Below are 49,262 nucleotides of genomic sequence, written 5' to 3' on the forward strand. Positions count from 1 at the left end.
AGCGCAGCGGAGGGGACGCGCACAGCAGGGTCGCCCTTTCTTTGGTGACTTTCTTTCGGCGAGACGAAAGAAAGTTACTCGCCCGCCGGGGCGAAATCCCGGCCTAGCGCAGCGGAGGGGACGCGCACAGCAGGGTCGCCCTTTCTTTGGTGACTTTCTTTCGGCGAGACGAAAGAAAGTTACTCGCCCGCCGGGGCGAAATCCCGGCCTCGGAAAGCAAAGGCCCAGCACCCGCCAGCACCGCCCCCGCAACACGCCAACAGCACGCCCAGGCTTCGACAAGCTCAACCCGAACGCTGCGATCCAACGATCACTGCGCGACCCAGTAGCGCCATTCAATCCAGCGCAAACCCACGCCCCCTACCGCCCCTTCCTCGCCGCCTTCTTAGCCGCCCTCTCCGCCTCCTTCACCTCCCCCGCCGCCCTCCACCCCTCGAACTCCGAAGGCGTCTCCAGCGTCACCCGCCCCAGCACGGCGCTGCGCAAATCCGTCAGCACCAGTTCCGCGCCCTTCTGCACGTTCACCCGCCCGCCCGACATCACCGCCCCCCGCTTGCGCGCGATCAGTTCCAGCAGTTCGTCCTCGTGCAGCGCGGCGATGGCCTCGGGTGTCAGGCCCAGCCGGTAGCGCGCCTCCAGCAAGTGGGCGTACGGGCGTTTGAGGTACGCCAGCAGTTCCAGCGTCACCTCCTCCTCGTCGTAGGCGTTCTTGCCCACCGCGCCACTGGCGGCCAGCTTGTAGCCGCTTTCGGGAATGGTGATGCGCGGCCAGAGCATGCCCGGCGTGTCCCACAGGTAGAAGTCGTCCGCCAGGATGATGCGCTGCTCGAGCTTGGTGATGCCGGCCTCGTCGCCGGTCTTGGCCTGGCTCTTCTTGCTCAGGGTGTTGATGAGCGTGGACTTGCCCACGTTCGGAATGCCGCAGATCAGCACGCGCATGGGTTTGGCCATGCCGCCCCGCTGCGGGGCCAGCAGGTGGCAGGCGTCGATCAGGCGGCGGGCCGGCGCGGGCTCCGAGGCGTCGAGGCCGATGGCACGGGTCTCGGGCAGGGCGTTGTACCAGTCGAGCCAGAGCGGCGTGCGCGCGGGGTCGGCCACGTCCTGCTTGTTGAGCACCTTCACCGACGGCTTGTGGCCCGTCAGTTCGGACAGCAGCGGGTTGGCGCTGGAGCCAGGCAGGCGTGCGTCCAGCATCTCGATCACGACGTCGATGTCCTTGATGCGCTCGGCGATGGCCTTGCGCGTGGAGTGCATGTGACCGGGGAACCACTGGATGGCCATGGGGGGTGTCTTTCGGGCTTTCGCAGGAATGCGATCGGATGGCAGGGGCGCCAAGGATAATCGCGACTTTCCCCGCATCCCACCGGTACCGACTGAATGCCCCTGCCTCCACCTCCCGTCCATCGACCCAGCAAGAAGGAAGAGTCCGAACTGCTCTTCAAGGGCGTCACCTGCGCGCTCATCGGCCTCGTCATCCTGCTGGCGCCGTACCTGGCCCGCTCCTCCAGCGTGGGCGAGATGATGCGCCAGGCGTACTTGGTGGGCTGGTTCGCCCTGGTGCTGGGCTGCGCGTTTCTCGTGCGCTACGGGCTGCGCCGTTACGGCGGCCGGCGTCGCTACTGAAGAACCGACGGCTTCGATGGGACCGACGGGCGCAACGATGGCGGATGCCGCTTGGCATGGCGCGACACTCGGCGGCGGCCTGACCGGGCTGCCTGCCCACGCAGGGAGATGAGCTTTCCCTCCGAACTGCAGACCGTGCGCGCCCGTTTCGCGGCGCTGGAGCTGCGTCTTTCGGCCGGCGGCGTGTCCCGGTTCCGTCCGCCCCCGCAAGAGCCCACCACCTGCTGCGGCCGCGGCTGCAATGGCTGTGTATGGGAAGGCTTCTATGCGGCGGCGGCGCGGTGGTGCGAGGACGCGCTGGAGTTGCTGGCGGACCCACCCGCCACGCAAAATCCGCCGACCAAAGCCGCTGCGCAGCCGCTGCCAGAGCCGCGTAGCTGATCCGCCGGGCGCACGGTGGCAGGGCGCGCCCTCCCCCACGCCTGAGAGGCAGCGCTGCGGCGGCGCAACGCCGTATCACCCTCCCCCCTCCGATGTACGTCAGACGGTGTGACGAATCACGGTATTCTCGGCAGATGGAATTCCCCAAGGACCGTTCTGCCGAGCCTCTCTCACAGCCTCTTGCGCAGCAGGACCGGGAACTCACGCCTTGGGAACGGGCCCGCACATCCGAGGCGCGGCTGCGGGCCGTGCAGGCGAGCGGCTTGCTCGATTCCGTCCAGGAGCCTGGCTTCGACAGCCTGACGGCCGTGACGGCGCGGCTGCTGAAGTGCGCGGCCTCGTTCATCTCGGTGGTGGACGGCGAGCGTGATTTCTACAAAAGCCAGCACGGCTTTCCCGAGGCGCTCGCACAGGCGAGGCAGATGCAGGGGCAGACCTTCTGCCACTTCACGCTGGACCGGGACGAGGCGCTGGTCATCCACGACACCCATTCGCGCCCGGAGTGGAAGGCCGTGCCCACCGTGCAGTCGCTCGGGGTGCGGGCCTATGTGGGGGTGCCGCTGAAGTCGGGCGGCGAGAACATCGGCAGCTTCTGCGTGATCGACACGGTGCCGCGCGACTGGACGGCCGACGAGCTGGAAACCATCCGCCAGCTGGCTGCCTCCGCCGCCCGTGAGCTGGATCTGCGCGCCGCCCTCGCTGCCGCGCGCCAGGCCGCGGCCACCGCGCGCGCGCAGGCGCTGTCGCGCGAACGGGTGCTGGCCGTGGTGGCGCACGATCTGCGGGCGCCGCTGCAGGTGATCCAGCTCAGCGCCAAGCTGCTGCAGCGCAGCGGCGGCGCGGGCGCACCGCACGAAACCGTCACCCACCGCATGCTGTCGGCCGTCGGCATGATGACGGCGATGGTGGACAGCTTGCTGAAATCCACCGACGCCCCGCCCCACCTGCAGCCGGTGGCGGCATCCACCCTGGCGGCCGACGCGGTGGACATGATGACGCCGATGGCCGACAAGTTCTCGATGTCGCTGGTGCAGGAAGCCCTGCCCGATGCCACGCTGCAGGTCGACTACGGCCAGCTGGTGCGGGTGCTGGGCAACCTCATCGGCAATTCGCTCAAGTATTCGCCGGCCGGCAGCACGATCCGCGTGGCGGGAAACCGCCGGGGCGACACCATCGACATCACCGTCACCGACAACGGCGTCGGCATGACCGACGAGGAGATGGCCCGGGCTTTCGAGCCCGGCTGGCAGAGCGAATCCGCCAAGGCACGCCAGGACGGGGTCGGCCTGGGCCTGGGCATCGTCAAGTCGCTGGTGGAAGCCAACCAGGGCCAGGTGCGGCTGGAAAGCCGGCCGGGCATGGGCACGTCAGTCACCATCAGCCTGCCCTGCAGCTGAACGGGCTGAGCGGGCTGAACGGGCTGACCCAGCCCGACCCGGCCCGGGCCCCGGAGACATGGCCTGCCGCAGCGCGTGCAAGCCGGCGGCGCGCCTTTGCATTGCAGGCGTCGCTGGGCCATAGTGGCGGCTCGTTCAGCCGTCCACTCCCGCGCCCCGTGCGCTCGCCTGCATGACCCACCACCCAGCACATCCCGACTCCCCTTCCCCGACAGCCACGCCGGCCCTCCGCACAGGCGGCCAGGTGCTGGTCGATCAACTGATCCTGCACGGCGTCGAGCAGCTTTTCTGCGTGCCGGGCGAAAGCTATCTGGCCGTGCTGGATGCGCTGCATGACGCCTCCATCGCCGTCACCGTCTGCCGGCAGGAGGGCGGCGCGGCCATGATGGCCGAGGCCCAGGGCAAGCTCACCGGCCGCCCGGGCATCTGCTTCGTCACCCGCGGGCCCGGCGTGACCAATGCGTCGGCCGGCATCCACATCGCGCACCAGGACTCGACGCCGCTCATCGTCTTCGCGGGCCAGGTGGCGCGCGGAGCGCTGGGCCGAGAGGCCTTCCAGGAACTCGATTACCCCGCCGTGTTCGGCACCATGGCCAAGTGGGTGGTGCAGATCGACGATGCCCGCCGGCTGCCGGAGCTCATCTCCCGCGCCTTCCACGTCGCCACGTCCGGGCGGCCCGGGCCGGTCGTCATCGCGCTGCCGGAAGACATGCTGACCGACAGCGTCCAGGTGCCGGACGCCCTGCCCTACGCCGTGACCGAAACCCATCCGGGCGCCGAGGCGCTGCGCACGCTGGCCGCGCGCCTGGCTGCGGCGGAGCGGCCGGTCGCCATTCTGGGCGGCAGCCGATGGTCCGAGGCCGCCGTGGCCGACATGATGGCCTTCGCCGACGCATGGCAGCTGCCGGTCTACTGCTCGTTCCGCCGCCAGATGCTGTTTCCGGCCAGCCACCCCAGCTACGGCGGAGACCTGGGCCTGGGCGTGAATCCCAAGCTGCTGGCCCGCATCCGGGATAGCGACCTCGTCCTACTGCTGGGCGGTCGCCTGTCGGAGATTCCATCGCAGGGCTTTGAGCTGCTGGGCATCCCCGCGCCGCAGCAGCCGCTGGTGCACGTGCACGCCGACGCCGACGAACTGGGCCGCCTCTACCGCCCCGCGCAGGCGATCCACGCCACGCCGCAGGCCTTCGCCAAGGCGCTGGCCGCCATGCCGCCCCAGGGCACCGTGCGCTGGGCCGCGCACACCCAGGCCGCGCGCGCCGAGTACCTCGCCTGGAGCGACCCGGCGCCGATCCGCATCCCAGGCCCTTTGCAGATGGGCGAGGTCATGCAGCACCTGAAGGCCGCGCTGGCGCCCGACACCATCTTCTGCAACGGCGCCGGCAACTTCGCTACCTGGGTCCACCGCTTCTGGCCGTTCACGCACTACGCCAGCCAGCTCGCGCCGACCAGCGGATCGATGGGCTATGGCCTGCCTGCCGGCGTGGGGGCGAAACGGCTCTGGCCTGCGCGCGAGGTGGTGGTGTTCTCCGGCGACGGCGACTTCCTGATGCACGGCCAGGAGTTCGCCACCGCCGTGCAATACGGGCTGCCGTTGATCGTCGTGCTGCTGGACAACGCCATGTACGGCACCATCCGGATGCACCAGGAGCGCGAATACCCGGGCCGCATCAGCGCCACGCAATTGAAGAACCCCGACTTCAGGGCCTATGCCCAGGCTTTCGGCGGCCATGGCGAGCGCGTGGAGCGCACGGAAGACTTCGCCCCCGCACTGGCCCGGGCGCGGGCCAGCGGCCTGCCGAGCGTGCTGCACTGCCTGCTGGACGCGGAAGCCATCACGCCCGGCGGCACGCTGGCGGGCATCCGCAGCGCGGCGCTGGCCCGGTCGCAGGCATCCGCTGCGAATGCAAGCCAAACCGGTCTCTAGCGCTTGATATATATAGGTTTTACGCTATTATTTTAATAGCAATCAACCTTCGTCAGGCGTTTTGGCCCGGCTGGCGGGCCAGGTCCGCTTCGCTGCGCACCTGTCCGGCCAGCAGCGCGGCCAGTTCCAGCCGGCGCAGCAGCCAGGGGTTCAGGTCGTTGGCGAACGGGTCGGGCAGCGGCTCCGGCCCGGGGGCGGCCTCTGGGCTGGCCGGTGCGGGCGGCACGGCAGCGCCCGGCGAGGCCAGCAGCGCCGCGTCGATGCGGTCGGCCGCCTGTGCCAGCGGGCCCTCGATGCGGCGGGGCTCCAGCTGGCCGCGGCGCAGCAGCAGCATGGTCTTGACGGCGGTGAGCTGGGCCAGCAGCTGGTAGCAATGGGCCTGCAGGCGCTGCAGCGAAGCGACCGGCGGGCGCACGGCGCGTGGCTCCTTCAACGACCGCTGGGTCGCCTGCACCAGAGCCGAGAGGCTGTCGTAGGCCTCGCGCCGGGCGAGCCGCCAGGCCAGCTCCGGCGCGTCGTCCACCGCCTGCAGCTGGCCCAGTCCCAGCGCCACGCGGGCATGGTGGGCCTGGGCGGCCACGGTGCGTGCCACCAGCGCGGGGATCTGGCCCCGCTCCCACGAGGGCAGCACGTAGCTGCAGGCCCAGGCGATGCCGGTGCCGATCAGCGTGTCGGCCAGCCGCTCGAACAAGGCGAACGAGGTGCTGACGCCGGTGTTCAGCATGTGCGACTGCACCAGCCCAAGCACCGTGGCCGCCACTGCGGTGATGAGATAGCGCCGCACCGCGAAGCCGTGCGCCACGGCCTGGGCCACCGTCAGCACCGCGATCAGGCCCAGCGGCGACAGGTGGGTGGACAGCACGCCCAGCGCCAGCACGCAGCCCAGCAGCGTGCCCGCCACCCGGGCGTTGCGGCGCTCCAGCGTCTGCGCCAGGCTGCCGCGCAGCACGACGACGATGGTCAGCAGGATCCAGTAGGCATGCGTGCCCCAGGGCAGCGCGAGCGACACGATGTAGCCCGCGCCCATCGCCAGGGCCGCGCGCAGCGCGTGGCGCAGCGGCGGCGCGTCCCAGCGCCAGAGCGAGAAGAACGGCGACCACGACCAGGCCGTGGGACTGACGAACATCTGCCAGCTGGCCCGCACCACCGCCAGGTTGGGCGCTGCCTCGCCCCGCGCCAGCGCGACGAGGCGCAGGGCTTCGTCGTTGATGTGGCCGGTGCGGTCGGCGAGCGCCCGGGCCAGCAGCTGGGGCGACGGGCCCGCGCCGGCCCAGGCGGGCGGCGGTGCATCGCCGGTGCCGGCACCGTCCGGCTCCCAGCGCAGGCCGGCCAGCCGGGCGCGGCGGTCTTCCAGGGGCGGCGGCATGCGGCCCATCAGCAGCGCATCGGCGAGCTGTTCGATGTCGCCCGCCATGTCGCGCAGCACCGACTGCAGCGCGCGCAGGCCGTGGGCATGGCCCGGCTGCGCGCGCAGGGTGTCCAGGTCCAGCTCGCAGGCCAGCAGGTGGTCGCGCATTTCCAGCACCAGCAGCAGCATGCCTGCCAGCCGCTGGCGGCGCGGCGTGCGCGGCGACTCCAGCACGACGTCGCGGGCGGACTGCAGCTGGTCCGCCAGCGCCGCGTGGCGCGCCAGCAACTGGCTGGTGAGGGCCGGGTCGGGTGGCAGCGGCGCGCCGCCCCCCGGGTCGGCCCGCCCAAAGCGGCGGGCCTGCACGCGCATCAGCTGCGCCAGCGCCAGCAGGGTGTCGGCCAGCAGCTGCACCCGGTAGCGCCCGTTTAGCGCCAGGTTGGCCAGCACTGCGTAGACCACGTAGAGCCCGGCGCCCAGGCCGAAATAGGCCGTGGTGCGCAGCGCGCCGTCGAAGGCGTTGCGGCCTTCGTGCGTGGGCACCGCCAGGCTGAACACGGCCGAGAAGATGAGCGCGATGGCCACCGGCACGCCGCGCTTGCCCCAGGCCATCGCCAGGAACGAGATGAACGCCGCCGGCACGATCAGCAGGCCCAGGCCCAGCGGGTCGTCCTGCAGCATCTGCACGCCGAAGAAGAGCGGCATGCCCAGCAGCGGCGCGGGCAGCATCTGCCAGAACTTGCCGCGGCGCGGGCCGGGCAGGTCGGGCGGCGCGGTGACGATCACGCCGACCGACGCCGCCGAGGCCGCAGCAGCGCCGAAGAACACGTGCACGCCGGCGGAGATCAGCATCAGCCCGATGGCGACCCCGATGCCGTTGGCGACGTAATGGCTGAGGGCGGTGCGCAGCGCTGCACGCAGGCGCACGGACAGATCGACTCGGGAAGGCAGGGAATATTTCACGGGGCTCACTATGCAGCGGCCAGGGCGGCCGCGCCATCGGACAGCGCCGACGGATGTGCCGACGAATGTGCCGACCGCTGCCCGCATCGGCGGTTGACGGGGCCGCCAGCGCCAGTCGCCAAGCACCGGAAGGCGCCGCAGCGGCGGCGCGCCGCACGAACCGCCGGCAAGGCGGTGCCCGCGATCAGCCCAGTTGATCGACCGCCATGTACTGCTGGCGCCAGGGCTCGAAAGGCAGGGTGTCCGCCGCCTCCAGCGCCTTTTGATCGGCCACCGAGCGGGCTGCCAGGCCCACATGGTGGTCTTGCTGCGCGGCAGACCAGGGCAGTCCCAGAAGATGGTCCCGCGTCGCGGCCGAGCGGCTCAGCGCGAAGGCGGTGAAGTCGTTGCCATGCTGCTGCGTCAACTCCGCCAGCACGCGGGCCGAAGGGGTCTGCTCAGGCGCGGCGAAGGCCGCCTGCGCGGCGCGCAGCGCCTGGGCGTGCGCATCGGTCTGCTGCGCGGCGTCGAGCGCGGCGGCCAGCGGCGCACACTCGGCCAGCAGTTCGGCGCCCCATTCGGCCAGCGACACGCTGCGGCCGCCGCGCATCAGCTGCAGGCCGGGTTCCCGGCCGCGCTCGGCCACCAGATGCTGGTTGTGCTGCAGCTCGGCGATCTCTGCGGGGGTGTCGGGCGGGCTGTCGCTGAGCAGGCAGTGCAGCAGGAACGTGTCCAGCAGCCGCATCGTCTGCGCGGTGATGCCCACGGGCTCGAACGGGTCCAGGTCCATCAAGCGGACCTCGACGTACTCGACGCCGCGCTCGCGCAGCGCGTGCAGCGGGCGCTCGCCCGTGCGCACCGTGCGCTTGGGGCGGATGGTGCCGTAGAACTCGTTTTCGATCTGCAGCAGGCTGGTGCCCAGCTGGTTGTACTCGCCGCCCGGGTTGAGCACGCCCACGGCTTCGTAGGCGGCATAGGGCTGGGTCAGCGCGGCGTGCAGTGAATCGGCATAGCCCTGCAGGCCGTTGTAGCTGACGGCCAGCGAGGCCTGCGCATCGCTCTGGTAGCCCAGCCGGCCCATGCGCAGCGACGTGGCATGCGGCAGGTAGAAGGCGTTGCGGCCATCGCCCAGCGGCTGCAGGCTGTGCGTGCGCCCCGCCACGAAGCACGGGCACAGCGCGGGCGACGCGCCGAACAGATACAGCAGCACGAAGGCATGCCGGCGGAAGTTGCGGATCAGGCCGAAATACTGCTCGCTGGTCACGCCCGGCAGCGACCAGTTGTAGTGGATGCCCGAGATGGTCTGCATGCGCCGGCCGTAGCGGTGGCCCAGGCCCATGCGGTAGACGCTCTTGGCGCGGCCGATGTTGGACGAGCCGTACCGGGCGATGGGAATGGTCTCGTCGGTGGGCAGGCCGCAGGGCATGCTCGACACCCAGAGCATCTCGCCGCCGCCGGACTGCCCCGCCAGCGCCTGGTAGGCGAACTGGTGGACCTCGGTCAGCTCGTCCAGCGTGGCCTGCACGCTGCGGTGCGCGCCGGTGATCAGCTCGATCTGCGACTCGCTGAAGTCGGTCGTGATCAGGGGGTGCGTCAGTGCCGAGCCCAGCGGTTCGGGGTGCGGTGTGAGCGCCAGCGCGCCATTCGGCAGCACGCGCAGCCCTTCTTTCTCCACGCCACGGCGTATGCCCGCCAGGCGCTCAAGGGGCTCCGCGCCGATGCGCTCTTGCAGTGTTGTCATGTGTTGGTCGCCGTTCCATCTCTTGTGGGCACGGAACTTAGCACGCCAGCGGACACTCTGCCGGCCACGCCCGCGCAGCCCGGCCGGCCAACGGGGCACTCTGGCCGGCCGCCACCTGGCGAGGGCTGGCCGGGGTGGGGCCAGCACGGCGGCTTCAGCCCCGCACGGCCATCGCCTTGCCGACTTCGGCCGTACCCTGCGCGGCGCCGCTGCCCGGCACCTGTTCGTTCGCGCGGTCGGTCACCTCGGCCAGGCGTGCCGCCAGCTGCTCGTCCGCATCGGCAGCGAGGCCGATGTGGATGCCCTGCGTCAGCGTGATGTGCGCCGCCTCGAAGCTGCCTGCGCCGGCGCAGAGAATAGTGCGGCTCGGCGCGCTCTCGTGCGCCAGCACCAGCATGGCCGGCACCACCGCTTCGGGCTTCAGCGCGGCCAGCACTTCCTCGGGCATCAGGCCTTCGGTCATGCGGGTGGCCGCGGTGGGCGCCAGGGCGTTCACGTGGATGCCGTGCTTGGCGCCTTCGATGGCCAGCGTCTGCATCAGGCCGACCTGCGCCAGCTTGGCCGCGCCGTAGTTGGCCTGACCGAAGTTGCCGTAGAGGCCGGTGGACGAGGTGGTCATGACGATGCGGCCGTACTTCTGTTCGACCATGTGTGCCCACACGGCCTTGCAGCAGTGGGCGGCGCCCATCAGGTGCACGTCCACCACCAGCCGGAAGTCCTCCATGGCCATCTTGCCGAAAGACTTGTCGCGCAGGATGCCGGCGTTGTTGACCAGGATGTCCACCCGGCCCCAGGCGTCCACGGCCTGGGCCACCATGGCCTGCACGGCGGCGAAGTCGGTGACCGAGGCGCCGTTCGCCAGCGCCTGCCCACCCGCGGCGACGATCTCATCGACCACCGCCTGCGCGGCGGACACCGTGCCGCCGCTGCCGTCCACCGCACCGCCCAGATCGTTGACCAGCACCCGCGCACCGCGCGCCGCCAGGGCCAGCGCATGCTGGCGGCCGAGGCCGCCGCCGGCACCCGTCACGATGGCCACGCGGCCTTGAAAGTCGAGGGACATGAATGAAACTTCCTCTAGGTTGACAATGACTGCCGGACTGTACGGCAGCCACCCCGCGCGACCAGTTGCCGGGGGCGACTCCGGCAGCATCCCGTCCTGTCCATCCCTGCCCCGTTTACCCATCCCACCGAAGGAATCCCATGAAAGCCACCTGGAACGGCGTCACCCTGGCCGAGAGCGACGACACCGTGCTCGTCGAGGGCAACCACTACTTTCCCGAGAGCGCCCTGCACCGCGAGCACTTCACCTTCAGCAACCACAGGACCATGTGCCCGTGGAAGGGGCAGGCCAGCTATCTGTCGGTGCTGGTGAATGGCGAAATCAACGCCGACGCCGCCTGGACCTATGCCGACCCCAAGCCCGAGGCCGAATCGATCAAGGGCCGCTACGCCTTCTGGAAGGGCGTGAAGGTCGCGCCCTGACCGAGCGCTGCCCAGCGGCGCACTGCGGGGCCCGGCTTATCCCTGTCTGCACTGGACAATCATGTGGATAAGCCGGCACAACTGCTGTATGACAACGCCAAGTCATTGATTTGCAAGGCAGTCGCACGCACTGCTTAAAATTAAGGCAGCACCGGCTTGGCGCTCGGACCCGGGTTATCCCTGGGTTCATTGGACAATCATGTGGATAACTCTGAACAAGCGCTGTATGACAAACCTAAGTCATTGATTTGCAAACAGCTTCGTTCTACTGCCCAAAAAAAAGGCACCGCTGTCCACAGGCACGCGGCTTATCCCTCGACTCACTGGACAATCATGTGGATAAGTCTGCACAAGCCTTGTATGACAGCGCCAAGTCATTGATTCACAAAGGGTTCACATGGATTGCCTCATTTTTGGGCAGACCACGGGAACGGCTGGTCGTGACGCTACAGCCATGCCAATTGCTACTACTTTTATAGCAACAAACCCTTATGGATTCAGCGCAATAGCCTGATTTCCACCTTCAACACCCGCACCCCCCCCGCTGCCCATGGCCGACACCGCAAACGCCGCCCCACCCTTCTTCATCGCCCGTGTGGGCGACGATGGCACGCAGTGCGATGCCTGGCCCGAACAAACCCTGCTGGAGTCACTGGAGCAAGGTGGCATCGACTGGCCCAGCTCGTGCCGCAACGGCACCTGCCGCACCTGCATCGGCATGCTCGCCGAGGGCACCGTGCACTACCGCATCGACTGGCCGGGCGTCACCCGGGAAGAGCAGGCCGAGGGTTGCGTGCTGCCCTGCGTGGCCTACCCCGCCAGCGACCTGCGCCTCGAACCGCAGGGCATTTGACCCGGCAGCTGGCCCGCACCCACTGCAGGGGCCGGCTCGCTGGAATAGAATCGCCCGCTTCACGGGAGCGCAGCGCTCCCGCACCGTGCGGCCCTGCCGCGACGCCTGTTCTTTGGGTGGCTCCCCGCGCGAGCCGGCCGCCGCCCGCCGGGAACACGCGCCGCACCCCGGCCGTGCGGCCCTCTCGAAAGCCCCCCGTCATGAACACCCCCCTCCCGCCCGTGGCCATCTCGCCCGTCGAAGACATCGTGGCCGACATGCGCGCCGGGCGCATCGTCATCCTGGTCGACGAGGAAGATCGCGAAAACGAAGGCGACCTGGTGCTGGCCGCCGACCATGTGAGCGCGGAAGCGATCAACTTCATGGCCCGCTACGGCCGCGGCCTGATCTGCCTCACCCTGACGCGCGAGCGCTGCGAACGGCTGAACCTGCCGCCCATGGTGCCGCGCAACGGCACCAAGATGGGCACGGCCTTCACCGCTTCCATCGAAGCGGCCGAAGGCGTGACCACCGGCATCTCTGCCGCCGACCGGGCCCGCACCGTGCAGGCCGCCGTCGCGCCCAACGCGGTGGCCAGCGACCTGGTGCAGCCCGGCCACATCTTCCCGTTGCAGGCGGTGGATGGCGGCGTGCTGATGCGCGCCGGCCACACCGAAGCCGGCTGCGACCTGGCCGCCATGGCCGGCTGCAGCCCGAGCGCGGTGATCTGCGAGGTGATGAAGGACGACGGCACCATGGCCCGCCTGCCCGATCTGCAGACCTTCGCCGCCGAGCACCACCTGAAGATCGGCACCATTGCCGACCTGATCGAATACCGCAGCCGCCACGAATCGCTGGTCCAGAAGGTGGGCACGCGCACGCTGCAGACCGCCTGGGGCGAGTTCACCGCCCACGCCTTCCGCGACGGCCCGAGCCAGTCGGTGCACCTGGCGCTGGTCAAGGGCGAATGGCAGGCCGACGCCACCGTGCCCGTGCGCGTGCACGAGCCGCTGTCGGTGCTGGACGCGCTGGAGGTGCACCGCGCCATGCATTCGTGGGGCCTGGACACCAGCCTGCAGTACATCAGCCAACAGGGCTACGGCGTTGCCGTGCTGCTCAACTGCGGCGAATCGGGCAGCCAGCTGCTGGCCCAGTTCGAAGGCAAGGCCCAGTCGGCCCACGCGCCCGAGCGCGGCCGCATGGACCTGCGCACCTACGGCATCGGCGCGCAGATCCTGCGCGAATGCGGCGTGACCCGCATGCAGCTGATGGGACAGCCGCGCCGCATGCCCAGCGTGGCCGGCTATGGCCTCGAGATCACCGGATACATCCCCAAGGAATAAACAACATGTTTGGCGCAGACAAAGGAACGGCGGACAAGCTGGACGGCAAGAAACTGCACATCGGCATCGTCCAGGCCCGCTTCAACGAGAGCATCACCAACACGCTGGCGGCCGCCTGCCGCGCGGAACTGATCGCGCTGGGCGTGCAGGAAAAGCACATCCACCACGTGCTGGTGCCCGGCGCGCTGGAAGTGCCCGTGGCGCTGCAGGCCCTGGCCGAGCGCGACGAATACGACGCGCTGATCGCCCTGGGCTGCATCATCCGCGGCGAGACCTACCACTTCGAACTGGTGGCCAATGAATCCGGCGCGGGCGTGTCGCGCATTGCGCTGGAATACCACGTGCCGGTGGCCAATGCCATCATCACCACCGAGAACATGGAACAGGCCATCGCCCGCCAGACCGAAAAGGGCGTGGACGCCGCGCGGGTGGCGGTGGAGATGGCCAACCTGCTGGAGGAACTGTCTTGAGCGTTTCGAACTTCGGCGACAAGCGCCCGCCGCGCCAGGCGCGCACCGGCACCACCAGCACCGGCGCCCGCAAGGCGGCTTCCAAGTCGGGCCGCAGCCGCGCGCGCGAATTCGCGCTCCAGGCGCTCTACCAGTACCTGGTGGGCCGCAACGACGCCACGGCCATCGACACCTTCACGCGCGACCTGGCCGGCTTCCACAAGGCCGACTCGGCGCACTACGACGCGCTGCTGCACGGCTGCATCGAGACGGCCGCCTCGCTCGACGCGCTGATCGAGCCCAAGCTGGACCGCAAGATGGCCGAGATCTCGCCCATCGAGCATGCGGCGATGTGGATCGGCGTCTACGAATTCCAGCATTGCCCGGACGTGCCGTGGCGTGTGGTCATCAACGAGTGCATCGAGCTGGCCAAGGAGTTCGGCGGCACGGACGGACACAAGTACGTCAACGGCGTGCTGAACGGTCTGGCACCCCAGCTGCGCGCCATGGAAGTGGCTGCCGACAAGGGCGACCGCCGCGACAGGAACGACAGGAACGACGGCAGCGCGCCGCCGGCCGACGCACCGGCCGATCCGGCTGCATCCGCGCCCACGAACGACTGACGGGCCAGGCACGGCGGACGGGCACCGGCCCGCCGACGCCGCGCCAGCCCACTGCGCCCGCGCCTTGCGGGCAGGAACCGCGCACCGATGAAGTTCTCCTCCCGCGCCGAGCGCATCGAACCGTTTTACGTGATGGAAGTCGCCAAGGCCGCCCAGGCCCTGGCGCGCAGCGTGGCCGGCAGCGCCGACCCGATGATCTTCCTGAACATCGGCGAGCCCGACTTCACGGCACCACCGCCGGTGCAGGAAGCGGCCGACCGGGCGGTGCGCGCCGGCACCACGCAATACACCCACGCGCTGGGCCTGGACGCCCTGCGCGAGCGCATCAGCGGCTGGTATGCGCAGCGCTTCGGCGTGCAGGTGCCCGCGCGGCGCATCGTCATCACGGCGGGCGCCTCGGCGGCGCTGCAGCTGGCCTGCCTGGCGCTGATCGAGTCGGGCGACGAGATCCTGATGCCCGACCCGAGCTACCCGTGCAACCGCCACTTCGTGAGCGCGGCGGAAGGCCGGGCGGTGCTGATCCCCACCACCGCCGAAGAGCGCTTCCAGCTCAGCGCAGCCAAGGTGGAAGCCGCCTGGGGGCCGAAGACGCGCGGCGTGCTGCTGGCCTCGCCTTCCAACCCCACCGGCACGTCGATCGCGGCCGATGAGCTGCGGCGCATCCATGACGTGGTGCAGGCGCGCGGCGGCGTCACGCTGGTCGATGAGATCTACCTGGGCCTCTCCTATGCCGAAGGCGCGGCAGGCGAAGATTTCGGCCGCACGGCCCTGGCGCTGGACGAGAACATCGTCAGCATCAACAGCTTCAGCAAATACTTCCACATGACCGGCTGGCGCCTGGGCTGGATGGTGGTGCCCGATGCCATGGTGCCGGTGGTGGAGCGGCTGGCGCAGAACCTCTTCATCTGCGCGTCCACCATCGCCCAGCATGCCGCCCTGGCCTGCTTCGAGCCCGAGAGCATCGCCGAGTACGAGCGGCGGCGGTTCGAGTTCAAGGCCCGCCGCGACTTCTTCATCCCCGCGCTGGAGTCGCTGGGCCTGCCGGTGCCGGTGGCGCCCGACGGCGCCTTCTATGCCTGGGCCGACTGCAGCCGGGCGGCCGAGCGGCTGGGCGTGCAAGGCAGCTGGGACTTCGCCTTCGCCCTGATGCAGCGCGCCCACCTGGCGATCACGCCCGGGCGCGACTTCGGCACAGCCGACACGGCGCGCTTCGTGCGCTTTTCCACGGCCAATTCGATGCCGCAGCTGCAGGAGGCCGTGCGCCGCCTGCGCTCGGTGATCGGCTGACCGGCTCCCGCCCCGTCGAACGGCAAGGCATTCCGTCATGGCATTCGAATGGCCCGTGCGCATCTACTGGGAAGACACCGACGCCGGCGGCATCGTCTTCTATGCCAACTACCTGAAATTCTTCGAGCGCGCGCGCACCGAATGGCTGCGCTCGCTGGGCCTGGGCCAGCAGGCGCTGCGGGAACTCACGGGCGGCATGTTCGTCGTAGTGGACGCGCAGCTGCGCTACCTGAAACCCGCCCGGCTGGACGATGAACTGATTGTTACGGCGGCCGTTCTGGATTGCGGACGGGCTTGCCTGACAATACGCCAGCAGGCGCTCCTGAAAACAGAGCAAACCAGCGAGTCCGGCCCGGTGCTGCTGTGTGAAGGCACGGTCCGCATCGGCTGGGTTCAGGCGGACACGCTCCGTCCCGCGCGCATCCCTGCATCCCTTCTGGAAACACTCTCAAGACCATGAATTCGCAAGACATGTCGATCGTCAGTTTGGTGCTCAACGCCAGTTGGGTGGTGCAGTTCGTCATGCTGCTGCTGATCGGCGTCTCGATCGCCAGCTGGGCGGCCATCTTCCGCAAGCTGTTCGCCCTCAAGCGGGTGCGCTCGCTGAACGACGACTTCGAGCGCGAGTTCTGGTCGGGCACCAGCCTGAACGACCTGTACGCAGGCGCTGCGCAGAACTCGAAGAACGCCGGCCCCATGGAACGCATCTTCGCGAGCGGCATGCGGGAATACCAGAAGCTGCGCGAGCGCCGCATCACCGACCCCGGCACGCTGCTGGACGGCGCCCGCCGCGCCATGCGCGCGAGCTTCCAGCGGGAGATGGACGTGATCGAGTCGAGCCTCTCGTTCCTCGGCTCGGTGGCTTCGGTGTCGCCCTATGTGGGCCTCTTCGGCACGGTCTGGGGGATCATGCACGCGTTCACCGGCTTCGCTGGCATGGAGCAGGTCACGCTCGCCAACGTGGCACCGGGCATCGCCGAGGCGCTGGTGGCGACCGCCATCGGCCTCTTCGCTGCCATTCCCGCCGTGGTCGCCTACAACCGCTTCGCCCGCGACATCGACCGCGTGGCGACCCACCAGGAGACCTTCATCGAAGAGTTCTCCAACATCCTGCAGCGCAACCTGGGCGCCCAGCCCGGTTCGGCTTCCGGCCACTGATCACGAGGAGCCCCGCATGCCCGCAATGGCCTCGCGCAGCGGCAGCCGCCGCCGGTCGATGAACGAAATCAACATGGTGCCGTTCATCGACGTGATGCTGGTGCTGCTGATCATCTTCATGGTCACCGCCCCCATGCTGACCCCCGGCATGATCGACGTCCCCACGGTGGGCAAGGCGTCCAAGCAGCCACCGGCCGTGGCCCAGATCATCGTTGGCAAGGACGGGCAGCTGCAGCTCAAGACACAGGACGCGACCCGCACGCTCTCCCAGCGGGAGATCGGCGACGCCGCCAAGCGCTGGCAGTCCGGACAGCCCGAAGGCAGCGCCGTGGTCATCACTGCCGAAAAGACCGTTCCGTACGAGTCGGTGGTGAAAGCCATGGACTCGCTGCAGAAGGCTGGCGTGCAGCGCGTGGGCCTGTCCGTCAAGGCCGGCGGCTGACGCCACCGCCCGGCGCAGCCGCGTTTCGCTGACTGCGCTGCGGCCTCGGACTTCCACGCTTTTCCTTTATCGCTTCAGAACCGCCCTTCCTTTCGCTCCGCATGCACGCCCAAGACGATCGCGACCAGTTTGCCCCGCCCCGCCCGCCCGGGCGTCTGCGTGCCGTGGCCCTGGCGGTGCTGGCGCATGCCGCGCTGATCGGCGCGCTGACCTGGGGCGTGAACTGGAAGACCAGCGCGGACCGGCCGGCCGTGGAGGCCGAACTCTGGTCCGCCGTGCCGCAGCAGGCCGCGCCACGGCTCACCACCCCCGAGCCGACGCCTGCGCCAGCGCCCCAGCCCCAGCCGACCCCGGCGCCGGTGCCGCCGCCCCCTCCACCGCCGCCGCCCCCTCCACCTCCCGCGCCTGCGCCACCACCGCCACCGCGGCAGGTGGAGCCGGACACGCGCGAGGCGGACATCGCCATCGAGCGCGAGAAGAAGCGCCTGGAACAGGTGAAGAAGCAACGCCAGCAGCAGGCCGAGCGGGACAAGCGCGAACGCGAGCGCAAGGAGCAGCTGGAGCAGGAGAAGAAGGAACGCCTGCAGAAGGAAAAAGACAAGGAAAAGGAAAAAGCCCAGCGCGACAAGGCCGAGAAGGAACGCGCCGAGCGCGAACAGGAGCGCCGCGAAAAGGCCGAACAGGAAAAGAAGAAGCAGCAGCAACAGCAGGCGCAAGCCGAGGCGCAGAAGCAGGCGGAAGCCCAGAAGAAGGCGGAAGCGCAGAAGCAGCAGGCCGAGGCCAAGAAGAAGGCCGAGGCGGAAGCCAAGCGCATCGAGGCGCAGCGCCAGCAAAACCTGCTTCGCCTGCAAGGCCTGGCCGGCGCCACCGGCGGCGAAACGGCCACCGGCACCGCACAGCGCAGCTCGGGCCCCTCGGGCAGCTATGGCGGCAAGGTGGCGGCGAAGGTGCGTCCGAACATCGTCTATCCGGACGTCGTCTCCGGCAACCCGCGGACTCTTGTGGAAGTGCGGGTCGCGCCCGACGGAACCATCGTCGGCACGCGCATCACCCAGTCCAGCGGCAACAAGGCCTGGGACGACGCCGTGATACGCGCGCTGCAGAAGACCGACACGCTGCCGCGCGACGTGGACGGCCGCGTGCCACCCTCGCTCACGCTCGACTTCAGCCCGAAAGAGTAGTCGGCGCGGCGGGTGCCTGCGGCGCCTGCGCCGGCCCGTGCCGCCTGTTGCCGGGGTGACTTTGGCCACTCCCGGAGGCTTCACTGCCCCGGCGCCCAATGTCCACTGAGGGGCCTGGCAGGGGCGTCAGGCAATCACCTGCGTCGCCTTGGAGCTCACTGGCTTATCCACTTCACGCCATACCCGCATCGGCGTTGGCGCCGGCATTGCCACTGCCTGAAACGCTACCAAAAACAGAGCTGCCTGCCCTAGAAACTCCGGGATTTCAAAGCACATCGGCTTTGAAACCCTGACGAATCCAGCGCAGGCAGCTATGGAAATAATAGCGATCTGCTTGCGGTGCGCCCGGGATCGGACCCTGCCGATCCCCGGCGCTTTGCAGCGTCACTCGCGGCGCTCTATCAACCGGTTGATGCGCAGGGCCAGCAGGGTGCAGATCGCGCCCGACAGCAGGTAGACGCTGACGGCGGCCAAGCCGAACTTGGCGGACAGGCCCAGGGCCACCAGCGGTGCAAACGCGGCGCCGAACAGCCAGGCCATGTCGGCCGACAGGGCCGCGCCGGTGTAGCGGTAGCCCGGCGAGAAGTTCGCCGTGACCGTGCCGGAGGCCTGGCCATAGGACAGCCCCAGCAGGATGAAGCCGACGATGATGAAGATGTTGTTCCCGGTCGTGCCGCCCTGCAGCATCATGGGCGTCAGCACGCTGAAAACGCCGATCAGCGCGGCCATCACGCCGAGCGTGTTGCGGCGGCCGTACCGGTCCGCCAGCCAGCCCGACAGCATCACCGCGCCGGCAGCGCAGAAGGCGCCGAAGATCTGAACGCCCAGCACATGGGAGATGGACTGCTCCGAATACATCGAGATCCACGACAGCGGGAACACCGTCACGACGTGGAACAGCGCGAAGCTGGCCAGCGCGGCAAAGGCGCCCAGCACCACGTTGCGGCCCTCGTCACGCATCAGGCGGGTCACGCTCACGGGCTCCAGTTCACGCTGCTGCATCAGGTCGGCGTAGGACTGACCGACCACCAGGCGCAGCCGGGCGAACAGTGCCACCACGTTGATGGCAAAAGCCACGAAGAACGGAAAGCGCCAGCCCCACTCCAGGAACTCGGCCACGCTCAGGCTGCTGTAGAGATACGCGAAGATGCTGGCCGCCAGCACGAAGCCGATGGGAGCACCCAGTTGCCCGACCATCGCGTACCAGCCGCGGCGCTCCTTGGGCGCGGACATGGCCAGCAGCGACGGCAGGCCGTCCCAGGTGCCGCCCAGCGCCAGGCCCTGGCTGATGCGCAGAACGACCAGCGCCACGATGGCGGCGCTGCCGATGGAGTTGTAGCTGGGCAGGAAGGCCATGCCGGCCGTGCTTGCGCCCAACAGGAACAGAGACACCGTCAGCTTGGTGCCCCGCCCCCAGCGGCGCTGGATGGCCATGGAAATGGCGGTACCGACCGGCCGGGCGATGAAGGCCAGGGAGAAGACGGCAAACGCCATCAGCGTGCCGTCCAGCCGTGACAGGTACGGAAAGACGAACGACGGGAACACCAGCACACAGGCCAGCCCGAAGACGAAGAAGTCGAAATATTCGGACGAGCGCCCGATGATCACGCCGACGGCGATCTCGCTGGGGGTGACGTCCTCATGGGTATCGGCACGTGAGAGTGATCCCGAATCATTGAATTCTCCTGCTGGCACGCCAGCAGTGGCTGCGAGTCCACTCATGTAAAACCTCCTGTCGCTTTGATGAGTAGGTTCTACGCGCATCGACCCCGTCTCACAAGGCGACTTTTCCTCACAAGCGGGTGGGAGTTACCCTACGCATCATCCGGTCGGCCCGCCGCTCCGTCGTGGAGGCCTCATCGGGGACAGGGGCTCGGCCCGTTCCTGACGGCAGCTTGACCGTGGACAAAATGTCCAATCGACAAAACTGCTGTGCGTATTACATTCCGAGGCATCCAGTAACCACGTTTCTACCTAAGCGCGCGTCCAGCGCGTCTTCAAGATGTATCAATTCAAGGAAATCCGCAGGCCCGCGTGGCTTGCCGCGGCCCTGATGACCACGCTGCTGGCGGGCTGTCAGAAGGCCGTCGTGCTCAACCCGGCAGGGGACGTCGCCGCGCAGCAAGGCCAGCTGGTCGTCACCGCGACGCTGCTCATGCTGATCATCATCGTGCCGGTGATCTTCCTGGTGTGCTTGTTCGCCTGGAAGTACCGCCACACCAACGCCGACGCCGAGTACGACCCGGAATGGCACCACTCCACCACGCTGGAGCTGGTGATCTGGACGGTGCCGCTGCTCATCATCATCGCTCTGGGCGCCGTCACCTGGATCGGCACCCACAAGCTCGACCCCTACCGTCCGCTGGACCGGGTGGATGCCAGCCGGCCGCTGGCCGCCAACGTCAAGCCGCTGGAAGTGCAGGTGGTGGCGATGGACTGGAAGTGGCTCTTCTTCTACCCCGAGCAAGGCATCGCCACGGTGAACGAGATCGCCGCGCCGGTGGATCGCCCGATCCTGTTCAAGCTGACCTCCACCTCGACGATGAACTCGTTCTACGTGCCTGACCTGGCCGGCATGATCTATGCCATGCCGGGCATGCAGACCGAATTGAACGCCATCATCAACAAGGCCGGTGTCTACCACGGCCTGGCGTCGCACTACAGCGGCGCCGGCTTCTCGGGCATGACTTTCAAGTTCCGCGGTGTGAGCGAAGGCGACTTCAATCAGTGGGTGGCCCAGGCCAAGGCCGCTGGCAAGCCCCTGAACCGCACCTCCTACCAGGCACTGGCCAAGCCCAGCGAGCGCAACCCCGTCGAGTACTTCGCCAGCGTCGAGGAAGGCCTCTACGAGAAGGTGCTCAACCGCTGTGTCGAAGACGGCAAGATGTGCATGCACCACATGATGGCGATCGACGCCAACGGTGGCGAGGCCTACCTGAAGGCGGCCGGCCTGAACCTGCCGCAGGACGTCTGCACCGTGGAGAACGCCGCGCAGGTGGTGGCCTCCCTGGGCCAGCCGCTCGCCCGCAACCCCCGCTCCCTCGCCTCCCCACAATAAATCCGAAGGGCCGGGGCCTGTGCGAACAGGTCCGGCCCGCATCAAAGAGACTCGATATGTCTGAACAAACCGCCGCTGTGTCCCATTGGGCCCTAGGTCGGCTCAGCTGGGATTCCGTCCCGATGGCGCATGAGCCCATCGTGCTCTGGACCTTCATCGCCGTGGTGCTGGGTGGCCTGGGCGTGTTCGCCCTCATCACCAAGTTCCGCCTGTGGGGCCCGCTCTGGCACGACTGGATCTGCAGCATTGACCACAAGAGGATCGGGATCATGTACATGATCCTGGGCCTGGTCATGCTGCTGCGTGGCTTTGCCGACGCGCTCATGATGCGCCTGCAGCAGTCCATCGCCTTCGGCGACAACATGGGCTACCTGCCGCCCCACCACTACGACCAGATCTTCACCGCCCACGGCGTGATCATGATCTTCTTCGTGGCCATGCCGCTGGTGACGGGCCTGATGAACTACCTCGTGCCGCTGCAGATCGGTGCGCGCGACGTGTCGTTCCCCTTCCTGAACAACTTCAGCTTCTGGATGACCACGGCCGGCGCCGTGCTGGTGATGGTGTCGCTGTTCCTGGGTGAGTTCTCCACCTCGGGCTGGCTGGCTCTGTCGAACCTGGGGGCGCAGAACCCGGGGGTGGGGCTGGACTACTACATCTGGGCGCTGCAGATCGCCGGGGTGGGGACGACGCTGTCGGGCATCAACCTGATCGTCACCATCGTCAAGATGCGCGCGCCCGGCATGAACCTGATGAAGATGCCCATCTTCACCTGGACCTCGCTCTGCACCAACGCACTGATCGTCGCCTCGTTCCCCGTGCTGACCGCCGCCCTGGTGCTGATGTCGCTGGACCGCTACGTGGGCACGAACTTCTTCACGAACGACTTCGGCGGCAACCCGATGCTCTACGTGAACCTGATCTGGATCTGGGGCCACCCCGAGGTGTACATCCTGATCCTGCCCGCCTTCGGCATCTTCTCCGAAGTCGTGGCCACGTTCTGCCGCAAGCGCCTGTTCGGCTACACCTCCATGGTCTACGCCACGGTGGTGATCACCATCCTGTCGTACCTGGTGTGGCTGCACCACTTCTTCACCATGGGCTCCGGCGCCAGCGTGAACACGTTCTTCGGCATCACGACGATGATCATCTCGATCCCGACGGGCGCGAAGATCTTCAACTGGCTGTTCACCATGTACAAGGGCCGCATCCGCTTCGAGCTGCCCATGATGTGGACGGTGGCCTTCATGATCACCTTCGCCATCGGCGGCATGACCGGCGTGCTGCTGGCAGTGCCTCCAGCCGACTTCGTGCTGCACAACAGCCTGTTCCTGATCGCCCACTTCCACAACGTGATCATCGGCGGCGTGCTGTTCGGCCTCTTCGCCGGCATCAACTACTGGTTCCCCAAGGCGTTCGGCTACAAGCTGGACCGCACCTGGGGCGTGCGCTCCTTCTGGCTGTGGGTGATCGGCTTCTGGGTCGCCTTCGGTCCGCTGTACGTGCTGGGCCTGATGGGCGTGACCCGTCGCGCCAACCACTTCGAAGATCCGTCGCTGCAGCCCTACTTCATCGTGGCCGCCATCGGCGCCGCCATGATCGCTGCCGGCATCGCCTGCTTCCTGATCCAGTTGCTGGTCAGCTACCTCAAGCGCGAAGAGCTGCGCGACTTCACCGGCGACCCGTGGGACGCCCGCACGCTGGAATGGGCCACCTCGTCGCCACCACCCCAGTACAACTTCGCGTTCACGCCTGTCGTGCATGAAATCGACGCCTGGTGGGACATGAAGCGCCATGGCTACGTCCGTCCGCTGACGGGCTTCCAGCCCATCCACATGCCGGCCAACACCGGTTCGGGCGCGGTCATCTCCGCCCTGTCGCTGGTGCTCGGCTTCGCCCTGATCTGGCACATGTGGCTGCTGGCCGGCCTGTCGTTCGCAGGCGTGGTGCTGGTCGCGATCATCCATACGTTCAACTACAAGCGCGATTTCTACATTCCTGCCGACGAAGTCGTCACGACCGAAGAAGCCCGCACACTCCAACTCGCACGCCATGTCTGATATCCGTCTTACCGCCGGCGCCGCCGCCGGCACCCTGGCTCCGCGCGAATACCACCCGGCGCACGAGCCCCATCCAGAGAACGGCACGGCGCTGGGCTTCTGGCTCTACCTGATGAGCGACTGCCTCATCTTCGCCGCCCTGTTCGCCACCTACGGCGTGCTGGGCCGCAGCTACGCGGCCGGCCCCACAGGCGCCGAGCTGTTCGACCTGAAGCTGGTCGCCATCAACACGGCATTCCTGCTGGCGTCGTCCATCACCTTCGGCTTCGCCATGCTGCGCAAGCAGCTGAACGACGTGAAGGGCACGCTGCTGTGGCTGGCCGTGACGGGCTTTTTCGGCCTGTGCTTCCTGGCGCTGGAAATCTATGAGTTCCATCACCTGATCCACCAGGGCGCCGGCCCGCAGCGCAGCGCGTTCCTGTCGGCCTTCTTCACGCTGGTGGGCACCCACGGCCTGCACGTGACCTTCGGCCTGATCTGGCTCACCGTGCTGATGATCCAGATCGGCAAGCACGGGCTGATTCCGGAGAACAACCGCCGCCTGATGTGCCTGTCGATGTTCTGGCACTTCTTGGACGTCGTCTGGATCGGCGTCTTCACCTTCGTGTACCTGATGGGAGTGCTGTAAATGAGCGCACAACACACAACCCACGCCCCGGCCGGCGCCCATTCCGCGCACGCAGCCCACGGCGCCCACGGCGCCCACGGCGGCCACGACCATGCGGGCGACACCCCGCACCACGCCGCCAACGAGCCGCACAGCACCTTCTCGGGCTACATGACCGGCTTCGTGCTGTCGATCATCCTGACGGCCATTCCGTTCTGGCTGGTGATGGCCAAGGTCATCGCCGACCGCAACATGGCGGTGCTGGTGCTGGGCGGCTTCGCCGTGGTGCAGATCCTCGTGCACATGGTGTACTTCCTGCACATGAACGGCAAGGTCGAAGGCGGCTGGACCATGCTGTCCACGATCTTCACCGTGGTGTTCGTCGCCATCGCCATCGCCGGCACGCTGTGGGTCATGTTCCACATGAACACCAACATGATGCCGGACCACACCATGCCCGGCATGCCGCCGGCGCCAGCCGCGCCATCGGCCGTGACGCCTTGACCAGCGAGGCGCTCACGGGCGCCGGCCCTCGCGGCCGGCGCTCCACCCTGATCCAAGCGGTGCTCATCCTGGTGGGCATCGCTTTGTTTTTGGGGTTCATCGCCCTGGGTAGCTGGCAGGTGCAACGGCGCGCCTGGAAGCTCGAGCTGATCGAGCGCGTGGACCGCCGGGTGCACTCGGCACCCGTCGCCCTGCCCCCCGTGGCCGAATGGCCGCGCGTGGATGCCGCCGGCTACGAATATCTTCCCGTCGCCGCCACCGGCCGCTGGCTGGCGGACAAGACCGTGCTGACCCAGGCGGTGACCGACCTGGGCGCCGGTTTCTGGGTGCTTACGCCCCTCGCGCGCGACGACGGCACCCAGGTGCTGGTCAACCGAGGGTTCATTCCCGCCGAACAGCGTGCCCAGTGGCAAGGCGGCGCCGGGCTTGGCGGCACCCCGGACCCGGACCCGGTCACGGTGCAGGGGCTGCTGCGCCTCAGCGAACCGGGCGGCGGCTTCCTCAGGCGCAACGATCCGGCCGCCCAGCGCTGGCATTCGCGCGACGTCGCGGCCATCGCGGCGGCGCAGGGGCTGCCGAACGCCGCGCCGTTCTTCATCGATGCCGGGCTGCCCGGCTCGCCCGTCGCGGCGGCAGGCAACGCCAGCTCCTGGCCCCGGGCCGGAATGACGGTGATCCGGTTTGCCAACAGCCATCTGGTGTATGCCCTCACCTGGTTCGGGCTGGCACTGATGACGGTCATCGCCGGGGTGTACGTGGCACGATACGAGCGGCGTCGAAACGCCGGCTCCGCTGCCGCTTCCACCTTCCATGACACCGCCCCCTGACACCCTACCCTCCGCGAACGCTTCCGCACCGCCCGCGCCCATCCCTGCGGTGCGCAAGGCGCAGGCCGCCAACACGGCAGCAGGCCTGAAGAACCTGCAGCAGCTGATCCAGCTGCGCTGGCTCGCAGTGATCGGCCAGGTGTTCACCATCGAAGTCGCCCACTACACGCTGGCCCTGGCCGTGCCGGTGGGCGAGATGCTGATGGTGGTGGGCTGTCTGGCACTCTTCAACGGGGTCAGCCACCTGCGCTGGCGCACCGGGCACCGGGTACAGCATGTCGAGCTGTTCCTGGCGCTGCTCATCGACGTGGCGGTGCTCACGGTGCAGCTCTACCTGAGCGGCGGCACCGGCAACCCCTTCGTCTTCCTGTACCTCCTGCAGATCGCGCTCGGCGCGGTGCTGCTGCGCGGGGGGTACATCTGGTCGATCGTGCTGATCACGGCGCTGTGCTTCACCGCCCTATCGCGCCACCACCTGCCCCTGCCCGCCACGCCCGACCTGCACCAGGGCGCGCCGAGCCTCTACACCCAGGGCCTGCTGGTGTGCTTTCTGCTCAATGCGATCCTGGTGGTGATCTTCATCACACGCATCGGCCGCAATCTGCGCCAGCGCGATGCCCGCCTCGCGTCGGCACGGCAGCGGGCGGCGGAAGAGGAACACATCGTGCGCATGGGGCTGCTCGCCTCCGGCGCGGCGCACGAGCTGGGTACGCCGCTCTCCACCATGGCGGTGATCCTGGGCGACTGGAAGCACGACCCGCTGCTGTCTGGCCACCCTGGCCTGAAGGGCGAAGTCGCCGAGATGCAGGCGCAGGTGAAACGCTGCAAGAGCATCGTCAGCGGCATCCTGCTGTCGGCAGGCGAAACCCGGGGCGAGGAGTCTGCGGAGACCACCGTCTGCCAGTTCGCCGACCGCCTGGCCCACGACTGGCAGGCCACGCGCTCGGTGGCGGAATTCCGCTATGCCAACCGCTTCGGCGCGGACGCAGCCATGGTGGCCGACACCACGCTGGAGCAAATGGTTTTCAATGTGCTGGACAATGCCCGCGACGCCTCGCCCGGGCGGGTGGAGCTGGTGGTCGACCGCATCGCCGACACCCTGCGCATCACCGTCACCGATGCCGGGCCGGGGTTCGATCCCGCCATCCTGTCGCGGCTGGGCAAGCCCTATCAGTCGACCAAGGGGCGCGCGGGCGGCGGCCTGGGGCTGTTCCTGGCGATGACCGTCGCGCGCACGCTGGGCGGCAGCCTGGTGGCCCGCAACCGGCCGGAAGGCGGGGCCGAAGTCGTCATCCAACTGCCTTTGGCGGCCATCGCGCTGCCGGAACCTGGAGCCTCGCATCACCATGGAACCCACTGACCGGCTGCTGCTCATCGTCGAGGACGACGACGCCTTCGCGCGCACCCTGGCGCGCTCTTTCGAGCGGCGGGGCTACCGCGTGCTGCAGGCCGACAGCCTCACCGCGCTCGACAGCGTGCTGGCCGAGCACACGCCGGGCTACGCCGTCGTGGACCTGAAGCTCAAGGGCGAGGCCTCGGGCCTGGCCTGCGTGCAGAAGCTGCATGCCCACGACGAAGACATGCTCATCGTCGTGCTGACGGGCTTCGCCAGCATCGCCACCGCCGTCGAGGCCGTGAAGCTGGGCGCCTGCCACTACCTCGCCAAGCCCTCCAACACCGATGACATCGAGGCCGCCTTCGGCTTGTCGGAAGGCAATGCCGACGTGGAGCTCACCAACCGCTCCAGCTCCATCAAGACGCTGGAGTGGGAACGCATCCACGAGGTGCTGGCCGAGACCGATTTCAACATTTCGGAAGCTGCACGGCGCCTGGGCATGCACCGGCGCACCCTCACGCGCAAGCTGGAAAAGCGGCAGGTCAGCTGATCATTTTTGGATGAAATCCGGCCTCCGCGCTTGATATACATGGGCGTAATGCTATTATTTTAATAGCAATAAACAGTAGAGGCATGGGTTTCGCTCAAAGGCCGGGGTCGGTCCTGCCCGCTGCCGCCAGCGATACCGGCTCCGCCGGCATCTGCTGCTCGAAGGCGCGCAGCCGCTTGTAGATCGAGATCTGCTCGACCACCGTGCTCCAGTTCTGCACCAGGAACTGGAACGACTCCATCACCCGGTCGAAGGCACGCGAGATCTGCTGCATCACCCCGAGCGTGATGCCGCCGGCGATCAGCGTGGGGCCGAGCGCCACCAGGGGCACCAGCACGCTCACCTGCAGGTACGACCACTTCACGACGTCGAAGTAGAGATAGTTGAAGAACAGCCGGAAATAGTTGCGCCGTACGTCGGCGAACAGCGCTGCCGCCGTGGACGGTTGGGCGCGCGCCGGGTCGTCCTCGCCCAGCACCAGCTCCTTGCGATAGGCCGCCTCCACCCGTTGGTTGTGGAATTCCAGCCCCGGCAAGCGCACACCGACCACCGCCAGCAACAGCGTTCCGCCCAGCGACCACAGCAGCGCCACCCACACCAGCGAGTGCGGCACCGCGCCGAGCACGGGCAAGGCGGTGACCTTGTCCGACAGCATCCAGAGCACCGGGACGAAGGCGGCGAGCGTCATCAGGCTGCGCATGAAGGTCAGACCCAGGCTTTCCATGGTGCTGGCGAAGCGCATGGTGTCTTCCTGCACGCGCTGCGCCGCGCCCTCGACGTGGCGCAGTCGCGGCCACGCAGCCATGTAGTGCTCGTTCATGGCCTGCCGCCAGCGAAAGATGTAGTGCTTGCAGAAGAAGTCCACCACCACCGCGGTGGTTACATACACCATGGCGATGCGGATGAAGGTCGACAGCTCGCTCCAGTACTGCCCAGCGGTGATGCTGCCCGGCTGCCCCAGCGACTTCTGGATCAGGTCGTAGAACGCTCCGAACCAGTCGTTGATCTGCACGTCCAGCTCGACGCGGTACCAGGTCGCCAGCAGGATGAAGGCCGAGCCGGCGATCGACCAGGCCCACCAGCGGCGGGCCAGAAAGAAGGACTTGAACATCGTGCGTCCGTGTTGTTGTGGTTCTGCCGGGTGAGATGCAGGCGGCCCCCTCAACGTTCCATCGCTGCCTGCCCTTTCGCCAGCAAGCGAGCCACTCCATGAAAAAAGCCCTGGAGATCACTCTCCAGGGCTTGGCGGCGCGCGGCCCGCGAAGGGCCACACCGGGCGCGGGACCGCGAGCGCCGAGGCGCGCCGGCCCCCTGCCGCGTCAGGCGGCGACCGACTTGGCGGCTTCCGCGTATTCCTCGATCTGGTCGAAGTTCATGTAGCGGTAGACGCTCGCCTTGTCCGCATCGATCACACCCATTTCCTTGAGGTATTCCTCCTTGGTGGGCAGCTTGCCGATGCGCGAGGCGATGGCGGCCAGCTCGGCCGAGCCCAGGAACACGTTGGTGTTCTTGCCCAGGCGGTTCGGGAAGTTGCGGGTCGAGGTGGAAATGACCGTCGCGCCTTCACGCACCTGCGCCTGGTTGCCCATGCACAGCGAGCAGCCCGGCATTTCGGTGCGGGCACCGGCCGTGCCGAACGCCGCGTAGTGGCCTTCCTTGATCAGCTCGCTCTCGTCCATCTTGGTGGGCGGTGCCACCCACAGCTTGACCGGAATGTCGCGCTGGCCACCCAGCAGCTTGGCAGCGGCCCGGAAGTGGCCGATGTTGGTCATGCACGAGCCGATGAAGGCTTCGTCGATCGGGGTGCCGGCCACTTCCGAGAGGAACTTGGCGTCGTCCGGATCGTTCGGGCAGCAGACGATGGGCTCCTGGATGTCGGCCAGGTCGATCTCGATCACGGCAGCGTATTCGGCGTCCTTGTCGGCTTCCAGCAGCTCGGGGTTGGCCAGCCAGGCCTCGACCTTCTCGATGCGGCGTGCCAGCGTGCGGGCGTCGGCGTAGCCGTCGGCGATCATCTTCTTCATCAGCACGACGTTGCTGGTGAGGTATTCCTTGATCGGCTCGGGGTTCAGCTTGATCGTGCAACCGGCAGCGGAACGCTCGGCGGACGCGTCGGACAGCTCGAAGGCCTGTTCGACCTTCAGGTTCGGCAGGCCCTCGATCTCGAGGATGCGGCCCGAGAACGCATTGACCTTGCCGGCCTTGGCCACGGTCAGCAGGCCCTGCTTGATGGCGTAGAGGGGAATGGCATGCACCAGGTCACGCAGCGTGACGCCGGGCTGCATTTCGCCCTTGAAGCGCACCAGGATGGATTCGGGCATGTCGAGGGGCATCACACCCGTCGCCGCACCGAAAGCCACCAGGCCGGAGCCGGCCGGGAACGAGATGCCGATCGGGAAGCGCGTGTGCGAATCGCCGCCGGTGCCGACGGTGTCGGGCAGCAGCAGGCGGTTCAGCCAGCTGTGGATCACGCCGTCGCCCGGGCGCAGTGCCACGCCGCCGCGGTTGCTGATGAAGGCCGGCAGTTCGCGGTGCGTCTTCACGTCCACGGGCTTCGGGTAGGCGGCCGTGTGGCAGAACGACTGCATCACCATGTCGGCGGAGAAACCCAGGCAGGCCAGGTCCTTCAGCTCGTCGCGGGTCATGGGGCCGGTCGTGTCCTGGCTGCCCACGGTGGTCATCTTCGGCTCGCAGTAGGTGCCGGGCCGCACGCCCTGGCCTTCCGGCAGGCCGACGGCACGGCCGACCATCTTCTGCGCCAGCGTGAAGCCGGCCTTGGATTCGGCGGGCGCCTGCGGCAGACGGAAGACGGTGGATGCGGGCAGGCCGAGGAACTCGCGCGCCTTGGACGTGAGCGAACGGCCGATGATCAGGTTGATGCGGCCGCCGGCGCGCACTTCGTCGAACAGCACGTCGCTCTTGAGCTGGAACTCGGCCACGGTCTCGCCGTTCTTCACCAGCTTGCCGTCGTAGGGCATGACGTCGATCACGTCGCCCATCTCCAGCTTGGAGACATCCACCTCGATCGGCAGGGAGCCGGAATCTTCCTGGGTGTTGAAGAAGATCGGGGCGATCTTGCCGCCGAGCGTGACGCCGCCGAAGCGCTTGTTCGGCACGAACGGAATGTCGGCGCCGGTCGCCCAGATCACGCTGTTGGTGGCCGACTTGCGCGAGGAGCCCGTGCCCACCACGTCGCCCACGTAGGCCACCAGGTGGCCCTTCTTCTTCAGGTCCTCGATGAACTGCATCGGGCCGCGCTTGCCGTCTTCCTCGGGCTTGAAGGCCGCGTCAGGGCGCGTGTTCTTCAGCATGGCCAGGTAGTGCAGCGGGATGTCCGGACGGCTCCAGGCGTCGGGCGCGGGGGAGAGGTCGTCGGTGTTGGTTTCGCCGGGCACCTTGAAGACGGTGACGGTGATCTTCTTCTCGACTTCCGGGCGGCTGGTGAACCACTCTGCGTCGGCCCACGACTGCATGACTTCCTGGGCCTTGGCATTGCCGGCCTTGGCCTTCTCGGCCACGTCGTTGAAGAAGTCGAACATCAAGAGCGTCTTCTTCAGCGCCTCGGCGGCCACGCCCGCCACTTCGGCGTCGTCCAGCAACTCGATCAGCGGGTGCACGTTGTAGCCGCCCACCATGGTGCCGAGCAGTTCGGTGGCCTTGGACTTGGAGAGGAGACCGACCTTCAGATCGCCATGCGCCACGGCGGCCAGGAAGCTGGCCTTGACCTTGGCTGCGTTGTCCACGCCGGGCGGCACGCGGTGGGTCAGCAGTTCGATCAGGAAAGCCTCTTCGCCGGCGGGCGGGTTCTTGATCAGCTCGATGAGCTCGGCCACCTGCTTGGCGTCGAGCGGCAGCGGCGGAATGCCCAGTGCAGCGCGTTCGGCTACATGGTCGCGATAGGCTTTCAACATTTTCTTCTCCAGTGGGTACTACGTTTCTAAGATGGGGCGGCTGGGCCGCGTGCCAACCGGCAGGCAACGCACGGCACGCAGGACACGAACGACACGCGCGGCCCGAGGGCGGCCGTGCCGTGAGGCGCCGCACGCTCGGTAGGCACTTCGCGGGCCGCGAACGTGTCCTGCGGCCGGCACGCATGGCGCCGGGCCGGCTGCTGCTTACTTGTTGGCGGCCGCAGCGGGCAGCGGGTCGAGAACGCTCGGCTGAGGGTTGGTCTTCAGACCTTCCGCCACGAGCAGTTGCTCGGGGCTCATGCACTCGTCCGCAAGGCGTTGGCCGGCCTTCTGGTTCATCAGCATCGACTTGTTGGCGATCTGCAGCCACACGGCGCCACCGTGCTGGTCTTCCAGGCGCACGGCGCCGGTGCTGGTCGCCACAGGCGTCATGCGGTACTTGAAGCCCTTGCCTTCCAGGTTGAAGCGGCCGGGCGACGCCGGGTCGCGCTCGATGTTCACCGAGGCGCCCAGCTCGCAGGCGATGCGGCCGGTGTGCACCTTCTCCGCAATCGCCAGCTCGGCAGGCGACAGGGCCTCCTCGGCAGCCACCAGGCCGGACGCCACCTGTGCCGTCGCGCTCTTGAGCTGGGTGCGGCTGCTGTTGGCCTTGGGCTTCGCCTTGGCGACCGTGGTCTTCTCGGCGGCTGCGGACTTGGCCGTGGACTTGGCCGGGGTGGTTTTCTTGGCCGCTGGCTGCGCCGACTTGGCGGCCGGCTTGGCCGTGGTCTTGGCGGCTGCGGCCTTGGCGGCGTCAGCCGTCTGCGCCAGGGCCAGCGCGGGAGCCAGCACCATCAGCGCGGATGCGATCAGGGACTTCATGGGGAGATTCCTACTCGGGGAAAAAAGCGGTGTATGAAACAACCTGCGGGGAAGGATCAGGCGGCCGGAACATCGGCCGATGTGAACCATGCCTGCGCCGTCTCGGGCAGCGCTCGGCCGGTCTGGTGAGCACGCGTCAATACCTGCCAGAAATAGCGGTAGCTGGCGCGATCGTGCAAGACGCCCTCCACGCTGACCGGAGCCCAGTCGGCGTGAACGGCGGCAGAAAGGATCCGGGCAGCCAGCACGATTTCATCGTGCGCGGGGGCAAAGGCCGCCAGGATGGGCAGGATCTGGGCCGGATGGATGCTCCACATGCGGGTGAAGCCGAATTCCCGTGCGGCGCGGCCGGCCGACGCCTGCAGGGCCGCCGCATCGTTGAACTCCGTCACGACGCAATGGGACGGCACCTTGCCATGCGCATGGCAGGCCGACGCGATCTCCAGCTTGGCGCGCACCACCAGCGGATGCTCGAACTGGCCGGCAGCGCTCATGCCGGCCGCCGGAATCGCGCCCCCGTGGGCGGACACGAAATCCATCAGCCCGAAGCTCAGGCTCTGCACCCGAGGGTGCGCGGCGATGTCGAACGCGCGGTGCACGGCAGCCGGCGACTCGATCAGCACGTGCAGCGGCAGGTGGCCGGCGCCCGCCGCCAGCAGCGCTCGCTCGGCCTGCAGCACGTCTTCGACGGATTCCACCTTCGGAATCATGATGTGGCAGAGGCGGTGCCCCGCCTCGCCCGCGATGACCGCCATGTCTTGCGCAAAGGCGGGGTGATCGACCGTGTGCACGCGGGCCGCCACGCGGGCGGCAGGCGCGGCGTCGCGGGCGAGCGCGGCCACCAGCGCCGCATGCTCACGCTCCTGCCCGACCGGCGCTCCGTCTTCGCAGTCGAGCGTCACGTCGAACACGCAGCGGCCGTACTCGGCGGTGAGTTCGGCCTGCAGCGCGAGGCTCTTGCGCATGCGCGCCTCCACCCCGCTGTAATGGTCGCAAACGGGCAGCTGCATGGCGCCGGCCTGGGCACCCAGCAGCGCCTCGGCCGGGTGGACGAATGGGGAGGTGCCGCTCATGCCGCCCGCTGCGCAATGAGGAAGAGGCGGGGAAACGCCAGCAGCCGGCGGCCGTCGGTGCGCACGGCATAGGCAGCGTCCACCCGGCGTTCGTACTCGGCCAGGAAGCCGGCGCGCTGCGCGTCGTCCAGGGGGTCGGTGAACGGTTTCAAGCCGGTGGCGCGCACCCATTCGACGATGGTGGACGCCGACGGCATGACATGCTGATAGACCGTGTGCCACACGTCCACCAGGGCGGCGTGGGGGGCCAGCAGGTCGTAGTAGCCGCCGACCGCGAGCAGGTCGGTGCGCACCGCATCCGGGTCGCCGATGGAGGCGGACCAGGGGCCGGCCGCCGCGACTTCGCGCATCAGCCGATGGGTGGGCTCCTGCCGGTTGTCGGGCATCTGGATCGCCAGCACGCCGCCAGGCGCTAGGCTGCGCAGCAGCCGGGGAATCAGTTGTTCGTGCCCTGCCACCCACTGCAGGGCGGCATTGGCGAAGATGAGGTCGGGAGCCGCGCCCGTTGCGGGCTCCCAGCGGGCGATGTCGCCTGCGATGAATTCGACGCCAGGCAGCCGCTGCCTGGCAGTGGCCAGCATGGCTTCGGAGTTGTCCAGGCCGGTGACCTGGGCATCCGGAAACCGCTGCACCAGCAGCTCGGTGGAATTGCCCGGACCGCAACCGAGGTCCACCACGCGGGTGGGGGCCGGATGCGGCACGCGCGCCAGCAGCTCCTGGGCCGGGCGCGTGCGCTCGTCCTCGAAGCGGCGGTAGAGCGCGGGGTTCCAGTCGAGCATGACGCTTGTGGTTTACAGCAGGTGCTTGACGCCGTCTTGCTCGCCTTGCAGCTCGGCCAGCGTCTTGTTGATGGCTTCTTGCGAGAAGGCGTCGATCTCCAGGCCTTCGACGATCTTGTATTCGCCGTTCTCGGTGGTGACCGGGAAGCCGAAGACGATGCCGGCAGGAATGCCGTATTCGCCGTTCGATGGCACGCCCATCGTGACCCACTCGCCGTTAGAGCCCAGCGCCCAGTCACGGATGTGGTCGATGGCGGCGTTGGCAGCCGAAGCGGCCGACGACAGACCGCGTGCGGCGATGATGGCCGCGCCCCGCTTGCCCACCGTCGGCAGGAAGGTGTCGGCGTTCCAGACCTGGTCGTTGATCATGTCCTTGATCGACTGGCCGTTGGTGGTCGCGAAGCGGTAGTCGGCATACATCGTGGGCGAGTGGTTGCCCCACACCGTCAGCTTGCGGATGTCGCCCACCTTGGTGCCGGTCTTGGCGGCCAGTTGCGATGCGGCGCGGTTGTGGTCCAGGCGCAGCATGGCGGTGAAGTTCTTGGCCGGCAGGTCCGGAGCCGACTTCATGGCGATGTAGGCGTTGGTGTTGGCGGGGTTGCCGACGACCAGCACCTTCACGTTGCGCGACGCGACGGCGTTCAGCGCCTTGCCTTGTGCGGTGAAGATCTGGGCGTTGGCGGCCAGCAGGTCGGCACGCTCCATGCCGGGGCCGCGCGGACGGGCACCGACCAGCAGTGCGTAGTCGGTGTCCTTGAAGGCTTGCAGGGGGTCGGAATGGGCTTCGATGCCGGCCAGCAGCGGGAAAGCGCAGTCTTCCAGCTCCATGATCACGCCCTTGAGCGCGTTCTGGGCCTTCTCGTCGGGGATTTCCAGCAGCTGCAGGATGACCGGCTGGTCCTTGCCGAGCATTTCGCCGGAGGCGATGCGGAACAACAGGGCGTAACCGATTTGGCCGGCTGCGCCGGTAACGGCGACACGGACGGGCTTCTTGCTCATGTGAAAACTCCAAAAATAATGAAGAAACAGGTGTCGGTGCAAGTTGCACCAGCGCCAGTCACCAGCAGCCCGTGCCCTGCAGAACAGCCTCGGAGTGTACTGCCGAATCGGGCGCGGCGCCAATTTGTCTTATGTCTTATATAAGATATGATCGCTGCTTGCCCTGAATGGCCCTGGCGTATCGCAGCCCCGGCCCGGGCAGGCCCCACCAACGATGTCCTCCACCCCCCTCGCCGATACCGACAGCGCAGCCCCCCTTCCCGGCGGCTCGGCGGCGTCGACGCCCGCATTCAGCCCGCTCTACCAGCAGATCAAGGGCCTGATCCTGCAGAGCCTGCAGCATGGCGAATGGAAGCCGGGCGAGGCGATTCCCAGCGAAATGGACCTGGCCGCCCGGTTCCGCGTGAGCCAGGGCACGGTGCGCAAGGCCATCGATGAGCTGGCGGCCGAGAACCTGGTGACGCGCCGCCAGGGCAAGGGCACCTTCGTCGCCACGCATGCGGAGCGCCATGTGCAGTACCGCTTCCTCAAGCTGCAGCCGGACGTGGGCGATGCGAATGACGAAGGCCCCGCCCAGCGCAGCGTGCTGGAGTGCCGGCGCCAGCGGGCCAGCGCCGAGATCGCGCGCGCGCTGATGCTGCGCTCCGGCGATCCGGTCATCCTCGCGCGGCGCATCCTGGCCTTCAGCGGCGAGCCCACCATCCTGGAAGACATCTGGCTGCCCGGCCAGACCTTCAAGGGCCTGACCGGCGAGCGCCTTGCCCAATACCAGGGGCCGACCTACGCCATGTTCGAGATCGACTTCGGCGTGCGCATGGTGCGCGCGGAAGAAAAGATCCGCGCGGTGCTGCCAGACGCAGCCCAGGCGCAGGCGCTGGGCGTGAGCGAGCAGACTCCGCTGCTGAGCGTGGAGCGCCTTGCCTTCACCTACAACGACGTACCGATGGAACTGCGCCGCGGTCTCTACCGCACCGATACCCATCACTACCGCAACGAGCTGAGTTGACCGTTGTGGTCTCTTCGCGTCCTCCTGTCACCAAAGCCCGAGCGCGCCGAAAATACGTGCGGCCCGACCCCACGGTTGTTGCATTGCAATAGAATTTTGGGTTGTTTGCCCGCGCAATTACAACGCAGTTACATCCACGAAAGCCCCTCGACATGACTGAAGTCGCCAAGAAACGGCCTGAATTCCGGAACATCAACGCCCTGACGGACTTGCCTACCTACCGCCTGCCTCCCGCAGGCTGGGTGTCGATCCTGCACCGCGTCAGCGGCGTGATCATGCTGGTGCTGCTGCCGTTCGTGCTGTGGATGTTCGACACGTCGGTGTCCTCCGAAATCTCCTTCGGCCGCTTCACCTCGGCCTTCACGGCCGGCGTGGGCTTCGTGCCCGGCTGGTTCATCAAGCTCGTGGTGCTGGCGCTGATCTGGGCCTACCTGCACCACTTCACGGCCGGCATGCGCCACCTGTGGATGGATGTCAGCCACGCTGCCGTGAGCAAGGAATTCGGCGACAAGTCGGCCAAGGCCACGCTGGTGATCAGCATCGCCTTGACCCTGGTGCTGGCCGCCAAGCTCTTCGGCCTGTACTGACCGGCCGCCCGCCCTGCATACATCACCCACCAAGAGGTAAATCCCATGTCCGTGAACTATGGTTCCAAGCGCACCGTCGTCGGTGCCCACTACGGCCTGCGCGACTGGCTCAGCCAGCGCGTCACCGCCGTGCTGATGGCGGTCTTCACGCTGGTCGTTCTCGCCCAGCTGGTGCTGACCAAAGGCCCGATCGGCTACGACCGATGGGCTTCGATCTTCTCCGCGCAATGGATGAAGGTGCTGACGTTCTCCGTCGTGCTGGGTCTGGCGTGGCACGCCTGGGTCGGCATGCGCGACGTCTGGATGGACTACGTCAAGCCCGTCGGCCTGCGCCTGGCGCTGCAAGCGGTCACGATCTTCTGGCTCGTAGGCTGCGCCGGCTGGGGTATTCAGATCCTCTGGCGCCTCTGACCCGATTCCCCCGCGACTGAAAGAGCAAAAACAATGAGCTACACCAAAGCGAACATCACCACCCGCAAGTTCGACGTCGTCATCGTCGGCGCGGGCGGCTCCGGCATGCGTGCTGCGCTGGAACTCTCCCGCGCGGGCCTGAACGTGGCCTCGCTCTCCAAGGTCTTTCCCACCCGCTCGCACACCGTGGCGGCGCAGGGCGGCGTGTCGGCTTCGCTCGGCAACATGAGCGAAGACAACTGGCACTACCACTTCTACGACACCATCAAGGGCTCCGACTGGCTGGGCGACCAGGACGCCATCGAGTTCATGTGCCGCGAAGCGCCCAAGGTGGTGTATGAGCTGGAACACTTCGGCATGCCGTTCGACCGCAATCCGGACGGCACCATCTACCAGCGCCCCTTCGGCGGCCACACCGCCAACTATGGCGAAAAGCCCGTGCAGCGCGCCTGCGCCGCAGCCGACCGCACCGGCCACGCCATGCTGCACACGCTGTACCAGCAGAACGTGAAGGCCAAGACGAACTTCTTCGTCGAGTGGATGGCGCTCGACCTGATCCGCGACGCTTCGGGCGACGTGGTCGGCGTGATGGCGCTGGAGCTGGAAACCGGCGAGCTGTACGCCCTGCAGGCCAAGGCCGTGCTGCTGGCGACCGGCGGCGCGGGCCGCATCTTCGCTGCCTCCACCAACGCCTTCATCAACACCGGTGACGGCCTGGGCATGGCGGCACGTGCCGGCATTCCGCTGCAGGACATGGAGTTCTGGCAGTTCCACCCCACCGGCGTGGCCGGCGCGGGCGTGCTGCTGACCGAAGGCTGCCGCGGCGAAGGCGCCATCCTGCTCAACAGCAACGGCGAACGCTTCATGGAGCGCTACGCGCCCACGCTGAAGGACCTGGCGCCACGCGACTTCGTCTCGCGCTCCATGGACCAGGAAATCAAGGAAGGTCGCGGCTGCGGTCCCAACAAGGACTACGTGCTGCTCAAGCTCGACCACCTGGGCGCGGACACCATCCACAAGCGCCTGCCCTCGGTGTACGAGATCGGCGTCAACTTCGCCAACGTCGACATCACCAAGGAGCCGATCCCGGTCGTGCCCACCATCCACTACCAGATGGGCGGCATCCCGACGAACATCAACGGCCAGGTCGTCATCCAGAACGGCGACGTGCACAACCAGGTGGTCAACGGGCTCTACGCCGTGGGCGAATGCTCCTGCGTGTCGGTGCACGGCGCCAACCGCCTGGGCACGAACTCGCTGCTCGACCTGCTGGTGTTCGGCAAGTCGGCCGGCCGCCACATCGTCGACTTGGTCAAGAAGAGCGGCGAGCACAAGCCGCTGCCGGTGGACGGCGCCGACCGCACCCTGGCCCGCCTGAACCAGCTGCAGGACTCCAAGGCAGGCACCTACGCGCAGGACGTCGCCAACGACATCCGGTCGTCGATGCAACTGCATGCCGGCGTGTTCCGCACGCAGGACAGCATGGACGAAGGCGTGGGCAAGATCAACGCCATCCGCGAACGCGTGAGCAGCATCACGCTGAAGGACAAGTCCAAGGTGTGGAACACGGCCCGCATGGAAGCGCTGGAAGTGGACAACCTCATCGAAGTGGCCCAGGCCACGATGACGTCGGCCGCAGCGCGCAAGGAATGCCGCGGCGCCCACACGGTGTACGACTACGAGCACCCGGCCGACCACCCCGACTTCCCGCTGGGCCGCAACGACAAGGAATGGATGAAGCACACGTTGTGGCATAGCGCTGACAACAGCCTCACCTACAAGCCGGTCAACCTCAAGCCTTTGACGGTGGACAGTGTGCCTCCGAAGGTCCGCACGTTCTGATCCCCCGCAGCCTCACGAGAGAATCCCCATGAAGCGCATCTTCCAAATCTACCGCTACGACCCGGACAAGGACGCCAAGCCCTACATGCAGACCGTCGAGATCGAACTCGATGGCCACGAGCGCATGCTGCTGGACGCCCTGGTCAAGCTCAAGCAGCAGGACCCGTCGATCTCGTTCCGCCGCTCGTGCCGCGAAGGCGTGTGCGGCTCGGACGCGATGAACATCAACGGCAAGAACGGCCTGGCGTGTCTCACCAACATGAACACGCTCAAGGGCACCATCGTGCTCAAGCCGCTGCCCGGCCTGCCGGTGATCCGCGATCTGATCGTGGACATGACGCAGTTCTTCAAGCAGTACCACTCGATCAAGCCGTACCTGATCACCGAAGGCATCACGCCCGAGAAGGAGCGCCTGCAGTCCCCAGAGGAACGCGACGAGCTGAACGGTTTGTACGAGTGCATCCTGTGCGCCAGCTGCTCGACCAGCTGCCCCAGCTTCTGGTGGAACCCCGACAAGTTCGTCGGCCCCGCCGGCCTGCTGCAGGCCTACCGCTTCATCGCCGACAGCCGCGACGAAGCCACGGGCGAGCGCCTGGACAACCTGGAAGACCCGTACCGGCTCTTCCGTTGCCACACCATCATGAACTGCGTGGACGTGTGCCCCAAGGGCCTCAACCCCACCAAGGCCATCGGCAAGATCAAGGAACTGATGGTGCGCCGCACCGTCTGACCTGAACGCACGATGCCCGAAGAATTGCTGGATGAACGCGAGGCAGCGAAGCTCAAGTGGCGCTGCCGCCGCGGTCTGGTGGAGAACGACCTGTTCATCGAACAGTTCTTTCTCACCTACGGCTCGCGCCTGACTGCCAGCCAGGCGCAAGGTCTCACGACACTGATGGATCTGGCCGACAACGACCTGCTGGACCTGCTGCTTCGGCGCAAGGAACTGTCAGGCGATCTCGATACGCCGAACGTCAAGGTCGTGCTTGAACAGCTGCGCCCCCGGGTAGCGGCCCCCTCTCCTGCGCTAGCGGGCTAACAACAGAAGGAACCTGAAATGAAACTGGCAGACAACAAGGCAACGCTATCGTTCAGCAACGGCAGTCCCAGCGTGGAATTGCCCGTGTACCAAGGCAGCATCGGCCCTGACGTGGTCGACATCCGCAAGCTGTACGCACAGACGGGCATGTTCACGTACGACCCCGGGTTCCTCTCGACGGCGGCTTGCCAGTCTTCCATCACCTACATCGACGGCGACAAGGGCGAACTGCTGTACCGCGGCTACCCCATCGAGCAGCTGGCCACCAACTGCGACTACCTGGAAACCTGCTACCTGCTGCTGAACGGCGAACTGCCCAACGAATCGCAGAAGACCGATTTCAACAATCGCGTGACCAACCACACGATGGTCAACGAGCAGATGCAGTTCTTCCTGCGTGGCTTCCGCCGTGATGCGCACCCGATGGCCGTCCTGACCGGCCTGGTCGGCGCCCTGTCGGCCTTCTATCACGACAGCACCGACATCAACAACCCGCAGCACCGCGAGATCTCGGCCATCCGCCTGATCGCCAAGATGCCGACGCTGGTCGCCATGGCCTACAAGTACGGCGTGGGCCAGCCGTACATGTACCCGCAGAACCACCTGAGCTACTCGGGCAACTTCCTGCGCATGATGTTCGGCACGCCGTGCGAGGAGTACAAGGTCAACCCCGTGCTGGAGCGCGCGCTCGACCGCATCTTCATCCTGCACGCAGACCACGAACAGAACGCCTCCACCTCGACGGTGCGCCTGTGCGGTTCGTCCGGCACGAACCCGTTCGCCGCCATCGCGGCCGGCGTGGCCTGCCTCTGGGGCCCCGCCCACGGCGGCGCCAACGAAGCCGCGTTGAACATGCTGCACGACATCCAGGCCCAGGGCGGCGTGGAAAAGATCGGCGAGTTCATCAAGCAGGTCAAGGACAAGAACTCCGGCGTCAAGCTGATGGGCTTCGGTCACCGCGTCTACAAGAACTACGACCCGCGCGCCAAGCTGATGCAGGAAACCTGCAACGAAGTGCTGGCGGAACTGGGCCTGGAAAAGGACCCGCTGTTCGCCCTGGCCAAGGAGCTGGAAAAGATCGCCCTGGAAGACGACTACTTCGTGCAGCGCAAGCTCTATCCGAACGTGGACTTCTATTCCGGCATCGTGCAGCGCGCCATCGGCATTCCGGTGAACCTGTTCACCGGCGTGTTCGCCCTGGCCCGCACCGTGGGCTGGATTGCCCAGCTGAACGAGATGATCGGCGACCCCGAGTACAAGATCGGCCGCCCCCGCCAGCTGTTCGTCGGCGCCGAGCGCCGCGATGTGAAGCCCATCGCCACGCGTTGATGGCCCAGGGGCGCTGCCCGGCAGGCCCCTGGCCAGCCGGTCGCGGCGCTCATCCGCCCGACACCGATCCCAGCCCGCCGGCAGCGATGCCCGCGGGCTGTTTTTCATTGCGGGACAGCCCGCGGGCTGCTCGCCGGTGCGCAGGCCCGGGCACCCGGAGCCTACTGCCGTGCCCTGCCGTGCCTGCGGTGCCCTGCCGTGCCGCGCCCGCGAGCCCAACCGGTTCAGCGCCGGGCCGGCCCGCCGAACCGTTCCCGATACGCCTGCGGCGTGATGCCCAGGTGCCGCACCACCAGATGGCGCAGCGCCTGTTCCGACCCCAGCCCGACGCGGGCGGCCACCGTCTTGAGCGGCAGCGAGGCCTGCGATTCCAGCAGCCGCCGCGCACCCTCCAGCCGGGCCGATTCGACGAAGGCCGACGGGGTCTGCCCCGTTTCCTGCTGGAAGATGCGGCGGAAGTGCCGCTCGCTCATGGCCGCGCGCGCGGCCAGCACGGTGATCGGCATGGGCTCGGGCAGGTGCTCCAGCACCCAGTTCTGCACCGCCTGGATGTCGCGGTGCCCGGTGCGCTGGCTGGCCAGCTGCACGCTGAACTGGGACTGGCCGCCCGGGCGCTTGAGGTACATCACCAGATCGCGCGCCACCTCCAGCGCCAGATCGTGGCCGAAGTCCTCCTCCACCACGGCCAGTGCCAGATCGATGCCGGCAGTCACCCCGGCCGACGTCCACAGGTGCCCGTCGCGCACGTAGATGGCGTCGGCGTCCACCTCGATGGCCGGATAGCGCTGCCGCAGCAGGCTGGCCACGCTCCAGTGGGTGGCAGCGCGCCGCCCGTCGAGCAGGCCGGCCTCCGCCAGGAAGAAGCTGCCGGAGCAGAGCGCGATCATGCGCGCGACCCGGGGCGCCACGCGTGCCGCCCAGGCCACCAGGTCGGCCGATGCCGCCAGCACCTGCTCGATGTCGCGCGAGCCCACCAGAAGCACCGTGCAGCCGGCGCCCTGCCGCTCCAGGTCGGCCAGCGTGTGGGTGGCTTCCAGGGCCATCAGCGTGTCCGACCGCACCGGCCCGGCCTGCGCCGCCGCCACCCGTACCGCGTAGCCCTCGGGCCGGCCGTGCCGTCGCAGGTGCACGTTTGCATAGTCGAACACCGACATGGGTCCCACCGCCTCCAGCGCCTTGAAGCCTGGATAGACGACGAGGTCGACGCGGTGCGGGGCGGTGCCGTGGGGGTGGGAATCCATGGGCGAAAGGGCAAGAAGCGCGGTGATGAACGAAGCCCGCGACTATAGGCGCCGCGTCCGGCCGCGCGCTGCACCATCGAATTCGGCCAACCCCGCCCCGCATGCGGCCAATGGCACCGCGGCTGCCGGCAGATGGCCTAAAGTCACGTGTTGATGGCGCACCCGGTGTGCGCCAGGCCGGGCACTCCCTCGGCTCATCCCCTTGCATTCCCGCACCACAGGACCTCTCCATGACCATCAAATCCCGCGCCGCCGTCGCCTTCAAGGCCGGCGAACCCCTGCAGATCGTCGAGATCGACGTCGCCCCGCCGAAGAAGGGCGAAGTGCTGATCAAGATCACCCACACCGGCGTCTGCCACACCGATGCCTTCACGCTGTCGGGCGACGACCCGGAAGGGCTCTTTCCGGTCGTGCTGGGCCATGAAGGCGCCGGCATCGTCGTGGAAGTGGGCGAAGGCGTGGCCAGCGTGCAGCCCGGCGACCACGTCATTCCGCTCTACACCGCCGAATGCGGCGAGTGCCTGTTCTGCAAGAGCGGCAAGACCAACCTGTGCGTGGCCGTGCGCGCCACGCAGGGCAAGGGCGTCATGCCCGACGGCACCACCCGCTTTTCGTACAACGGCGAGCCCATCTACCACTACATGGGCTGCTCCACCTTCAGCGAATACACGGTGGTGGCCGAAGTCTCCCTCGCCAAGGTCAACCCCGACGCCAATCCCGAGCAGGTCTGCCTGCTGGGCTGCGGCGTGACCACGGGGCTGGGCGCCGTCAAGAACACCGCCAAGGTGCAGGAGGGCGACACCGTCGCCGTGTTCGGCCTGGGCGGCATCGGCCTGGCCGTGATCCAGGGCGCGCAGCTGGCCAAGGCCGGCCGCATCATCGCGGTGGACACCAACCCGTCCAAGTTCGACCTGGCCCGCACCTTCGGCGCCACCGACTGCGTCAACCCCAAGGACTACGACAAGCCCATCCAGCAGGTGATCGTCGAGATGACCACCTGGGGCGTGGACCACAGCTTCGAATGCATCGGCAACGTGAACGTGATGCGTGCCGCGCTGGAATGCGCGCACCGCGGCTGGGGCCAGTCCGTCATCATCGGCGTGGCCGGCGCGGGGCAGGAGATCTCCACCCGCCCCTTCCAGCTGGTCACCGGCCGCAAGTGGCTGGGTACGGCCTTCGGCGGCGTGAAGGGCCGCAGCGAACTGCCCGGCATGGTCGAGGACGCCATGGCCGGCCGCATCCAGCTGGAGCCCTTCGTCACGCACACCATGCCGCTGCCCGGCATCAACGAAGCCTTCGACCTGATGCACGAAGGCAAGTCGATCCGCTCGGTGGTGCACTACTGAGCCTCGGCCCCGGGCCAGCGCGCCCCGGGTCGCCACCCCAGCCTGCCCAGCCACGTCCAGGAGATACCGCCCATGACCACGCCGCCGCTGCCCGCCGCCACCCTGGGTTCGCTGCGCCGCGTGCGCGCGGGTGTGCTCGATGTCGCCTTCTGCGAGAGCGGCCCGGCGGAAGGGCCGCCCGTGCTGCTGATGCACGGCTTCCCGTACGACGTGCATGCCTATGAAGCCGTCGCACCGCTGCTGGCCGCACAGGGCTGCCGCGTCATCGTGCCGTACCTGCGCGGCTACGGAGCGACCCGCTTCGCCGATGCCGCCACGCCGCGATCGGGCGAACAGGCGGCGCTGGGCGCCGATCTCCTGGCCCTGCTCGATGCCCTGCACATCGACCGGGCGGTGCTCGCAGGGTATGACTGGGGCGGCCGCGCCTGCTGCGTGGTGGCGGCGCTCTGGCCCGAGCGCTGCGCAGGGCTGGTGTCCGTCAACGGCTACAACCTGCAGCACATCGCCGCCGCAGGCAAGCCGGCGGCGCCGGCCAACGAGCAGCGCCACTGGTACCAGTACTACTTCCAGGGCGAGCGCGGGCGCGCCGGCCTCGCAGCGCACCGCGACGCGCTCTGCCGCCTGCTGTGGCAGCAGTGGTCGCCCACCTGGGCGTTCGACGAAGCCACCTTCGCGCGCAGCGCGGCTGCTTTCGACCACCCCGACTTCGTGGAGGTGGTGATCCACTCGTATCGCCATCGCCATGCGCATCCCGGCGCGCCGGGGGACCCGGCCTACGCTTCCATCGAGGCGCGCCTGGCCGCTCAGCCCGACATCGTCGTGCCCGCCATCACGCTGGATGGTGCCGACGACGGCGTGATGCCGGTGGAAGGCACCGCGGCGCACGCCCACCATTTCACCGGGCCGCATGCCCACCGGGTGCTGCCCGGCGGCGGCCACAACCTGCCCCAGGAGCTGCCCGACGCCTTTGCCCGCGCCGTGCTGCACCTGGTGCGCCACCACGATCCAGAGCACTTCGCATGACCCAGCCCACCACCGATTCTTCCACCGCCGCCACGCCCTTCACCCTCCTCTCCAGCCACGCCAGCTTCGGCGGCCGCCAGCTGTTTCTGCAGCACCCGTCGACGGAAATCGGTCTGCCGATGAAGCTGTGGGTCTATCTGCCACCGCAGGCCGAGCAGGGCCCCGTACCGGCGCTGGTCTACCTGGCGGGCCTCACCTGCAACGAAGAAACCTTCATGGTCAAGGCAGGTGCGCAGCGGTTGGCAGCCGAGCTGGGCCTGGCCCTCATCGCCCCCGACACCAGCCCGCGCGGCGAGCCGGCCGAGTCGCTGGAAGGCGCTACCGCCAGCTGGGACTTCGGCATCGGCGCGGGCTTCTACCTGGACGCCACGCAGGAGCCCTGGCGCCGGCACTGGCGCATGGAGAGCTATCTGATGCGCGAGTTGCTGCCGCTGCTGCGCCAGCACCAGCCCATCGCGGGCGACCGCATCGGCCTTTTCGGGCACTCGATGGGCGGCCACGGCGCCCTCACCCTAGCGCTGCGCCACCCCGGCGTGTTCCGCTCGCTGTCGGCCTTCGCGCCCATCTGCGCGCCCACCCAGTGCCCGTGGGGCGAGAAAGCCTTCTCCGGCTACCTGGGCCCCGACCGCAGCGCCTGGGCCGAGCACGACGCCACCGTGCTGATGGAGAACCAGCCGGTCGCCCCCTACCCCGGCGGCATCCTCATCGACCAGGGCCTGGCCGACAAATTCCTGGCCGAGCAGCTGCACCCGCATCGGTTCGAGGCCGCCTGCCAGGCCATCGGGCAGCCGCTGACACTGCGCCGGCACGACGGCTACGACCACGGCTACTACTTCATCCAGACCTTCATGGAAGACCACCTGCGGCACCACGCCGGCGCGCTGCAGCGCTGAGCCGGCGCCTGCGCGCACCCCGCGCAGGGCGCGCCAGCGACAGCGGCAGACGCGCCAGCCGCACCTTCGCTCGCTATGGTCTCGATAGCGGCATGCCCTTCTATCGCGGACCGATCGAAGCCCGACCGGCCTGAAAGGACCGGAATGCGCCGGCACCCCGCTATGAAAAATAGAGCAGCTCCCGCGTCGGCAGCCGCTGTCCGGACCCCCACGGCGCGCTGAAAGCCCGCCACGGCACGCGCGTGGCCCCTGTGCCGGCCATCCTTAATGTGCCGTTAAGGGCTGGCACCAAGAATCGCGGTCCATGTCCTTGATCGCGTTTCCTTCGGCGCTGCGCCGACCGCCAGCGGGTGCTGGCCAGGCACCTGCTTCGGCGCCCTTCTCCGCCCCGTCGGCACCGTCCACCGCGCCGCTGCATCCCGCACGGGTGATCGTGCTCATCAGCCTCTGGCTGGCCACGGCCTGCAACGTGCCGCTGTGGCGGGCCGTGCTGGACCTGCCCGGCGAACACGGCCTGGGTCGCATCGCGTTCCTGCTGGCCTTCATGGTGCTCGTCTGCGCCGGCAATGTGGCCGTGCTGGGCTTGCTGGCCTGGCGGTTCACGCTCAAGCCGGTGCTGGCCATCGCGGTGCTGGCGGCCGCCTTCGCCTGCTATTTCATGTCGGCCTACGGCATCGTGATCGACACCCACATGCTGACCAACGTGCTGCAGACCGATGGGCACGAGGCGGCGGGTCTCTTCACCTGGCGCCTGCCGCTCACCGTGCTGGCACTGGCGGGGCCGCCGCTCTGGTGGCTGCAGCGCCAGCGCGTGCGTGCCCTGCCGTGGGGCCGGCGCCTGGTGCACCAGGCCTGGCTGGTGCTGGGCGCGCTGGCGGTGGGCGTGCTGTGCCTGCTGGCCGTCTTCCAGCCCTTCTCGTCCGCCATGCGCAACCACACCCAGCTGCGCTACATGATCAACCCCCTCAACAGCGTGTACGCAGTGGGCAACCTGGTGGCGCGCCCCTTCCGGCAGGACAGCGGCCCGCTCATCCCCGTCGGTGCCGACGCCCGCCTGGGCGCCAGCTACGCCGGCCAGACCAAGCCGCCGCTGCTGGTGCTGGTGCTGGGCGAGACCGGCCGCAGCGGCAATTTCGCACTCAACGGCTATGGCCGGCCGACCACGCCCGAGCTGTCGGCGCGCGACGACCTCGTCACCGCGCGCAACGCCTGGTCCTGCGGCACCAGCACGGCGGCGTCGGTGCCGTGCATGTTCTCGCACCTGGGCAAGACGGGCTATGAGGCCCGCAGCGCGCGCTACGAAGGGCTGATCGACGTGCTGCAGCATGCGGGCCTGGCCGTGCTGTGGGTGGACAACCAGGGCGGCTGCAAGGGCGTTTGCGACCGGGCCGGCGAGAGCAACACGGCCTCGTCCAACGTGCCCGGCCTGTGCCCCGATGGCGAATGCCTCGACCAGGTGATGCTGCGCGGCCTGGAAGACCGCATCGCCGCACTGCCGGCTGAGCAGCGCGCGCGCGGCACGGTGGTGGTGCTGCACCAGATCGGCAGCCACGGCCCCGCCTATTTCCGCCGCTCGGACCCGTCACGCAAGACGTTCCAGCCCGAATGCGGGTCGGTCAGCCTGCAGGAATGCAGCCAGCAGCAGTTGCTGAACGCCTACGACAACAGCATCGTGGAGACCGACCACTTCCTGAACGCCACCATCCGTTGGTTGCAGGGGCGCTCGGCCGAGGCGCAGACCTCAATGATCTACGTCGCCGACCATGGCGAATCGCTGGGCGAGAACAACATCTACCTGCACGGCCTGCCCTACGCCATCGCGCCCGACGTGCAAAAGCACGTGCCCTGGATCACCTGGCTGTCGCCGGCCATGCAGCAGCGCATGCAGCTGCCGCTGGGGTGCCTGCGCTCGGCCATGGGCGAGCAGCATCTCACGCACGACAACTATTTCCATTCGGTACTGGGCCTGATGGACGTGCGCACCAGCGTCTACCAGCCGCAGCTGGACGTTTTCAGCGGCTGCGCCGGCACGCAACGCGCGGCGGCCGCGGGCGCGGCGGCTCCGGCGCCCGCATCCGCGCGCGGCTGAGAGCGGCACGCGCCACCACCTGCGGCGCCATTCCCTCAAGGCACAAACGACAAAGGCAGCGGGACGGGTCTCGTCCGTGCTGCCTTCGTGGTGTTGCGGCCTGCGCCGCCCAGCAGTGTCGCTCGCGTCAGTCCAGCTGCCCCTGGCAGACGTACTTCGTGTGCAGATAGTCGTCCAGCCCATGGGTGGAACCTTCCCGCCCATAGCCCGACTCCTTCACGCCGCCGAAGGGCGCGGCCTCGGCCGCCAGCGCGCCTTCATTGACCCCCACGATGCCCGTCTCCAGCAACCCCGCCACSCGCCAGATCCGCCGCACGTCCTGGCTGTAGAAGTAGGCGGCCAGCCCGAAGGGCGTGTCGTTGGCCGCGGCGATGACTTCTTCCTCGCTCTCGAACACGGTGAGCGGCGCCACCGGCCCGAAGGTTTCCTCGCACGCGCAGGCCATGGTGGCGTCCGCCCCCGTGAGCACGGTGGGCGCGTAGTAGGTGGCGCCGCAGGCCATGGTGGCGTCCGCCCCCGTGAGCACGGCGGCGATGACTTCTTCCTCGCTCTCGAACACGGTGAGCGGCGCCACCGGCCCGAAGGTTTCCTCGCACGCGCAGGCCATGGTGGCGTCCGCCCCCGTGAGCACGGTGGGCGCGTAGTAGGTGGCGCCCAGCTCCGTYAGCCGCTKGCCGCCCGTYAGCACCTTCGCGCCCCGCGCCACCGCGTCGTTGACGTGCCGCTCGATCTTCTCCACCGCCCGSTCGTTGATCATGGGGCCGATCTGCGAGGCCGGGTCGCTGGCCGGGCCCACGATCAGCGCGCCCACCTTCTCGGCCAGCAGCCGGGCGAAGGCGTCGTGCACCCGGGCGTGCACGTAGACGCGGTTGGGGCTCACGCAGGTCTGCCCGCCRTTTCTGAACTTGGCGGCCATGAAGCCCTGCACGGCGGCCTSCACGTCGGCGTCCTCGAAGACGATGAAGGGGGCGTTGCCRCCMAGCTCCAGCGAGAGYTTCTTGAGGGTGTCGGCGCTGCGCCGCGCCAGGTGCTTGCCCACGGGCGTGGAGCCGGTGAAGGTGATCTTGCGCACCCGGCCGTCGTCGAGCCACACGTCGACCACCTCGGGGGTTTTCTCGCGCGAGGCGGTGACGATGTTGAGCACGCCCGCCGGCACGCCCGCTTCATGGGCCAGCAGCACCAGCGCGAGCGAGGTGAGCGGGGTGTCTTCGGCGGGCTTGCAGACCACGGTGCAGCCGGCGGCAAGGGCCGGGGCGATCTTGCGCGCGATCATGGCGGCGGGGAAGTTCCAGGGGGTGATGGCAGCGACCACGCCGACGGGCTCCTTCAGCGCGAACATGCGCCGCCCGGGCACGGGCGCGGGGATGACTTCGCCATTCATGCGGGTGGCTTCTTCGCCGAACCATTCGATGTAGCTGGCCGCATAGGCGACTTCGCCCTTGCCTTCGGCCAGGGGCTTGCCCTGCTCCAGGGAGATCAGGCGGCCCAGGTCTTCGGTGTGGGCGACGACCAGGTCGTTCCAGCGCTTGACGATGGCCGCGCGCTGCTTGGCCGGCACGGCGCGCCAGGCGGGGAAGGCGGMGTGGGCGGCCTCCAGCGCGGCGAGCGCCTCGGGCGCGCCGGAGTCAGGCACGGAGGCGATGACCTCGCCCGTGGCCGGGTTGGTGACGGGCAGCAGCGCGCCGGGGCCCGGCGCCCACTGGCCGGCGATGAAGTTGGCGTYGCGRATGAG

At 68.0% G+C, this 49,262-nt stretch carries 45 protein-coding genes; 32 read left to right on the forward strand and 13 right to left on the reverse strand.

Annotated features, from left to right (window positions below):
• Positions 1 to 360: 360 nt before the first annotated feature.
• On the reverse strand, positions 361 to 1,281 hold the full coding sequence (gene ylqF, locus ASF94_RS09765) for a ribosome biogenesis GTPase YlqF (RefSeq protein WP_056665122.1): 921 nt from the start codon (positions 1,279 to 1,281) through the stop codon (positions 361 to 363).
• A 96-nt stretch (positions 1,282 to 1,377) separates the two neighbouring features.
• Between ylqF and ASF94_RS09770 the strand changes: the two genes are divergently transcribed.
• The 4 genes from ASF94_RS09770 (at position 1,378) to ASF94_RS09785 (ending at position 5,328) form a co-directional block, all read left to right on the forward strand.
• Positions 1,378 to 1,623 (forward strand): hypothetical protein, encoded by a 246-nt coding sequence (locus tag ASF94_RS09770; RefSeq protein WP_056665126.1) that lies wholly within the window; start codon positions 1,378 to 1,380, stop codon positions 1,621 to 1,623.
• A 108-nt stretch (positions 1,624 to 1,731) separates the two neighbouring features.
• Entirely contained in the window at positions 1,732 to 2,004 is a 273-nt protein-coding gene (locus ASF94_RS09775; RefSeq protein WP_056665129.1) for an oxidoreductase-like domain-containing protein, read from the forward strand.
• Positions 2,005 to 2,267: 263 nt separating this feature from the next.
• On the forward strand, positions 2,268 to 3,401 hold the full coding sequence (locus tag ASF94_RS09780) for a GAF domain-containing sensor histidine kinase (protein ID WP_235505325.1): 1,134 nt from the start codon (positions 2,268 to 2,270) through the stop codon (positions 3,399 to 3,401).
• A 172-nt stretch (positions 3,402 to 3,573) separates the two neighbouring features.
• A complete protein-coding gene (locus ASF94_RS09785) occupies positions 3,574 to 5,328 on the forward strand; it encodes a thiamine pyrophosphate-binding protein (RefSeq protein WP_056665132.1) in 1,755 nt (584 codons plus the stop codon).
• A gap of 52 nt (positions 5,329 to 5,380) precedes the next feature.
• Here ASF94_RS09785 and ASF94_RS09790 read toward each other — a convergent pair whose 3' ends face one another.
• The 3 genes from ASF94_RS09790 to ASF94_RS09800 form a co-directional block, all read right to left on the reverse strand.
• Positions 5,381 to 7,639: an FUSC family protein gene (locus ASF94_RS09790; RefSeq protein ID WP_235505326.1), complete on the reverse strand. Its 2,259-nt coding sequence runs from the start codon at positions 7,637 to 7,639 to the stop codon at positions 5,381 to 5,383.
• A 184-nt stretch (positions 7,640 to 7,823) separates the two neighbouring features.
• Positions 7,824 to 9,359 (reverse strand): glutamate--cysteine ligase, encoded by a 1,536-nt coding sequence (gene gshA / locus ASF94_RS09795; protein ID WP_056665134.1) that lies wholly within the window; start codon positions 9,357 to 9,359, stop codon positions 7,824 to 7,826.
• Between the two features lie 154 nt (positions 9,360 to 9,513).
• Positions 9,514 to 10,422 carry an SDR family NAD(P)-dependent oxidoreductase gene (locus tag ASF94_RS09800; protein ID WP_056665137.1) on the reverse strand — a complete coding sequence of 303 codons (909 nt, stop codon included), beginning with the start codon at positions 10,420 to 10,422 and terminating at the stop codon, positions 9,514 to 9,516.
• Between the two features lie 140 nt (positions 10,423 to 10,562).
• Here ASF94_RS09800 and ASF94_RS09805 point away from each other — a divergent pair, with 140 nt between their 5' ends.
• The 10 genes from ASF94_RS09805 (at position 10,563) to tolA (ending at position 18,159) form a co-directional block, all read left to right on the forward strand.
• Positions 10,563 to 10,844 (forward strand): DUF427 domain-containing protein, encoded by a 282-nt coding sequence (locus ASF94_RS09805; RefSeq protein ID WP_056665139.1) that lies wholly within the window; start codon positions 10,563 to 10,565, stop codon positions 10,842 to 10,844.
• Between the two features lie 550 nt (positions 10,845 to 11,394).
• The gene (locus ASF94_RS09810) at positions 11,395 to 11,697 is read left to right on the forward strand and encodes a 2Fe-2S iron-sulfur cluster binding domain-containing protein (protein WP_056665141.1); all 303 of its coding nucleotides are present in this window, start codon (positions 11,395 to 11,397) and stop codon (positions 11,695 to 11,697) included.
• 200 nt (positions 11,698 to 11,897) lie between these two features.
• On the forward strand, positions 11,898 to 13,019 hold the full coding sequence (gene ribBA, locus ASF94_RS09815) for a bifunctional 3,4-dihydroxy-2-butanone-4-phosphate synthase/GTP cyclohydrolase II (protein ID WP_056665145.1): 1,122 nt from the start codon (positions 11,898 to 11,900) through the stop codon (positions 13,017 to 13,019).
• 5 nt (positions 13,020 to 13,024) lie between these two features.
• Positions 13,025 to 13,489, forward strand: a complete 465-nt coding sequence (ribH, locus tag ASF94_RS09820) for a 6,7-dimethyl-8-ribityllumazine synthase (protein WP_056665148.1) — start codon at positions 13,025 to 13,027, stop codon at positions 13,487 to 13,489.
• Complete coding sequence (gene nusB / locus ASF94_RS09825) at positions 13,486 to 14,091, forward strand: transcription antitermination factor NusB (RefSeq protein WP_056665150.1); 606 nt, start codon at positions 13,486 to 13,488, stop codon at positions 14,089 to 14,091. Before ribH ends, nusB begins: the two co-directional genes overlap by 4 nt.
• A gap of 87 nt (positions 14,092 to 14,178) precedes the next feature.
• Positions 14,179 to 15,378 carry a pyridoxal phosphate-dependent aminotransferase gene (locus tag ASF94_RS09830; protein ID WP_056665153.1) on the forward strand — a complete coding sequence of 400 codons (1,200 nt, stop codon included), beginning with the start codon at positions 14,179 to 14,181 and terminating at the stop codon, positions 15,376 to 15,378.
• A gap of 37 nt (positions 15,379 to 15,415) precedes the next feature.
• A complete protein-coding gene (gene ybgC / locus ASF94_RS09835; protein WP_056665156.1) occupies positions 15,416 to 15,838 on the forward strand; it encodes a tol-pal system-associated acyl-CoA thioesterase in 423 nt (140 codons plus the stop codon).
• Positions 15,835 to 16,536 (forward strand): protein TolQ, encoded by a 702-nt coding sequence (gene tolQ, locus ASF94_RS09840; protein WP_056665159.1) that lies wholly within the window; start codon positions 15,835 to 15,837, stop codon positions 16,534 to 16,536. The genes ybgC and tolQ overlap by 4 nt, the downstream gene beginning before the upstream one ends.
• Before the next feature lie 16 nt (positions 16,537 to 16,552).
• Entirely contained in the window at positions 16,553 to 16,978 is a 426-nt protein-coding gene (locus tag ASF94_RS09845) for a biopolymer transporter ExbD (RefSeq protein ID WP_056665161.1), read from the forward strand.
• 101 nt (positions 16,979 to 17,079) lie between these two features.
• Positions 17,080 to 18,159 carry a cell envelope integrity protein TolA gene (gene tolA, locus ASF94_RS09850; protein ID WP_056665164.1) on the forward strand — a complete coding sequence of 360 codons (1,080 nt, stop codon included), beginning with the start codon at positions 17,080 to 17,082 and terminating at the stop codon, positions 18,157 to 18,159.
• 384 nt (positions 18,160 to 18,543) lie between these two features.
• Here tolA and ASF94_RS09855 read toward each other — a convergent pair whose 3' ends face one another.
• The gene (locus tag ASF94_RS09855) at positions 18,544 to 19,881 is read right to left on the reverse strand and encodes an MFS transporter (protein WP_056665166.1); all 1,338 of its coding nucleotides are present in this window, start codon (positions 19,879 to 19,881) and stop codon (positions 18,544 to 18,546) included.
• 280 nt (positions 19,882 to 20,161) lie between these two features.
• Here ASF94_RS09855 and cyoA point away from each other — a divergent pair, with 280 nt between their 5' ends.
• From cyoA to ASF94_RS09890, 7 genes are read left to right on the forward strand one after another with little or no spacing between them, the layout of a single operon-like run.
• Positions 20,162 to 21,217 carry a ubiquinol oxidase subunit II gene (cyoA, locus tag ASF94_RS09860; protein ID WP_056665169.1) on the forward strand — a complete coding sequence of 352 codons (1,056 nt, stop codon included), beginning with the start codon at positions 20,162 to 20,164 and terminating at the stop codon, positions 21,215 to 21,217.
• Positions 21,218 to 21,273: 56 nt separating this feature from the next.
• Positions 21,274 to 23,277, forward strand: a complete 2,004-nt coding sequence (cyoB, locus tag ASF94_RS09865) for a cytochrome o ubiquinol oxidase subunit I (RefSeq protein WP_056665171.1) — start codon at positions 21,274 to 21,276, stop codon at positions 23,275 to 23,277.
• Positions 23,270 to 23,905 carry a cytochrome o ubiquinol oxidase subunit III gene (gene cyoC, locus ASF94_RS09870; protein ID WP_056665174.1) on the forward strand — a complete coding sequence of 212 codons (636 nt, stop codon included), beginning with the start codon at positions 23,270 to 23,272 and terminating at the stop codon, positions 23,903 to 23,905. The genes cyoB and cyoC overlap by 8 nt, the downstream gene beginning before the upstream one ends.
• The gene (cyoD, locus tag ASF94_RS09875) at positions 23,906 to 24,388 is read left to right on the forward strand and encodes a cytochrome o ubiquinol oxidase subunit IV (protein WP_056665178.1); all 483 of its coding nucleotides are present in this window, start codon (positions 23,906 to 23,908) and stop codon (positions 24,386 to 24,388) included.
• Positions 24,385 to 25,215, forward strand: a complete 831-nt coding sequence (locus ASF94_RS09880; protein WP_369818659.1) for an SURF1 family protein — start codon at positions 24,385 to 24,387, stop codon at positions 25,213 to 25,215. The genes cyoD and ASF94_RS09880 overlap by 4 nt, the downstream gene beginning before the upstream one ends.
• Positions 25,199 to 26,575 (forward strand): ATP-binding protein, encoded by a 1,377-nt coding sequence (locus ASF94_RS09885; RefSeq protein ID WP_056665181.1) that lies wholly within the window; start codon positions 25,199 to 25,201, stop codon positions 26,573 to 26,575. The genes ASF94_RS09880 and ASF94_RS09885 overlap by 17 nt, the downstream gene beginning before the upstream one ends.
• Positions 26,562 to 27,101: a response regulator transcription factor gene (locus ASF94_RS09890; RefSeq protein ID WP_056665184.1), complete on the forward strand. Its 540-nt coding sequence runs from the start codon at positions 26,562 to 26,564 to the stop codon at positions 27,099 to 27,101. The genes ASF94_RS09885 and ASF94_RS09890 overlap by 14 nt, the downstream gene beginning before the upstream one ends.
• A gap of 94 nt (positions 27,102 to 27,195) precedes the next feature.
• On the opposite strand, the gene sbmA is transcribed toward ASF94_RS09890, so the two are convergent.
• The 6 genes from sbmA to ASF94_RS09920 all read right to left on the reverse strand — a co-directional run bounded on the left by sbmA (position 27,196) and on the right by ASF94_RS09920 (position 34,724).
• Positions 27,196 to 28,212, reverse strand: a complete 1,017-nt coding sequence (sbmA, locus tag ASF94_RS09895; RefSeq protein ID WP_056665187.1) for a peptide antibiotic transporter SbmA — start codon at positions 28,210 to 28,212, stop codon at positions 27,196 to 27,198.
• Between the two features lie 208 nt (positions 28,213 to 28,420).
• Positions 28,421 to 31,012, reverse strand: coding sequence for a bifunctional aconitate hydratase 2/2-methylisocitrate dehydratase (acnB, locus tag ASF94_RS09900; RefSeq protein WP_056665190.1), 2,592 nt, complete (start codon positions 31,010 to 31,012; stop codon positions 28,421 to 28,423).
• 204 nt (positions 31,013 to 31,216) lie between these two features.
• Positions 31,217 to 31,873, reverse strand: a complete 657-nt coding sequence (locus ASF94_RS09905) for a hypothetical protein (RefSeq protein ID WP_056665193.1) — start codon at positions 31,871 to 31,873, stop codon at positions 31,217 to 31,219.
• A 56-nt stretch (positions 31,874 to 31,929) separates the two neighbouring features.
• Positions 31,930 to 32,946: a CoA ester lyase gene (locus tag ASF94_RS09910; protein ID WP_056665197.1), complete on the reverse strand. Its 1,017-nt coding sequence runs from the start codon at positions 32,944 to 32,946 to the stop codon at positions 31,930 to 31,932.
• Complete coding sequence (gene tam, locus ASF94_RS09915; protein WP_056665200.1) at positions 32,943 to 33,725, reverse strand: trans-aconitate 2-methyltransferase; 783 nt, start codon at positions 33,723 to 33,725, stop codon at positions 32,943 to 32,945. Before tam ends, ASF94_RS09910 begins: the two co-directional genes overlap by 4 nt.
• 12 nt (positions 33,726 to 33,737) lie before the next feature.
• The gene (locus ASF94_RS09920) at positions 33,738 to 34,724 is read right to left on the reverse strand and encodes a malate dehydrogenase (RefSeq protein WP_056665215.1); all 987 of its coding nucleotides are present in this window, start codon (positions 34,722 to 34,724) and stop codon (positions 33,738 to 33,740) included.
• Between the two features lie 214 nt (positions 34,725 to 34,938).
• Here ASF94_RS09920 and ASF94_RS09925 point away from each other — a divergent pair, with 214 nt between their 5' ends.
• The 7 genes from ASF94_RS09925 (at position 34,939) to ASF94_RS09955 (ending at position 40,938) form a co-directional block, all read left to right on the forward strand.
• Positions 34,939 to 35,730: a GntR family transcriptional regulator gene (locus ASF94_RS09925; RefSeq protein ID WP_056665218.1), complete on the forward strand. Its 792-nt coding sequence runs from the start codon at positions 34,939 to 34,941 to the stop codon at positions 35,728 to 35,730.
• Between the two features lie 152 nt (positions 35,731 to 35,882).
• A complete protein-coding gene (gene sdhC, locus ASF94_RS09930) occupies positions 35,883 to 36,317 on the forward strand; it encodes a succinate dehydrogenase, cytochrome b556 subunit (protein ID WP_056665221.1) in 435 nt (144 codons plus the stop codon).
• A 45-nt stretch (positions 36,318 to 36,362) separates the two neighbouring features.
• The gene (gene sdhD / locus ASF94_RS09935) at positions 36,363 to 36,728 is read left to right on the forward strand and encodes a succinate dehydrogenase, hydrophobic membrane anchor protein (RefSeq protein ID WP_056665224.1); all 366 of its coding nucleotides are present in this window, start codon (positions 36,363 to 36,365) and stop codon (positions 36,726 to 36,728) included.
• A gap of 33 nt (positions 36,729 to 36,761) precedes the next feature.
• Positions 36,762 to 38,570, forward strand: coding sequence for a succinate dehydrogenase flavoprotein subunit (gene sdhA / locus ASF94_RS09940; protein ID WP_056665298.1), 1,809 nt, complete (start codon positions 36,762 to 36,764; stop codon positions 38,568 to 38,570).
• 28 nt (positions 38,571 to 38,598) lie between these two features.
• Positions 38,599 to 39,300, forward strand: a complete 702-nt coding sequence (locus tag ASF94_RS09945; protein ID WP_056665301.1) for a succinate dehydrogenase iron-sulfur subunit — start codon at positions 38,599 to 38,601, stop codon at positions 39,298 to 39,300.
• 12 nt (positions 39,301 to 39,312) lie between these two features.
• Complete coding sequence (locus ASF94_RS09950) at positions 39,313 to 39,609, forward strand: succinate dehydrogenase assembly factor 2 (protein ID WP_056665304.1); 297 nt, start codon at positions 39,313 to 39,315, stop codon at positions 39,607 to 39,609.
• An 18-nt stretch (positions 39,610 to 39,627) separates the two neighbouring features.
• Positions 39,628 to 40,938 carry a citrate synthase gene (locus tag ASF94_RS09955; protein ID WP_056665307.1) on the forward strand — a complete coding sequence of 437 codons (1,311 nt, stop codon included), beginning with the start codon at positions 39,628 to 39,630 and terminating at the stop codon, positions 40,936 to 40,938.
• 224 nt (positions 40,939 to 41,162) lie between these two features.
• On the opposite strand, the gene ASF94_RS09960 is transcribed toward ASF94_RS09955, so the two are convergent.
• A complete protein-coding gene (locus ASF94_RS09960; RefSeq protein ID WP_056665311.1) occupies positions 41,163 to 42,179 on the reverse strand; it encodes a GlxA family transcriptional regulator in 1,017 nt (338 codons plus the stop codon).
• 236 nt (positions 42,180 to 42,415) lie between these two features.
• Here ASF94_RS09960 and ASF94_RS09965 point away from each other — a divergent pair, with 236 nt between their 5' ends.
• The 4 genes from ASF94_RS09965 (at position 42,416) to ASF94_RS09980 (ending at position 47,530) form a co-directional block, all read left to right on the forward strand.
• Positions 42,416 to 43,525, forward strand: coding sequence for an S-(hydroxymethyl)glutathione dehydrogenase/class III alcohol dehydrogenase (locus ASF94_RS09965; protein WP_056665335.1), 1,110 nt, complete (start codon positions 42,416 to 42,418; stop codon positions 43,523 to 43,525).
• Positions 43,526 to 43,597: 72 nt separating this feature from the next.
• Positions 43,598 to 44,548, forward strand: a complete 951-nt coding sequence (locus tag ASF94_RS09970; protein WP_056665314.1) for an alpha/beta fold hydrolase — start codon at positions 43,598 to 43,600, stop codon at positions 44,546 to 44,548.
• A complete protein-coding gene (gene fghA, locus ASF94_RS09975) occupies positions 44,545 to 45,441 on the forward strand; it encodes an S-formylglutathione hydrolase (RefSeq protein WP_056665316.1) in 897 nt (298 codons plus the stop codon). The genes ASF94_RS09970 and fghA overlap by 4 nt, the downstream gene beginning before the upstream one ends.
• Positions 45,442 to 45,745: 304 nt before the next feature.
• Positions 45,746 to 47,530 (forward strand): phosphoethanolamine transferase, encoded by a 1,785-nt coding sequence (locus ASF94_RS09980; protein WP_056665319.1) that lies wholly within the window; start codon positions 45,746 to 45,748, stop codon positions 47,528 to 47,530.
• A 127-nt stretch (positions 47,531 to 47,657) separates the two neighbouring features.
• Here ASF94_RS09980 and ASF94_RS09985 read toward each other — a convergent pair whose 3' ends face one another.
• Positions 47,658 to 49,259: an NAD-dependent succinate-semialdehyde dehydrogenase gene (locus tag ASF94_RS09985; RefSeq protein WP_369818660.1), complete on the reverse strand. Its 1,602-nt coding sequence runs from the start codon at positions 49,257 to 49,259 to the stop codon at positions 47,658 to 47,660.
• Between the last annotated feature and the right edge of the window lie 3 nt (positions 49,260 to 49,262).

This window comes from Acidovorax sp. Leaf160, assembly GCF_001424265.1.
Taxonomy (GTDB): domain Bacteria; phylum Pseudomonadota; class Gammaproteobacteria; order Burkholderiales; family Burkholderiaceae_C; genus Paracidovorax.

Coding starts and splice junctions, on each gene's coding strand:
- ylqF (WP_056665122.1), bottom strand. CDS start 1,281: ATGGCCATCCAGTGGTTCCCCGGTCACATGCACTCCACGCGCAAGGCC.
- ASF94_RS09770 (WP_056665126.1), top strand. CDS start 1,378: ATGCCCCTGCCTCCACCTCCCGTCCATCGACCCAGCAAGAAGGAAGAG.
- ASF94_RS09775 (WP_056665129.1), top strand. CDS start 1,732: ATGAGCTTTCCCTCCGAACTGCAGACCGTGCGCGCCCGTTTCGCGGCG.
- ASF94_RS09785 (WP_056665132.1), top strand. CDS start 3,574: ATGACCCACCACCCAGCACATCCCGACTCCCCTTCCCCGACAGCCACG.
- gshA (WP_056665134.1), bottom strand. CDS start 9,359: ATGACAACACTGCAAGAGCGCATCGGCGCGGAGCCCCTTGAGCGCCTG.
- ASF94_RS09800 (WP_056665137.1), bottom strand. CDS start 10,422: ATGTCCCTCGACTTTCAAGGCCGCGTGGCCATCGTGACGGGTGCCGGC.
- ASF94_RS09805 (WP_056665139.1), top strand. CDS start 10,563: ATGAAAGCCACCTGGAACGGCGTCACCCTGGCCGAGAGCGACGACACC.
- ASF94_RS09810 (WP_056665141.1), top strand. CDS start 11,395: ATGGCCGACACCGCAAACGCCGCCCCACCCTTCTTCATCGCCCGTGTG.
- ribBA (WP_056665145.1), top strand. CDS start 11,898: ATGAACACCCCCCTCCCGCCCGTGGCCATCTCGCCCGTCGAAGACATC.
- ribH (WP_056665148.1), top strand. CDS start 13,025: ATGTTTGGCGCAGACAAAGGAACGGCGGACAAGCTGGACGGCAAGAAA.
- ASF94_RS09830 (WP_056665153.1), top strand. CDS start 14,179: ATGAAGTTCTCCTCCCGCGCCGAGCGCATCGAACCGTTTTACGTGATG.
- ybgC (WP_056665156.1), top strand. CDS start 15,416: ATGGCATTCGAATGGCCCGTGCGCATCTACTGGGAAGACACCGACGCC.
- tolQ (WP_056665159.1), top strand. CDS start 15,835: ATGAATTCGCAAGACATGTCGATCGTCAGTTTGGTGCTCAACGCCAGT.
- ASF94_RS09845 (WP_056665161.1), top strand. CDS start 16,553: ATGCCCGCAATGGCCTCGCGCAGCGGCAGCCGCCGCCGGTCGATGAAC.
- tolA (WP_056665164.1), top strand. CDS start 17,080: ATGCACGCCCAAGACGATCGCGACCAGTTTGCCCCGCCCCGCCCGCCC.
- ASF94_RS09855 (WP_056665166.1), bottom strand. CDS start 19,881: ATGAGTGGACTCGCAGCCACTGCTGGCGTGCCAGCAGGAGAATTCAAT.
- cyoA (WP_056665169.1), top strand. CDS start 20,162: ATGTATCAATTCAAGGAAATCCGCAGGCCCGCGTGGCTTGCCGCGGCC.
- cyoB (WP_056665171.1), top strand. CDS start 21,274: ATGTCTGAACAAACCGCCGCTGTGTCCCATTGGGCCCTAGGTCGGCTC.
- cyoC (WP_056665174.1), top strand. CDS start 23,270: ATGTCTGATATCCGTCTTACCGCCGGCGCCGCCGCCGGCACCCTGGCT.
- cyoD (WP_056665178.1), top strand. CDS start 23,906: ATGAGCGCACAACACACAACCCACGCCCCGGCCGGCGCCCATTCCGCG.
- ASF94_RS09885 (WP_056665181.1), top strand. CDS start 25,199: ATGACACCGCCCCCTGACACCCTACCCTCCGCGAACGCTTCCGCACCG.
- ASF94_RS09890 (WP_056665184.1), top strand. CDS start 26,562: ATGGAACCCACTGACCGGCTGCTGCTCATCGTCGAGGACGACGACGCC.
- sbmA (WP_056665187.1), bottom strand. CDS start 28,212: ATGTTCAAGTCCTTCTTTCTGGCCCGCCGCTGGTGGGCCTGGTCGATC.
- acnB (WP_056665190.1), bottom strand. CDS start 31,012: ATGTTGAAAGCCTATCGCGACCATGTAGCCGAACGCGCTGCACTGGGC.
- ASF94_RS09905 (WP_056665193.1), bottom strand. CDS start 31,873: ATGAAGTCCCTGATCGCATCCGCGCTGATGGTGCTGGCTCCCGCGCTG.
- ASF94_RS09910 (WP_056665197.1), bottom strand. CDS start 32,946: ATGAGCGGCACCTCCCCATTCGTCCACCCGGCCGAGGCGCTGCTGGGT.
- tam (WP_056665200.1), bottom strand. CDS start 33,725: ATGCTCGACTGGAACCCCGCGCTCTACCGCCGCTTCGAGGACGAGCGC.
- ASF94_RS09920 (WP_056665215.1), bottom strand. CDS start 34,724: ATGAGCAAGAAGCCCGTCCGTGTCGCCGTTACCGGCGCAGCCGGCCAA.
- ASF94_RS09925 (WP_056665218.1), top strand. CDS start 34,939: ATGTCCTCCACCCCCCTCGCCGATACCGACAGCGCAGCCCCCCTTCCC.
- sdhC (WP_056665221.1), top strand. CDS start 35,883: ATGACTGAAGTCGCCAAGAAACGGCCTGAATTCCGGAACATCAACGCC.
- sdhD (WP_056665224.1), top strand. CDS start 36,363: ATGTCCGTGAACTATGGTTCCAAGCGCACCGTCGTCGGTGCCCACTAC.
- sdhA (WP_056665298.1), top strand. CDS start 36,762: ATGAGCTACACCAAAGCGAACATCACCACCCGCAAGTTCGACGTCGTC.
- ASF94_RS09945 (WP_056665301.1), top strand. CDS start 38,599: ATGAAGCGCATCTTCCAAATCTACCGCTACGACCCGGACAAGGACGCC.
- ASF94_RS09950 (WP_056665304.1), top strand. CDS start 39,313: ATGCCCGAAGAATTGCTGGATGAACGCGAGGCAGCGAAGCTCAAGTGG.
- ASF94_RS09955 (WP_056665307.1), top strand. CDS start 39,628: ATGAAACTGGCAGACAACAAGGCAACGCTATCGTTCAGCAACGGCAGT.
- ASF94_RS09960 (WP_056665311.1), bottom strand. CDS start 42,179: ATGGATTCCCACCCCCACGGCACCGCCCCGCACCGCGTCGACCTCGTC.
- ASF94_RS09970 (WP_056665314.1), top strand. CDS start 43,598: ATGACCACGCCGCCGCTGCCCGCCGCCACCCTGGGTTCGCTGCGCCGC.
- fghA (WP_056665316.1), top strand. CDS start 44,545: ATGACCCAGCCCACCACCGATTCTTCCACCGCCGCCACGCCCTTCACC.
- ASF94_RS09980 (WP_056665319.1), top strand. CDS start 45,746: ATGTCCTTGATCGCGTTTCCTTCGGCGCTGCGCCGACCGCCAGCGGGT.